The organism is Bacillus suaedaesalsae (genome assembly GCF_016890225.1).
GTDB classification, from domain to species: Bacteria; Bacillota; Bacilli; order Bacillales; family SA4; genus Bacillus_BS; species Bacillus_BS suaedaesalsae.
Window position 1 is genome coordinate 1 of the sequence record NZ_JAFELM010000036.1, and the last position, 57,671, is coordinate 57,671.

Here is a 57,671-nt window from a genome sequence, read left to right on the forward strand (position 1 = left end):
AAATCTAATTTTCGGGGTGTATTTTTATGGCTAAATACAGTGAAAAATTTAAGTTAAACCTAGTCAAAGAGTATCAAAAGGGGAAATTGGGATATAACCTTTTGGCTAAAAAGTATGGTATGAAGGACAGTACACCAATTTTGAGATGGGTAAAAATATACGAGAGATTTGGTGTGGAAGGCTTAATGAAGAAGAAAAATAAGGAAACATATTCTGTTCAATTTAAGCTAGATGTATTAAGCTTTATGCAGAGAACAGGTTCTTCAGAAACTGAAACAGCCCTTAAATTTGGGCTAACAAACACTCCTATGATAGCCTCTTGGAAGAAGGCATTTCTCGAGGGGGGTCCTGAAGCCCTGGATAGACCGAAAGGACGGCCATCCATGTCTGATAAAGCTAAGAATAGAAAAAATAAACACACCGAAGAAAAAGAAATGACATACGAACAAAAATTGGAACGGGAAAACGAGCTTCTTCGTTTAGAGGTAGAATACTTAAAAAAGTTACGAGCTTTTCAGATGGATCCGGAAAACTATCTCGAAAAGCACAAGCAGCGCTATCACTCGAACTCAAAGAAACCTTCAAACTAAAAGATGTTTTACAAATAGTTGGCATTCCCGAGTCCTCCTATCATTATCATATTAAAATGATGAAGAAGGAAAACCCAGACCAGGGGCTGGAGGAAAGTATTCAATCCATTTTTGACGAAAATAATGGCAATTATGGGTACCGTCGTATCAAACTAGAATTGAAGAATCGCGGGGTTAAGGTCAATCATAAAAAAGTTCAACGAATCATGGATGAACTTGGACTCAAAGCAGATAAGTTTGGGCGAAAATCACGTAAGTATAGTTCGTACAGAGGAACCACTGGAAATGTTGCCAAAAACCTTATCAATCGTCGTTTTTACACAAATGTTTATCATCAAAAGTTAACCACTGATATCACAGAATTCAAGTGTTCAGACAATGTAAAACTATATCTAAATCCAATTATGGATATGTTCAACGGTGAAGTTCTTTCATATGGGATAAGTATGCGTCCAACCTTAGAATTAGTGCTCAGACCTCTCGGGGAAGCACTAGAAATAGTTAAAGATTCAAAGTTCAGAACTACTATACATTCTGATCAAGGATGGCAGTATCAACATATTCAATGGGTAAGTACCCTCAAGGAATACAAGGTGTTCCAGAGTATGTCTCGAAAGGGAAACTGTTTAGATAATTCACCTATGGAAAATTTTTTCGGGTTAATGAAACAGGAAATGTATTATGGAGAAGCACTGTGCTCATTTGAGGAATTAAAAAAGAGAATTGAAGACTATATCTATTATTATAATAACAAGCGTATAAAGCAAAAATTGGCAGGCGTGAGTCCGGTTCAATACCGTATCCATACCAGCCAATTAGCTGCATAATATAAAACTCTAACTTTTGGGGGTCACATCAAAATAGTCCATTGCCTCTTCATTATGCAGACTCTGCCTCTAAGCTGCATTTTGTAACCATTACACCTAGATTGTCTTTTAAATCAAACTCATACGGTTCAACTTCATGTCCATTTTCTTCTAAGATTCTTACGATTGGACGATCGCAGTAACCTTGATTTTGCGTTACTACAACCCCAGTTCTTCCGTCATTAAAGGTCACTGTTAATCCTACAGGATAAATGGCTACAGCATTTCGGAATGCTTCAACCATCTTTGTATCGAAATGTGTGCCTGTTCCAGCATATAAAATCTCAAGTCCTTCATGAGGTAGCATCGCTTGTCTGTATACACGATTTGTTGTCACTGCATCGAAGACGTCTGCCACCGCTAATATTTTTCCGAACAGGTGAATATCATCACCCTTGAGCCTTCGAGGATACCCAGAGCCATCAAGTCGTTCGTGGTGTTGCAGGGCACAATGTGCTGCAGTTAATGGAACGTTTGGTAAGTTTCTAAGCAAATTAAATCCATCTGTTGTATGTTGTTTCACCATTTCAAACTCTTCCATCGTTAACTTGCCTGGCTTCATTAGAATGTCGAGAGGGATAAGCATTTTCCCTACATCATGTAACAAAGCCCCAAGTCCTAGTGCCTCTAACTGTTTTTCGGTTAAGTTTAATTTGATGCCAATTGCCAGGGAATATAATGTTACGTTAAAGGAATGAGTAAAAATATAATGATCATGAACCATTACATTACTTAAAAGTGTTAATAATTCTTTATTTCCCTTTAATTCAGACATGACAGACCGAATAACTTCTGAAAACTGCTTAGTCGCTTTTTCGATGACAAAAGAGTTTGTCAGTCCTTGATCTGATTTTAACTCATTAAATGTATTTTCAATTGTTTGGATTGCTTTGCTGTGGGTTTTATCACTAATCGTACCTTTAGCTTCAATATCTTTTGTTTTTTCTTCATCTATATATACGAACGATATACGATAGTCCACAAGACGCATGATCATTCGTTCTGTTAATGGTACACCTGCATTAATAAGAACTTGTCCCTTTTGATTCGTGATTGCCTTACTTAGCTTTGTACCAGGTTTAATGGAATTAGTTGCAACTAGTTTCATTTCAGTCCCCTTATTCAAAATCAGATACCTATAGTATATAGCATATGTTTTATGTTGTAAGTTCATTTATGCAAAAAATGACGAAACCTGTCAAAATTTCTTCGACAGGCTATCTAGCATATATAAAGTTAGCGGATTTTAGAGCATTTTGATAAGGGCATCTTTGCCGATCGTCCCCACTGTAATTCCTAAGTTTTCTGCTTCAAATGTCACTGATTCAAGAGGAGCTTCAAGAAGTTGTTCGATCGTTCTTACCCCTACAGCTCTTCCAGCAACAATCCCACGGTCCTTTAGCTTCTCATTTAATAAAGCAACATCAAGGGCGCCGCACATAATATAACCCTTCTCAGTTGTAACCGCCATAAAATTTGTTTTTGGTAGTTTCACTGTGATGGCTGTAAATTGGCGACCATCAATCATAATTGGTGTCATTGTTACCATTCTTTCTTTCACACCCCTTTCCTCCCTACATCTTATGAACAGGAAAGGAATCTGGTGCATCTTTACTAACTTCTAGCCAGCCTCCATTTTAATAAATCACGAAGCATTTCAGGTAGATAGTAACTTTTATTAGGTGCATGTGAAATTTCAGGAAACAAAGAGCCAAACGTGAACATATCAAGTGTTGCTACTCGATATTCTTGCTTTGGATTAATGGGCTCTCCATTAATTAATATAGTAGTAACATGTTGCTTTCCGTCTTCTAATGTTTCGGTTTCAATGTCTACACCATCGTAAATCATTTTTCCAATGACCTTTCCTCTAAAACCAAAGCCCTTCATCTGTAACTGTTCCATTTCAGGTGTCGCAGCATGGAGGATGATTTCCTTCAGTTCATCTCCTTCAAGTAGAACAAGACATGGATTAATGGGATGTGGACAGACTCGATGCAAATCTTTAAGTGTTACGTTCCCCTCTTTCAAGGAATCCAATAGTAAACCCGAACAAATCATTCCAATATCAGCTTCACACCATTCTCTTATTGCCTCAGCTAAAATCTGAGGAAAAGGAGAAGGTTCAAACCACTCTACATGTAGGGGCTCAGTGAGATGTGCAACAGGTTTATTTAAGATTTTATTTGCATGGTTCATTTCTTTTTCAAGGAATTCTCTTGCTTCATTACATTTTTTTGTTTTTTCAAGAGAATATACATAAGGGCGTAAACGACTAATTTCTCCTGATGAATCAAGGTGTAGTTCAACATGACCAACGTTCATACCGAACTTCCCTGCACCACAAAGGATTGTTTGATTCACTTGTAGCCCATCAGGTAATAAATGATGCGTATGTGCTCCTAAAATCACATCGATTCCTTCAATTTCTCTCGCTATTTTCTCATCATCACTTATTCCTAGATGAGAAAGTAAGACGATAAAATCAGCTCCTTGATTTTTTACTTCCTGAATTAGCTTCGGTAATTCATCAAACGGATTTAAAACCTGCCAATCTAATAGTTCATAAAACTTTTGGAACGGCACTGTTAGTCCAATGAGACCAAGTTTCAACCCAGATTCTGTTTGATGAATGGTAAACTTTTTTACCCATTTAGGCTCGCTACCATCTGTATGCAACAAATTTCCTACCAACACTTGAAAATTTGCTTCTTCATATAATCCATCAAGTTCATGGTGTGCTAATGTAATTCCTTCGTTGTTTCCAATTGTCACGTAATCATATTGAAGATTATTCATTAAACGTACATTTGCTTTTCCGAGTGTTGCCTCCGTTATTGGATGGACCCTATCCATATGATCTCCAATATCAAATAGCAACATCTCTTCACCATTTTGCTTATGCTGCGCTCGTCGTTCCTTAATGAATTGAGCCACTTTTGGCCACTCATGAAAATGACTATGTAAGTCATTAATGTGATATAAATGAACCTTTTTCATATTCCACCCCGAAATGGACATACTCCATTAAAATAAGTTGAGTTGTTTTGGTGCTAGACCAGTATATTCGATCCCCAGCATGCCGATAAATTGCTTTGCATTGTCTGCCGCATCCCCGCCAGAGTTATTGTTAAATAATATATATATATCTTTACTTTGCTGTTCTAATTCCTTCACATGTTGAACCCATTCTGTTAGTTCCTTTTCGTTATAACGATAAAGATATCGTACTTCACGCCAATTTCCTTCCTTCGGTTTTGTCCATCCATGAAAGTTTCGACCATGCATGCGAATGAGTGTTTTCTCCTTCGAGGTTGCCTGTAGGACAGTTGGTACTGATCCATCTCCTGCTTGGGGCTCATCACATATACTATGAATCCATCCTTCTTCATTCATAAACTGAAGTGTTTTTTCTTTCATTCTTTCGGTAAACCATGATTGATGACGAAACTCTAGAGCACAAGGGATGTCTATCATTTTCTTTTTACAGTAACGTAAGTAAGCTACATTCTCTTTCGTACAATCAAACCAAGGAGGAAATTGAAATAACACCATGGCAAGCTTATCCTTTTCCTTATAAAGATGAACAGATTGTAAAAACAAATCAAACATTTCATCTACTGATTCAAACGGATTTTCTCCTCGTAAATGTCCTGTCATCCCTTGGTATGCTTTGACGATAAATTTAAATGAATCTGGTGTATCACGGATCCATTTTTCGATATTTCTTAACGGTTGGATTGCGTAGAAGGAAGCATCAACTTCTACTATTGGAAAATGACTTGCATACACTTGTAGTTTATCGCGTGGGGACGTAGGCTGTTCATATAATGAATCATGATCTCCCCATCCCGTAACACCTATGTAAATCATATTTCTTTACTCCTTTTATAAGAGTTGCCCTTGTAGATATAGATTTATCATAACGTATGTTGAAACAATTATAAAATACTACGGTTTACTTTTCTGGTGAGGGAATTTATCAGGAATTCGTTAGTTTTTTATGTTTTGAAGTGATTGTTGAACAAAGTGATGAGATAATTCAAAAGGTTGTAGGAATTTATTCGTTTTGAAATGTTTTCCCCGAAGAGTGTAGGTTTAATTTCTTGTTTGAAGGGATTCCCTAATTTAAACAAAGAAACAACCAGCCACAAGTGACTGGTTGCTCTTTTATAAGAAATTATCCGATAGAACCTTCCATTTCGAACTTGATTAGACGGTTCATTTCTACTGCATATTCCATTGGAAGTTCTTTTGTAAATGGCTCGATGAAGCCCATTACGATCATTTCTGTTGCTTCTTGCTCAGAAATACCACGGCTCATCAGGTAGAACAATTGCTCTTCGGAAACCTTAGATACCTTCGCTTCGTGTTCCAGTGAAATGTTATCATTTAAGATTTCATTGTAAGGAATTGTATCTGATGTTGATTCATTATCCATGATTAATGTGTCACACTCGATATTTGAACGAGCACCATCTGCTTTACGGCCAAAGTGAACGATACCACGGTATGTTACTTTTCCGCCTTGCTTCGAGATTGACTTAGATACGATTGTGGAAGAAGTATTTGGTGCTAAGTGAATCATCTTAGCTCCAGCATCTTGGTGCTGACCACGACCTGCTAGTGCAATTGATAAAGTCATACCACGTGCACCTTCACCCTTTAGGATAACTGCAGGGTATTTCATAGTTAACTTAGAACCGATGTTACCATCAATCCATTCCATTGTTGCGTTAGCTTCACATACAGCACGCTTTGTCACTAGGTTATAAACGTTGTTTGCCCAGTTTTGGATAGTTGTATAACGGCAATAAGCACCTTTTTTAATAATGATTTCAACAACTGCACTATGAAGAGAGTTAGTTGTATAAACTGGTGCTGTACATCCTTCAACGTAATGTACGTGTGCACCTTCATCTACGATAATTAGTGTACGCTCAAACTGCCCCATATTTTCTGAGTTAATACGGAAGTAAGCTTGAAGTGGAGTGTCTACCTTTATTCCTTTTGGTACATAGATAAAAGATCCACCTGACCATACTGCTGAGTTTAATGCAGAAAACTTGTTGTCAGTAGGAGGAATTACCTTTGCAAAGTGCTCGCGGAAAATGTCTTCGTTTTCCTTTAGAGCTGTGTCTGTATCTTTAAACACAATTCCAAGTGCTTCAAGATCTTCTTGCATGTTGTGGTAAACAACCTCTGACTCGTATTGTGCAGAAACACCGGCAAGGTATTTTTGCTCAGCTTCAGGAATACCTAACTTATCGAACGTAGCCTTAATTTCCTCAGGTACTTCATCCCATGAGCGTTGAGTAGCTTCAGATGGTTTTACATAATACGTGATCTCATCGAAGTTTAAACTTGCCATATCTCCGCCCCATTGTGGCATTGGCATTTTGTAAAATTGTTCTAAAGATTTTAATCGGAAATCTAACATCCATTGAGGTTCTGATTTCATACGTGAAATTTCTTCAACGATTTCTTTCGTTAAACCACGCTTAGAACGGAAAATGGATACGTCTTTATCCGCAAAACCATATTTATAGTCACCGATATCAGGCATTTTTTTCGCCATAATCGAACCCTCCATTTCGAGTGGAAATGCAATAGCACTTCCACCTTATTGTTCTTGACTGTGTATTCCTTTTTCCATGGCCTTCCATGCTAACGTTGCACATTTAATACGTGCTGGGAACTTGGAAACACCTTGCAAGGCTTCAATGTCGCCTAAATCTATCGTATCATCATATTCCTTACTTTGCATTATGTCCGAAAAGATTTTTGACAGTTTTAAAGCAGTTTCTACCGTTTGCCCTTTAATGGCTTGTGTCATCATGGATGCAGAAGACATTGAGATTGAACAGCCTTCTCCATCAAATTTAACTGCTGACACTTTTCCATCTTCAATCTTTAATTGAAGTTGAATGCGATCTCCACATGTTGGATTATTCATATCGATTGAAATATTTTCTCCATCTAGTGAGCCTTTATTTCTAGGATTTTTATAATGATCCATAATAACTTGGCGGTATAGAGTATCTAAATTATTAAAAGACATTACTGAAATACTCCTTTGTTTTGATGATCCCTTTTACAAGCTCATCAATTTCTTCCTCTGTATTATACAGATAGAAACTCGCTCTCGCAGTTGCGGAGACCTTCAGCCATCTCATAAGTGGCTGTGCACAGTGATGTCCGGCACGGACTGCAATTCCATCTGCATCTAATACAGTTGCTACATCATGTGGATGAACGTCATCAATTGTAAACGTTACAAGACCGGTTCTTTCTTTAGGTCCGTAAATATGCAAGCCTTCAATTGCTCCCATACATTCATACGCATATTGAGCTAATTTTTGATCGTGAGCGTTAATGTTATCTAAACCAATCTCTTCTAGAAAATCAATCGCTGCACCTAGTCCAATAGCCCCACCGATAATCGGTGTTCCTGCTTCAAACTTCCAAGGAAGCTCTTTCCACGTAGATTCATGTAGTTGAACGAAGTCGATCATTTCTCCACCAAACTCAACTGGCTCCATGTTTTCTAACAAGTGCTTTTTCCCATAAAGTACCCCAATTCCAGTAGGACCACACATTTTATGACCAGAAAATGCGAAGAAATCACAATCTAAGTCTTGTACGTCTACCTTCATATGTGGTGTGCTTTGCGCTCCGTCTACACACATAATTGCTCCATTCTCATGCGCAATTTGTGCTAATTCTTTAATTGGATTAATAACACCTAGAACGTTAGACACATGCATTATTGAAACGATTTTTGTATTAGGTGTAATCGTCCTTCTTGCTACTTCTAAAGAGATAGTTCCATCCGCTTGAAGATCTAAATATTTTAATGTTGCACCAGTCTTCCTTGCAACTTGTTGCCAAGGAATGACGTTTGCGTGGTGTTCCATATGTGTAATAACAATTTCATCGCCTTCAGAAAGATTTTCACGAGCATATCCTTGTGCTACTGTATTTAATGCTGTAGTAGTACCTCGCGTGAAAATAACCTCTTCAATTGATTTCGCATTAATGAATTTTCTTACCTTTTCTCTTGCTCCTTCATAGCCATCAGTTGCTCTTGTACCGAGTGTGTGAACTCCGCGATGTACGTTAGAGTTATACTCTTTGTAGTACTTCTCAAGTGCTTCAATAACACGAATCGGCTTTTGAGATGTCGCAGCGCTATCAAGGTAAACAAGTGGTCTCCCATTTACTTGTTGATCCAAAATAGGAAATTGACTACGAATATCTTTGATATTCATTATCGAACTTTCCTTTCAATTACCTCAACAAGTTGTTTCTTTACTGCTTCTATAGGAAGCTCGTTTACTACTGGAGCTAGGAATCCGTGAATAACAAGACGTTCTGCTTCCACTTGTGGAATTCCACGGCTCATTAAGTAGTAAAGTTGAAGTGGGTCAACACGACCTACTGATGCAGCGTGACCTGCTGTTACATCATCTTCATCAATTAATAAAATTGGGTTTGCGTCTCCTCTAGCTTTTTCACTAAGGATTAGTACGCGTGAAGATTGTTCAGCGTTTGACTTAGAAGCGCCATGTTCAATCTTCCCAATACCATTAAAGATATGCGATGCACTTTCTTTTACTACACCGTGCTTTAAGATATAACCTTCAGAATGTTTACCGTGGTGGATAACACTTGTAGTGAAGTTTTGCTTTTGCTCTCCACGTCCAACCGTTACTGTTTTCGTATCTGCAAATGAACCGTCACCGATTAGATGAGTCACATTTTCCGATACAGTGTTTCCATCGTTCATTAAACCAAGTGCCCATTCTACTTTACCGTCACGCCCAACGATACCGCGGCGGTTTACGTAAGTTGTAATACCTTTTGCTAAGCTGTCTACAGCACCAAATGTTACTTTTGCATTTGCTCCAACGATTACTTCAGCTACGATATTTGCAATAGATTCGCTTGCATCAGACGTCGAAATATAGCTTTCAACATAAGTTACAGCACTGTTATCATCAGCAACAACGATTACATGGTTAAATAGGTTTGCATCTTTATTATCATTAATGTAAATGGCTTGTAGTGGTGTTTCAACAATTACATTCTTCGGAACATATACAAATGCTCCACCATTTACTAATGCTGCGTGCAACGCTGTTAGCTTATGCTCATCAACTGATACCGCATCTTTCATGAAATACTTTTGAAGTAAATCACCATGCTCACGAGCAGCAGTGTGAATATCAGTGAATATTACACCTTTGTTCTTTAAATCATCAGATATTGTGATGTAAGCTACTGTTTGATCTTTTTGGATCAGTAGGTTTTTGCTTTCTTCTGTATCAATTAAGCCCTTTATGTTTTCTGGTAGTTCGTCGATAGAAGAAATTATTTCACTTTTTACTACGTGATTCTGGAAGTTTGTAAAGTTCCAGTTATCAATTTTTGTTTTATCCGGCTTTGGCAGAGGAAGAGCTTCGACTTTAGCAAGAGCTTGTAAGCGAAGATCTAACAGCCATTCCGGTTCCCCTAATTCTTTAGAGTAAGTACGGATATACTCCTGATCGAATGGAAGTTTCGTCTCTAACGTCATGTTAATCCTCCTAACCGCTTTAAGCTTCTACTGTTTCGTCTTCAATACCTAATTCCTGCTTAATCCAATCATATCCTTCAGCTTCTAAGCGTTGTGCTAGTTCAGGACCACCGGATTTTACAACACGACCTTGCATCATTACGTGAACAACGTCAGGAGTGATGTAGTTTAATAGGCGTTGGTAGTGAGTAATCACTAAGCAGCCAAAGTCTTCTCCGCGCATTTCGTTTATACCTTTTGAAACTACTTTTAGAGCGTCGATATCTAAACCAGAGTCAATCTCATCTAAGATTGCAATCTTTGGTTGTAGCATTGTTAATTGAAGAATCTCGTTACGCTTCTTTTCTCCACCAGAGAAACCTTCGTTCAAGTAACGTTGTGCCATATTTGGATCCATATCTAGAAGTTCCATGCTCTTATCCATAGTACGGATGAACTTCATTAATGAAATTTCATCGCCTTCCTCGCGACGTGCGTTCATTGCAGAACGTAAGAAATCAGCATTTGTTACCCCACTGATTTCACTTGGATATTGCATTGCTAAAAATAGACCTGCGCGCGCGCGCTCATCTACTTCCATCTCTAATACATCTTCACCATCTAAAGTGATGCTACCAGATGTTACTTCATATTTAGGGTGACCCATGATTGCAGATGATAATGTTGATTTACCAGTACCATTCGGTCCCATTACCGCATGAATCTCTCCGCCTTTAATTTCAAGATTCACACCTTTTAAAATTTCTTTTCCTTCAACAGAAACGTGAAGATCTTTAATTGTTAAAGTAGAACCCATTGCTATACCTCCGTTATTTAAACAAAAATGTTTTTGTAGAGAACTAAATAATATGGTCATTCTCAATTTATTCTCATTCTAATCTTATACTATTTAAAATATAATATCAAATATAAAGACGATTGCTTCTGTCTTATGAATATGTATAGTAAATAGCAAAAATTAGGCAACTCTCATTGTATCAAAAAGCATGTCCTTTCGTAAGGTAAATGTGATATTAACACTCATTTTTATTCTTTACCTCTCAGATACCCCTCATACAAGCCGGTATAATATGACAACAAAATAGTAAAGAACTAGCCACATGGCTAGTTCTTATAAGTATTGTAAACAGCTTGCCTGTTAATTCCTGAGAGTAATCTACAACTAGTTTCGTATTCCTTTTGACGTTTCATTTCAACCATCATTCTTTTTTTCAACTTACAGCTATACTCCGCATAACCCAAACCATGTGACTTTTGCATCGCCTTCTCCATTTCGGACGTATAGTTTAGTTGTAAATGGATATCCATCATCCCTTTCAAATTTCTATATTACCTCCCTATTCTACCAAGGAGAAGCATGTCCACTCAAAGTCGATACTTACTCATATTGATGGATATTTATGGATGAAGCTTCATAGCGATACATTATCTAACTGAGTGATAAAAATCCTTTAAAATATATAAAATTTCGACTTATCCCGTTTTATAGTACATAAATAAAAAACGCTTTCTTCTCGTTCATAAGTATGTACCTTAGAAGAGAGCGTTTATTTAGATGTTATTGCTTTAACTCATTTAATTCATTCATGCATTCTTGAACTAGTGTTACCGCTTGGCTCATTGCAGCCCCTCCACCAAAGGCAGCAGTTACACCTACTGCTTCTAGAATTTCTTCCTCTGAAGCCCCTTGGTCTAAACAACCTTTCGTATGGTAAATAATACAGTATTCATCTTGAGAATAGAGACTAATTCCTAAAGCAATCAACTGCTTTTGTTTTTGATCAAGTACTCCTTCTTTGAAGCATGCTTCTGTAAATGCATTATAATGATGAGCAAGCTCAGGCATTTTTTGTGTAAACGTACCTAATCCAAGTTTATAGTCATGTAATGCAGCTTCTGTAGAATTGCGTGGTTGATGATGTTCCATGGATATTCAACTCCTATTAAATGATGTTTAACACCGTTAGTATGGATTAATATATAGGGAGTATGCATTTTTCTATATTAATAGGAAATAACTGGTTTTAAGAAGATTATTTGGACTAGTTTCCAGTTTTTTTGAAAAAGTTTTATATTTTTTACAATTTTACAAATGTATCCACAAACAAAGACGTCCGGATTACTCCGAACGTCTTAAAAAAGTACTATTCACTTACAGGTACTACTGCCCCTTCGTATTCCTCTTTGATCCATGTTTGAATTTCTTCGGAACGAAGTGCTTCAACTAGCTTCTTAACTTCATCACGATCCTCATCACCAGTACGAACTGCAATAATGTTCACATAAGGAGAATCTGATCCCTCAAGGGCAATTGCATCTTCTAATGGATTTAGTCCAGCGTCAATTGCATAGTTTGTGTTAATTAATACAGCATCGCCTTCGTCGTTGTTGTAAATTTGTGGCAATAACCCTGCTTCAACATCAGCTCTGAACTTAATTTTTTTAGGATTTTCTACAATATCATCTTCAGTTGCAGTAGTTGTATCAATACCTTCTTTTAACGTGATTAATCCTTCACTTTGTAGCATTGTTAAAATACGACCATGGTCAGCTACTGAGTTACTCATAATAACAGTTGCACCTTCTGGCAGCTCATCTAGGCTCTTATATTTTTTAGAATATACACCGATTGGTTCAATGTGAATTCCGCCTGCATTTACAAAATCATAACCATTTTCAGCAATTTGTGCGTTTAGGTAAGGAATGTGTTGGAAGTAGTTAGCATCGATATCCTTATCTGCTAATGCTTTGTTCGGTAAAATATAATCTTGGAAAGGTACGATTTCTAATTCAATTCCTTGTTCTTCAAGGATTGGTTGAACTTGTTCTAAGATTTCAGCATGAGGTACGTTTGAAGCACCTACTACTAACTTCCCACCTTTTTCAGCTTCTTCCCCACCATTAGCGCTTCCGCCAGATTCGTTATTTGCAGTACCACATGCAGCCAGTGCAAGTACTAAAACAAACAAACTAATTAATCCAAAAATCTGTTTCATGTTGTTCTCTCCTTTTAATTGTTTATTACTTTCGCCCTTATTAGGAAACGGAAGATTTATTATTATCGTTTATCAAGTGCAGAAGTAATTCTGTCTCCGATAAACTGAAGAATAAATACAATTAACAAAATAATGACTGTTGCGACTAATGTCACATCGTTTTGGCTACGCTGGAATCCTTCAAGGAATGCAAGGTTTCCAAGTCCACCAGCCCCTACCACACCTGCCATTGCTGTATATCCAACAAGTGCAATTGCCGTAACTGTAATACCGGAAATTAGAGCTGGCATTGATTCAGGTAATAACACCTTTGTGATAATCGTCCAAGTAGTAGCTCCCATTGCACGTGATGCTTCAATTACCCCTTTATCAATTTCACGGAGCGCAATTTCTACCATTCTTGCATAGAACGGTGCTGCACCAACAATAAGAGCTGGTAATGCAGCATTGGCTCCAAGCATTGTCCCAACAAGTATCTTAGTAAACGGAATTAATAAGATAATTAGTATAATGAATGGAATCGAACGGAAAATATTCACTATCGCAGCAATAAGAGAATTAATAAATGTATTCTCCAATAGGTTGCCTTTACCGGTTAAGAATAATAACAAGCCTAAAATAACACCTAAAATAAACGTAGCTACAACTGAAATACCTGTCATATATAGCGTTTCATATGTTGCTTCTACGATCTTTTCCCATCTTACATTCGGCAGGATTTGACTAAGCATTCGCCATCACCTCCACACCAACTGATTGTTCTCGAATATACGTAATCGCATGCTGAACTTCTTCATCTTCCCCATCAATATGGATAAATAATGTCCCATAAGCACCTGCTTGAAGATGTGATATTTTACCTTGAAGGATGTTAACTGTTACATCAAAATTACGAATAACATTTGTAATGATTGGTGCTTCTGTACCTTCCCCTACAAAGGTAAGTTGAATAACATGTCCATTAGGGAACTTTTCAATTAAATGTTCTCCCGTTTCTTTTACTTCCTCCGGTTCCGTGAATTGACTCACGAACCTTTTGGTAATGGCTTCTTGTGGTTTTTTAAATACTGTTAAAACATCACCTTGCTCCACAACTGAACCATTCTCCATAACAGCAACCTTGTGACTGATTTTACGAATCACATGCATTTCATGTGTGATAAGAATAATTGTCAATCCTAATCGTTCATTAATATCAACTAACAACTCTAAAATAGAGTCCGTTGTCTGTGGATCAAGTGCTGAAGTAGCTTCATCACATAAAAGCACTTTTGGGTTGTTTGCAAGTGCTCTTGCAATTCCTACACGCTGCTTTTGTCCTCCACTTAATTCGGAAGGATATGCATCTTCTCTACCTTCAAGGCCAACGAGCTTAATTAGTTCTGCTGACCTTTCTTTACGTTTCGATGGAGCTACACCCGCAATTTCAAGTGGGAATTCAATGTTTTCACGAACTGTTCTTGACCATAAAAGATTAAAATGTTGAAAAATCATTCCGATTTCCTGTCTAGCTAATCGTAGTTCTCTACCTCGTAATGTAGCCATTTCTCGATCATCTACAATGATTGAACCACTTGTTGGTTTTTCTAATTGGTTAAACATTCGAATTAATGTACTTTTCCCCGCTCCACTGTAACCAATAATACCGAAGATTTCTCCTTGCTTTATCTCAAGGTTAATTCCGTTAACTGCTGTAACTTCTCCACTCTTTGAAGAAAAGATTTTTTTTACATCCTTTAATGTGATCATGCTACTCACCTCTCTTTTGTCTCACGTCGTTCTATTATTTGTTTAGTAGTATGGGCTAGTGTATAAAAAATATAAAAAACCCTTTCTACACACGAGCAGAAAGGGTTACATGACGTAGCCTCTCTCTCATCTGCCAAAGCATAACGCTTTGTAGGAATTGGCACCATTTCAACAATAAGTTGACGGTTGCCGGGTTTCATCGGGCCCAGTCCCTCCACCTCTCTAGATAAGAGCGTGTTTTTACAATAAAAACACATATATAATTTTTACTTTCATCGGAAAGTTTTTTCATAATAATAACGAAGTCCATTAAAAAGATTACGAAAGTGATTGTAGCATGCAAAAAAACAATAAGTCAATACATTTTTTCACTGTAAAATTATCTTAGTAAAATGTTAGCGTTTTCACACTTTTTCTTTCGTTTTCTGGCTCTCTTTTGCCTTTAATACTCTACGAAGTATTTTCCCACTAATTTGCGTTTTCGGTAACTCTTGCAGAACTTCGATTTCTCTAGGCATAGCATGTGCTGAAAGCTTATACCTTACGAATGTTTGAATTTCCTTTTTAAGTTCCTCTGTCTCCTTCACTCCTTCTGCTAAAACGAGGAAGGCTTTCACTATTTCACCACGAATTGCATCCGGCTTTCCAATAACAGCTGCCTCCACGACTGCTGGATGCTCGATGAGTTTACTTTCCACTTCAAAAGGTCCAATTCTTTCTCCTGAGGAATTGATCATATCATCACTTCTACCTTGGAAAAACACATAACCCTCATCATCCATTGTAGCTAAGTCACCAGAAACATAATAATCCCCGATAAAATAGGATTGGTACTTTTCTTCATTCTTCCATATTTGTTTCATTATAGATGGCCAGCCTCTTTTAATTGCAAGTAACCCTAGTTCTCCTCGTGGTAGCTCCTTGCCATTTTCATCAATTATTGAAGCAGAAATCCCTGGTACAGGACGACCCATTGAACCAGGTTTGATTGGCGCCGAGGGAATATTCACAATTAACTGTGCACCTGTTTCAGTCATCCACCATGTATCATGAATCCTTAAATGAAAGGTATCATACCCCCATGTGATCACCTCTGGATTTAAAGGCTCTCCTACACTTAAAATATGTCGTAATGAAGATACGTTATATGTAGATAAACTTGTCGTATGATCCATTAATAATCGGAAGGCGGTAGGGGCACTGTACCATACTGAAACCTTTGTATCTTGCAATACCTCAAACCATTCATCAGCACTAAATCTCCCACCATGCACGACAATCGTTGCTTGATTTAACCATGGTGCAAATATTCCATAGGAACTCCCTGTTACCCATCCAGGATGGGCTGTGCACCAGTACACATCCTCTTCTTTTAAATCAAGCACCCATTTTCCTGTTTGATACTGTTGAATCATGACTCGGTGTGCATGCAGTACTCCCTTCGGTTTACCTGTAGAACCTGACGTATAATGAATAATCATGCCATCTTCTAAATCTACCCATTCAGTGATTGAAGCTTGAGCTGGAACATTCTTTACAACTCTTGGGATGGATACTACTCCCTCTCGTTCAATATCATCCGTTACTAAAACTTGCTCAAGGTGTGGCAGCTTTTCCACAGGCACACGCGGCAATAGCTCCAGGTTCGTGATTAACACAGATGCCTCGCAATCGTACATACGGTCAAAGATTGCCTCTTCCATAAATGCTTCGAATAATGGACCAGCAATTGCACCAATTTTTATAATAGCTAAAATCGCCACATAGCAATCCGGATGCTTCGGTAAAAAGACGAAAGCCCGGTCGCCCTTTTTTACACCCTGATGTTTTAACAAATTGGCTAATTCATCTGTCTTCTGTTTTAATTGAGCAAACGTATATTCTTCCCTCGTATTACCGTTCACATAAATAAGAGCTATCTTTTCTCCGGCTCCTTCTTCAACATGGCGATCTATACATTCATGTGTCAAGTTTACTTTATTGGTGTTATACCAACTGAAATGGGGATAGGTCGATTTCCACTTAAAGTCCGAGACAGTTTCTAAATAGTTGGCTAATTGATATGTCCCAGCCTTTGGTGGTAGGATGTTATTCATTTGTTCACTCATGTTATACTCCTTTCAACATTTAACAGTGATAATATTTGTTCCTTCTGCTTTAATAGATTCTCGTCACCTCGTGAGCGCTTGTTATCTTTTCGTTTCACCTTGATTTCTTCACATAACTCTCCTGGTTGCCCTCTAAACACGAGAAGCCGATCACATAAATACAGTGCTTCATCAATATCATGAGTGACGAGCAGCATCGTTGCTTTATTCTTTTCCCACACCGACAAAAGAAGGTCTTGGAGTTGTATTTTCGTAAAAGCATCTAGTGCACTAAATGGTTCATCAAGTAGCAGAAGACGTGGTGATGTCATGAGCGCTCGTGCAATGGCAGCACGTTGTGCCATTCCTCCCGATAGCTCTTTCGGATAATTCTTTTCAAACCCTTTTAAACCAACCTGTTCTACTAAAATCTCAGCTTTTTGATGCTGAACATTTTTGCTTCCGAACTGAACATTCTCAATCACCGTTAGCCAAGGCATTAAACGTGGCTCTTGAAACATAAACCCTATTGTTTCCTTACATTCTCTTGCCTCACAATTTTCTACAAGAATACTTCCGTCATAACTTTGATCTAGCCCAGAGATTGAACGTAATATAGTACTCTTCCCACATCCGCTCGTTCCCAAAAGTCCTATGATTTCTCCCTCTTTTGTAGAAAAGCTAATATCTTTGAAGGCCACATTTCCATTTTCAAATTTTCTTGATGCCTTTTTTACTTTTACAAGCATGTACTCACCTCTCATTTCCTTGTGAACTTGATAAACTATCCTGCCAATGTAACGCTTTATGCTCAATCACTTTTAAGGTGAAATCTGTTAGTTTTCCAAGTAAAGCAAATAAAAATATACTTGCAATAATGATGTCAGGTGAGCTCATGTTTTGACCAAAGACTAATAGATATCCTAATCCCGTACTAGCTCCCATCAATTCAGCTGCCACAACAAACATCCAGCCTAAACCTAAACCACTTCTAAGTCCTACTAAAAATGAAGGAAGTGAAGCTGGTATAATGATGTTTTTTATGAGTTGATAGGTGGAGAATCCATAAATTCTCCCAACTTCAATCAGTTTCCGGTCCACACCTTTTACCCCACTTACAATGTTTAAATAGACCGGGAAGAAGACCCCTACAGCGATTAGGAGAATTTTCGAGGTTTCACCGATACTAAACCATAAAATGAATAATGGAACCCAAGCTAATGATGGAATTGAACGAAATGCCTGTAGCAAAGGGTCAATAAGTTCTTCAGCAAACCGAAAGAAGCCGACAAGTGCCCCTAGTAATAGAGCAACAACCGTTCCTAACAAAAATCCAATGAACACACGAAAAAATGTAATTCCAACATGTCCCCATAAGCTACCGTCTTGAATCATGGTGACAATCTTTAGGAAAATAACGGTCGGTGCAGGTAATTGGTTTGGTGGAATAACGCCTACTCTACTAAGCAACTCCCATAAAAGGAGGAGAGTAATCGGTAATATACTACCGATTACTACTTGTTTTGAGGATGTAGTCCATTTTGTTAATGAAATAGATAGTTTAAAGTTTGAGCGAATTGGCTTTATAACATTTGTTTCTGTTTGTTGTGACATTGTAAAAAAGCCTCCTCTTCTATTACTTAATAACCTTTTCTGCAAATTTTGGCTGGATTAATTGATTGACCAGTTTTTCAATATCATCTTTCTCCTCAATCACACCACTCGTTTGTAGCAATTTCCCTGCCTCTGTTAGGGCTTTATTTTGTGTATCTCCTGGAATCGGCTTTGAAAAATCATTTCTTGTGATTTGAAGTGCAGCCACTTCTTGATCTAACTGAGCTTGTTCTGCTAATATTTTCGTTGCTTCTTGTTCATTTTCAATTGTCCAAAGGCGAGCTTTCTCATAAAGTGTAATCACCTTTTCTACGTATTCTGGATACTTCTTTGCAAACTCTGAACGAACGTTTAATGTCCCGTATGTATTGAGGTCAGCATTACGGTACACAAACTTCGTCCCTTCTGTTACTTCTAACTTTGCCATGTGTGGGTCTAATCCCGCCCATGCATCAACCTTTCCAGCAACAAGTGCAGCTGCTCCATCCCCATGTTGTAAATTCACGATTTCAACATCTGATGGCTTCAGCCCTTCTTCAGCCAGAGAACGCAGTAAAAAGATATATGGGTCTGTACCAAGAGTAGCTGCTACCTTTTTCCCTTTAAGGTCACTTACCTTTGAAATAGGAGAGGAACCTTGTGTAACTAATGCAGTCCATTCTGGTTTTGAATAAATATAGACCGACTCAATTGGTGCTGCCTTTGATTTTGCAATGAGTGCTGCAGCACCAGCAGTAGATCCGAAATCCACGCTGTTACTATTTAAAAATTCAAGAGCCTTGTTACTGCCTAAGCTTTGCACCCATTCTACTTTGATTCCTTCTTTTTCAAACTCTTCTTCTACCCATCCAAACTCTTTTAACACAAGGCTTGTTGGTGAGTAGAATGCATAATCTAATCGAATGACTTCTGGTTTACTTTCTGACTTTGATGAGGTCGTTGATGAACCACAAGCACCAAGTATACATATCGATATAGTCAAGATTAATGTTGCAATTAGCTGCTTCAATAGTGTTCTCTCCTTTAAGTGAGGAGGATTTTCCATCCTCCTCTATTCATTTTCCTTATATTTCACAAGCAAATGTTGCAATTGTGCCTCGTAAACGTTGCGCTTCTTTAAAGGTGCAACGATTGTGTACCACTTCTAATCCCGCTTCTTTTGCAATAGAAGCTGCTTCTTCTGAAATGACGCCTTCTTGAAGCCAGAAGATTTTCGGCCTGACGATTGCTGCTTCTCTCGCTAATTCAATTGCAGCCTCTGGACTTCTAAAAATTTGAACAATATCAATTGCTTCTGGGACGGAACGTAAATCCGGGTACGCCTTTTCTCCTAGCACCTCTGTCTCTCTAGGATTAACCGGTATGATGCGATATCCTAATCGTTGCATTTTCACAGCTAAACGATGACTCGGCCTGGACGGGTTACTACTTAATCCTACAATCGCTAAATTTTTTGTTCGTTCCCGCTCCACTCCTTCTACCACAACCTTTTCTGTTGCAGAAGATAAAGCCCAACGAATGACACCTTCATCATTGACGACAATTTCTCTTTTTCCATCTTTCGAAACTCCTGTCGCTTTAATAAGTGCTTGATTTAAATCATTCGTTAAATCTCTAACTGCTTCTAGCCCTACCGATAAACGTACTAACTCTTCTGATACTCCGGTTGCCTTTAACTGCTCAGGAGATAATTGCTGATGAGTTGTTGAAGCTGGGTGAATCACGAGTGATCTTGCATCCCCTACATTGGCTAAATGTGACCACAGAGATAATGAATCAATGAATTGCTTACCGGCATCACGACCACCTTTGATCCCAAATACAACAACTGCTCCATCACCATTTTTCAAATATTTCTTTGCCAGATCATGAGATGGATGTGATTCAAGTCCAGGATATGTCACCCACTCAACTGCAGGATGGTTAGATAAATACTCCGCTACCTCTTTCGCATTTTTTGTATGCTTTTCCATACGTAGTTGAAGTGTTTCTAATCCTTGTAAAATAAGAAATGCATTAAACGGACTTAAACAAGAACCGAAATCTCGAAGCAGCTGAACTCGTAATTTTGTAATGAAAGCCAATGTTCCAAAGTCATTAGCATATCGAATTCCGTTGTAGCTTGGGTCTGGCTCTGTGAAACCAGGGAACTTCTCACTATTCCAGTTAAAACGTCCACCATCAATGACAAGTCCACCAATGGATGTACCATGTCCACCAATCCACTTTGTTGCGGAATGCACCACGATGTCTGCTCCCCACTCAATTGGTTTACATAGTGATGGAGAAGCAAATGTATTGTCTATTATTAATGGAATTCCTGCTTCGTGGGCAATGTCTGCGACTCTTTCAATATCTAAAACTTGTAAGCTAGGATTTCCAATTGTCTCTGCAAAAACAGCCTTTGTATTTGGCGTAATCGCTTTTCTAAAGTTTTCAGGATCAGTGGAATCAACGAAATTCACCTTTATTCCGTACTTTGGTAGTGTCACAGCAAATAGATTATAAGTTCCACCATAAAGATTTGTTGCAGCAACTATCTCATCACCTGCATGTGCCAGGTTTAAAATGGTTAATGAGATCGCTGCCTGCCCAGAAGAAGTCGCAACTGCTGCAACACCATCTTCTAGTAAGGCAATTCTCTTCTCCAACACATCAACGGTCGGATTACTAATACGAGAATATATATTTCCTGGTTCATCTAGTGAAAACAATCTTTTTGCATGCTCTGTATTATGAAAAACATAGGAAGAAGTTTGATAGATAGGAACTGCTCTAGAACCTGTTGTTGGATCTGGAGCATGGCCTCCGTGTAATAATAAAGTCTCTAATTCATAAGATTGATTTGTCATTTTACATTTCCCCTTTTCCATTTTAAATTTTCTTTTCGTTTTGCTAGTCATATTTTAAAGAACGTCGATAACGTTTTGGGGTATAAAAAAACACCCTATGTAAGAAGAGGATGTAGTCAAGAGTCCCCTTCTTATCTGTCAGATTTGAATCTGCTGGAATTAGCACCTATTAACGCTTAGTTAACGGTTGCCGGGTTTCTTCGGGCCAGTCCCTCCACCACTCTTGATAAGAAGTTTTATAAGATTGTAGTTTGTAATACATGCTGTGAATGGTCATCTTGTTTAAGGTTAGTTGAAGACACTTCATAAAATCTAAGAGACTCTTGGTCTACTTTTTGTAAGAAATGCAACACATCCTCTCTTTTTCCTACTAGTAAGTCCCCAACAATGTATCCATGATCCGTTTTGATCATTTCGCGTTTAACATGTTCAATTCCGAAGTTTCTTGGATTTGATTTCGTTAAATAATTGTTTTTTAATGTTTTAGATGTTGGTGCATTGATAATGGATAACCAGGCAGATAGTGATTTTTCCTGTTCTTCCCCTCGATAACTAAACCTCTGTTGAACATCACTCTGAATTACCTGTTGTTTTACATATACTAAATCTTCAATCATTGCACTTGCAGTAGCCTTTGAACCTGCACCAGGTCCCTGCAAAAGAATACTACCCACTAAATCTGTTTTTATGACAATTCCATTATCCACTCCTTCGACATTGAATAATTGATGGTTTTGGTCAACAAAAGTGGGTTTTACTTCTGCAAAAATTCGATTTTGTTCATTCGTCAATGTGGCTATTAACTTCAAGCGTAATCCTAACTTTTCTCCTACTATTAAATCCAGGGTTGAAACGTTCTTTATTCCGATTCTCTCGACGTTCTCCCATTCTGGTTGTTCTCCATATATAAGATTACTTAGAATCATAAGTTTATAAAAAGAATCAATTCCAAGAATATCGTTAGAAGGGTCAGCTTCGGCATACCCTAGATTCTGTGCATCCAGAAGCACCTCTTGATACGACAAATGTTCTTTTCTCATTCTTGTTAAAATATAATTACTTGTTCCATTCAGTATTGCTTCAACCTTTACAATTCCGTTTATTTGAAGTAGTTGCGTAATCGTTCGTATTAATGGCACGCCACCTGCAACTGCTGCTTCAAACGTTAGTAAACGTTTTTTGTTTCTAGCAAATTCTGTTAACTCATTTCCTTTATTGGCAAGTAATTCTTTATTGGCACTAATGACATGGCAGCCTTTTTTTAGAAACTTTCGAATATATGAATTTGCCGGCTCTATACCAACAATGGCTTCAAATACAACATCAATTTCCTTCAAATTTAATAACTCTTCTATATCGGTTGTCACTAATATTCTTTCATGTATATCCCTTTGTTTATGTCTGTCCTTCACTAACACCCCTACAATTTCAACTGGACTCCCGAGTGCTTCCCGTAATTTTAGTTGGTGACTATAAATTGTTTCATAAACTCCTGTACCTACTGTTCCTAACCCTAATAAAGCTACCCTAATGGTTTTCATTCAGCTCCTCCTCAATTAGATGTCCCCATTTCTCATACTCGACTAAAAATCCATCGTGCCCGAAACTAGTATCCACTTCAATATGCTTCGATGTAGGATTCTTATCTTTCAAAGCCTCGACTAATTGTTCTAGTGTTTCTGATGGATAAATCAAATCACCTTTATAACTTATGGCAACTACCTTAGCGGAGATAGATTCTAATGCTCGCAACCATCCACCTCGACCACGCCCAATATCATGTGAATCCATAGCCTTTAACAAATATAAATAGCTATTCGCATCAAAGCGATTAACAAATTTTTCTCCTTGGTAGTGTAAGTAAGACTCAATTTGAAAAGCTTTTTCCTCGTGGTGATTCCCCCAGCCTTCACGCGCCTCCCTGGAAAATTTATTGTTGAATTGCTCTCTTGATCGATATGAAATCATCCCTACCATACGAGCGATACTTAGACCTACATTAGGATTCGTGTCATACTCTCCATCATTCCAGCTCGGGTCATTCGTTATCGCAAACCGAGAAATTGTATTATAGGCGATGCCATAATCACTTAAATAAGGTGATGTCGCTAACGGAAAAAGCATTTTTGCAAAATCCGGGTACATAATTCCCCATTCTAAAACCTGCATTCCTCCAAGAGAGCCACCGATAATAGCATGAACTTGATGAATCCCCAGTTTCTTTAATGCAAGGTAGTGACTGTGGACAATATCTCTAACCGTGACGAAAGGAAAGCGAGCTTTATATTGTTGATTTTCATGAATCATACTTTGGGGGCCAGTTGATCCACTACACCCGCCCAGTACATTCATCGTTATGACCTGCCACCTGCTCGTATCGATGTTCTTTCCTTCTCCTATTAGCCCAGACCACCAACCTGGTGAGTCGTTCAAACCGATTGAACATTGATTACCCGTTAAAGCGTGACAAACGAAGATGATTGGTCCGTGTGTTGGTCCAGCACGTTCATAGCTAATGACTACATCTGGAATGGAAATCCCAGACTCTGTAGTAAACGTACCGATATGAACTTCATCATAGATTGATATTATCGCCGCTGAATTCACCAAAATGACCTCCTTCCCGGTAAAAATAAAAAACCTCTTCCTAAGAAGAGGTTGAATGTACGATTCTCTCTTCTTATCTGTCAGAGCACATTTGCTCTGCAGGAATTGGCACCGTGTTTTCATAAATGAAAATCGGTTGCCGGGTATCATAGGGCCAGCCCCTCCACCACTCTGGATAAGAAAACTTTATTCAATTAACGTGTTAATTTATTAATGTGATTGATTTATGAATTGACTATATCATAGGAAAATTTATCCTGTCAAATACTTTTTTGAATTTTTTGATTCCGTATTTTTTTACTTAAGCTGTTATAGCTTAATTTGTTATTTTTGAACAAGTCTAGAGACACGGAGTTACTAAGGTTTCGTTGCATCTTTTCGTCAAAGCTATGAAAGTAATGTCCTAATAATGGAGGATTAATAGCTCATGTTTAATAACAAAAATTTTGCATATATCAAATATTATTGTATCAACTTTACAATTATTACAAACATTTTAGACATAACACCTAAGTTAGTTGTTTCTCATCATGCTGACATCTTACGTTCTGTTAAATAGAACAATGCTTCTACCATTAAAATATCACGTAATTTTCCAGTGATTTTTACTTCATTTCGTATTTCTAGCTTTCTTAATTTCTCGTTTCCTAGAATAAGTGAACTAATTGCCTGATCGTCTCCTTTTACCCATATATCAATTCTAGCTTGAGAATCATTCGTTACTAGACAAGCTGTAGTTGAAATCTCAATAAAATGTAATTTATACCCTGATTGTAAACAAATCCGAACAGGACTTACTGGTAAGATAGGCTTTAAGTGTGATTGTTTCGTAACAAGCCTGACAAATGAATTCAGTAACTCTAACATTCTATTCCTCCTTTGTTTCCCCTACTTCAATAGTTCCACACCTATCTCCATCTCCCTTTCATATTCGTTCGACAGTTTCTTTTGTAAAGTACAAATTCAAACAACATTCCAATTTATTTCCTGAGAAATATGTCATATTGAAGAATTTTGTTTCCTACTTAAACAAAGTTTGACAAGTTCGTATAATGTAATACATGTAAATAAAAAAATCCGCCATCATGACGGATTTTTGTTTATGCTGTAAAAACATGTTGTTGAAATTTTTCCTTTAAGATTTTCCTTGCACGAAAAGTATTAATTTTCACTGTGCTTGGATTCAAACTTAAGAAACTTGCAATCTCTCTTTCTTTTAGTCCATTATTTACCTTCAGTGTGAGAATTTGTTGTTGTTCCTTTTTTAACGTTCTGATTTCCTTCTCAACTTCACCTTTAAAGCAATTCCATTCAACATGTTTCTCGGTTAATTCTTCGCATGCTATGTTTAGCTTTTCATCTAAACAGTCACAGCTACATCTCTTTTGTTTTCGTAAAAAGTCGATAGCTGTGCGTTTCGCTACTGTTTTTAACCACGCACCGATCTTTTGTTCATCCTTAACAGTTTCAGACTTTTCATAGGCTTTGATAAACGTTTCTTGAACGATATCCTCACTTAAGAAATGATCTTTAATAATATAATGAACTGCGTTATAAAGCGTATGATAATGTTGCTGATATAACACTGTATAATCCATCCGGCTTCACTACCTTTAGTTTTCAATTAAAGTGTTGTAATACTTTGGTTTGAGTCCTCTTATTTCTGAAATATCATCTTTTTTATACTTGACTAATGCGGTATAGTTTTCTTCGTTATTTCCAAACAAATCACCATCAGTCATATACTGAAGTGATAGTTTAATCTTCTCTCGGTTCGTGACTTTCTTTGTATCCGGATCTTTTTTAATTAATTCCTCTATTTGTTCTTGAGACAATGTATACATCTTATCTCCTTCTAAAAGATCACTTCTAGTTAATAGAATATAATCAATTTCATCCTCTGATAGAATGGCATCTTCATATTTCCCGTTTTCTTTTAACCAGTTAATGATCGTAGTATAAGAAGAACGAATAGAATGGTGAGATTCATACTCTACTGCATATTGACCATTAGTTTCTTTCTTTGTTAACTTAATCATCATTTCACTAACATGTCCTTGTCCATATCTCGTCTCCTCAAAAGATTCCTTTAAAATATCTTGTTTTAAAAGTGAAAGTATTTCTTCTATTTCAGATTCATCCGAAATAGTTACACTTTCGTCACCAGGACCTCTATGTGAAAATGTGATCTTTTCGACATCTTTTCCTTCAAGCTGCAATGCTCTATAGTACACATTCTTATACTCGTCAGATTCATAGATCGGCCTTAAATATGCTTCATATTCCTCTGTAAGTGGGATTGAATATTCACGTATTACCTTTTTCCCATTCTTTAATTCATAAGCGAAAAATGAACTTGTGTACCATTTATTTTTACTTTGTTTATGTTCATCTTGAAGCAAGCGTTCGTGAAGCTTCTTAATATTATCTATATTGTTTTCTTCGTAAAAGAACTGTGTTGGACCTTCTTCAGAGTAGTAATAAAATTGATCTGTGTCACTGTAAAACACACGTTCAATCTCACTTGTAGCCGGAATACGTTTTTCAAAACCAACAACATCTGTGATAACAAACACAAACAGTCCCACTGCAAAAATCGCATAAATCATCATACCTTTTAATCTGATGTTCCCAAGAATTCTCCATGTCTTCTGAAGAACCATTTCTGCGACTACATAACCAATTACTGACCCAACAATGTAACCAAATATACTCCAACCTATGCTGCCATCCATTACAGTAAAGTAAAAACCCCCTAGAAGCATGGAGAAGAAAGTAACACCATATTTAAATATTGGTTTTAAAAATTGAAAGGCAATAGGATTTGAAACAACTTCTAATTTCCTAGCTTTATAGATGAATAATGACATCACTGCGAGGGCAATTGTCATGACCGTATAAATAATACCTTCCATCATTTTAAATGGAATTTGATACAGGAAGAATACTCTCGTTAATGGTGATAATCTCTCTAATTGATGATTAATCATATAATCTGCTTTATATCCGTATAATAATAAATCTAAATTCATCGAAACTAATACCGTTATACCAATTAAAAAGAGTAAGAATATATAAGACAATACACCTTGAACCATAGAGTTACCAGTGAGCATCCCAATAAAGATTGTTGAAAAGTAGATAAATAGATTCATAAGCATCATGATACCTAACCAAACAAAAACAGATTGGAGATCAAACAACAATTGCATATCCATTAATGGGTATAAAATCGCAACAATTAATCCATTTATGATTACAGGAAGTGAAACTAGCAGAATCCCTACTGTCATGAAGTTTACATATAATGTTTTTCGTTTGATCGGTAAGCTATGATATAAATCCGATGATGATTTCACTTGAAGAAATCGTAAAATAAAGATCGAAACGAGAACTGGAATGATGATTGTTAGCGCTGCTGGTAGTTCAGTAAATTGATAGAAACTATGATTTTCTAGATATAATTCATTTTTGAATTCATTCGTGCTAATCATGATTAAATTGATTGGTAATACAAAAAATAGCGCAACCGTATAAATGATTCCAATCCAGCCTGCTACTCTAAATCCTTGTAGCAAAATTTGTTTATTAAACCAAGATGTTTTGGATTGCATACCCTTGATCCCCCATTTCATATATAAAGATCTCTTCTAAGGTAAGTGGAAGTATATCGAAAATGATGGGATTATGCTTCTTAAGTTGGCTTACAATCTCGTTTTCTTTCCCTCGAATAATTAATAGTGATACACTTCCACGTTCTTCTTTATAAAGAATATCCATATCTTTATATTTGTTTTCTTCATTGTTATTGAATGCAATTTGTACTTTGTGGATATCAGACTTCAAATCGTCTAAATCCTTTTGAAGAAGTAACGTTCCCTTATGTAAAATTCCTATATGGTCACAAATGTCCTCCACTTCTCGTAAGTTGTGTGAGGATACGATAATTGTCATGTTTCGTTCCGCTACATCTTGAATCATTAAGTTTTTCACTTTACGTCTCATGACTGGATCTAATCCATCAAATGGCTCATCTAAAATTAAGATTTTTGGCATTGTCGATAACGCCAGCCAGAACGCAACTTGTCTTTTCATTCCTTTGGAGAACTTATGAACTTTTTTATTGGGATCTAGTTGGAAAACATCCTTTAGCTTTTGAAATCTTTCTTCAGACCAATTACTATACACACTGCTATAAAATTTAGCCATTTGGTTCACTGTATATTGAGAAAAGAAATAAGGTGAATCAGGGAGGAAAAATAGTGTATCCTTTACCTTTTCATTTTCAAAGACTGGTTCGTTGTTGATTGTCATAACTCCGCTATCTTGTAGTAAAATTCCGGATAGTATTCGAAGTAATGTCGTTTTTCCTGCTCCGTTTGAACCAAGTAACCCATAGATAGATCCTTCTGCTATTGAAAGATTTACATTTTGAACCGCTTCTAGGTCTTCAAATCCTTTAGTAAGATGTTGAACATTAATCATTTGTGTCCCCCTCCTTCACAGAGTCTGAAACTTTTGTGAATATCCCCATTAAATCCTCTCTCGTAATTCCTAAATAAATAGCTTCAGTTAATAGCTTTGATAGTTCTTGTTTTACCTTTTCAAGTTTTTCATTATTAATAATATTAGTTGCTTCACTCACAAAACTACCCTTTCCAGGTATTGAATAAATATAACCTTCACGCTCTAGTTCTCTATATGCCTTTTGAATCGTGTTTGGATTAATCGTTAATTGCTGTGCTAATGTTCTAACCGACGGTAGCTGTTCATCAACCTTTAAGATATTGTTCATAATTAGCTCCTTTAATTTTTCTACTAGCTGCTCATAAATGGGCTGTCTACTTCTAATGTCTAACTCAAACATGTCAACCCTCCCTGTACCGTTCTAACTGTACTATTTGTGTTACTACAGTTAATATATAATATATTTCTCATTTTGAGAATAGTTTTTCTTGATATTTCCAAAAAAAATTTAAATAGCTGTTTATGATTTTGAGAGTTGGAGGAATTTATCCACTATTCGAAGGGGAGTAGACTTCATATGAAAAAACACCGGTCCATTGGCCGGTGTTCAGATCGAGCTTAGCTCGTGATATAAATATTCCACTGATTGAAAAGCAAAGATTTGCTTAACTACTTCTCCATTTCTCAAAATCGTTAAGCAAGGTACACTTTGGATCTCCAGTTTGGTTGATAGTTCTGGTGAATAATTTAAATTAACCTTCTTAAAGCTTATTGTTGGCAATAATTCTTTCACCACTTGCAGCATTCGTTCTCCCAATTTACAAGTTCCACAAATGGGAGTATAGAAAAACACTGCTACTACTCCTTGTTTTGCATGCTCAAATTCCTTCGCCGACCATTCCTCCATTTTACGTTGTCACTCCTATAAAAATTGGGCATGAACATCTATATTTGCACTAAGCAGCACGATGGCAATATGTTGTTCTGGTGCTGTCGCCACTTCCCGATACATTTTATCTATATACAAATGCTCTGCTTCCGGAAACTCCCGACGAAACTGTTTTCGAAGCTTTTCCCCTGAGTCATCAGAGTCCACTAATATATAAACATCCTTATTAAAGAGGCTTTCAATCATTTCGTCCAATTTACTGACACTTATTGTTCCATTTGTACAAATGATTTCAACACTTTCATTGATAATCTTTTCTACTTTTTTCTTATCAGACTTTCCTTCGACAATGATTACCTTTTCAATTTCCTCTTGATTCATAACCGCATCACCTATGTTAGTTATATAGAGAAATGGAACACTCTCCTATTGTTAATGTATTCACTGAATGTGCAAAAAGACAGTGGATATTCCCACTGTCTTAACACCAGCCATTCTCTTCATCACAATCGGTATATTTCTGATCGGCACTCGTCGTTACGTCTGCATAGTGAAATATTTTATTGTTTTCATGTTCATAGCCAGAATTTAATTCATATTCATTGCCTTGATTCGTAAAAAGCATTCTACCAATCGGTTGCTCTTCTACGTACAAATCCATTTGGTTATTGTTTAACTTCCCAACCACTCGATCTGTGATATCAAGCTTTTTTTGTTCAAGCATTATAAAACACTCCTCACACCGTTATATATAGTATAGAGTGTCCATAACGAAAAAATTAATTAATCCTGATTAATCATTTCTTCATATTTTTCTGCTGATAATAAGTTCTCAACTTCTGAGTTGTCAGAAAGTTCCACAACAATCATCCATGCTTTTTCATATGGAGATTCGTTTACGAATTCTGGGTTACCATCTAGATCTTCGTTAATTTCAACAACTTTACCACTAATAGGAGCGTATAGTTCAGAAACTGTTTTTACAGACTCTACACTTCCAAATGGTTCGTTTACTGTAATTTCGTCGCCTACCTCTGGTAGTTCTACAAACACGATATCCCCTAGTTCTGATTGGGCGAAGTCAGTAATCCCGATACGTGCTACATTTCCTTCAACCTTTACCCATTCATGCTCTTCTGAGTAACGTAATTCTTTAGGTGTGTTCATTCCTATCCCTCCAAGATTATGTAAAATTAAAAGTGCTTTTTTCGTTAACGGAAAAAGCCTATAGAAAAACGGTGGTAATTACCATCGTTTTATCTTCTTATTTACCCCAAACTTCTTCAAATTGCTTTTCGTTAAATCCGAGTGTTACAGTTTTACCATCTGTCACGATTGGTCGTTTTACTAGCATTCCGTCAGATGCAAGAATTTCTAGAAGCTCATCCTCGGAAGCGGTTGCAATTTTATCCTTTAACCCTAGTTCACGATACTTCATTCCACTTGTGTTAAAGAATTTCTTAAGTTCAAGTCCACTTGTTTTATACAAGTTTGTCAATACTTCTTTTGAAGGATTTTCGTCAACAATATGTACTTCTTTTAGCGTAATATTGTGATCTTCTAACCACTTCTTTGCCTTACGACAGGTACTGCATTTTGGATACCAATAAAATGTTACAGACATTTCCTTCACCACCAACATATAGGATACACATTAAGTTGTATTTTATCATACAAACAGTCGTTTTCCTATTTTCGAAATGCACATATAGTTTATTCGACTTTTTTTAATAGAGTCCTTCTTTTTAAGTAGAACTTACTTATTTTTTATACAAAATACTCTGTTCAGCAGTAATGTCGATTTCCGTGGAAGGTACTCGCTTTCCACTACAAGAAACAAAAATAACATTGTACCTTAACTTTAACTTTAACACAGCCACACAAAAGTTAAGAAGCTGCATTAAGTAGCAGCTTCTTATCCTTTGTATATTAAACAGTAAACTTTTCTGCTTCAATGATGCTAGCAGCGATTTCACGCTTCTTCGCAATAACATTGATTGGAGTATGACGAGTAAATTTCTTTAATGCAGAAAGCATCATACGTAATGTATCGCCTTGCTCTGTTGCAATAAGTGTTTCTTTTGCATGAGCTTCGATGCGGTTGAACGCTTCTTGACAGAATACTTGAGTGTAAAGAACTTTTTGCTTGTTCTTTTCAAGACCTGTTTTGTTAATTGCTTTTTCAGTACGAAGTAAAGCTGATTCCATTGCGAATACATCGTTGATAATATCTGCAATGTTAACTAAAATTTCTTGTTCTTTTTCTAGTTTTGCACCGAATTTTTGAGCTGCTAAACCAGCAAGTAATAGACCAATTTTCTTCGCATTACGAACTAAGTACTTTTCTTGCTCTAGTACTTCTTCGCCTACTTCTTCTGGCATTAACATCATTAATTCTTCTTGCAGTGCCATTGCTTTTTGGAATAAAGGTAATTCACCCTTCATTGCTTTACGAACGAATGTACCAGGCACTAATAAACGGTTAATTTCGTTTGTTCCTTCAAAGATACGGTTAATACGTGAATCACGGTACGCTCTTTCTACTTCATATTCTTGCATGAAGCCATATCCACCATGAATTTGTACACCTTCGTCAGCGATATAATCAAGTGTTTCTGAACCAAAAACTTTATTTAATGAACATTCAATTGCATATTCAGCTACAGAAGCTGCTACTGCACGACCGTCTTTTACTTCTTCATCCGTCAGCTTTGAGAATCTTTCTTCAAAAAGTCCTACTGTACGGTAAACAGAGCTTTCCATTGCATATAACATTGTAGACATATTTGCCAGCTTTTCTTGAATTAAAGAGAAGCTTGAAATAGGTGTCTTGAATTGTTGACGTTGGTTCGCATACTGAGCAGAAACTTCAAGAATGCGCTTAGATCCACCAATTGTACCAACAGCAAGCTTGTAACGACCGATGTTTAAGATGTTGAATGCAATTACGTGACCTTTACCAAGTTCACCAAGCAGGTTTTCCTTTGGTACTAGTGCATCCTCAAGAATTAATGTACGAGTTGAAGAGCCTTTAATACCCATTTTCTTTTCTTCAGGACCCGTTGATACTCCTGGGAATTCCTTTTCTACAATAAATGCAGAGAAATGCTCGCCATCAACCTTTGCGTATACAACGAATACGTCAGCAAAGCCTGAGTTTGTAATCCATTGCTTTTCACCATTAATTACGTAGTGAGTGCCTTCTGCATTTAATTTAGCAGTAGCTTTTGCACCTAATGCATCCGAACCTGAACCTGGCTCTGTTAATGCGTACGCAGCAATTTTCTCACCTGTCGCTAAGTCTGGTAAATACTTATGCTTTTGCTCTTCGTTACCGAATAATACGATTGGTAATGAACCAATTCCTACGTGAGCACCATATGAAAGCGAGAAGCTTCCTGCACGTGCAAACTTTTCTGTAATAACAGCTGAACTGATCTTATCAAGTCCAAGTCCGCCATATTCTTCAGGAACGTCTGCGCCAAGCAGTCCTAGTTCACCAGCTTGCTTTAAAAGCTTTACAGACTTATCAAATTGATGGTTTTCAATATCCTCTAAATGAGGTAATACATCGTTTACTACAAAGTCTTCTGTCGTTTTTGCAATCATTTTATGCTCTTCAGTGAAATCTTCTGGAGTAAACACACGATTTGCATCTACTTCTTCAATTAAAAAGCTACCACCTTTAATTAGTTCTTCAGTCGTTTTAGACATGGTAAAACCTCCCTAAGTTTGTTTTTAATAAACAATGATGTTGATTTCCATGGAAGGCACTCGCTTTCTGTGGGTGGATTCGTGAGCCTCCTCGGCGTCACCGCCTGCATGAGTCTCCCTTATCCAATGCTCCCGCAGGAGTCTCGCACCTTCCACTCCAATCAACAGACTGCAAGAAATCCTGTATTGTACTTTAAAACTGTTTTATAGTAATTCGAATACACCAGCAGCACCCATTCCGCCACCGATACACATAGTTACAACACCGTACTTCACGTCACGTCTTCTCATTTCATGAATTAATGAAAGAGTTAATTTAGCACCAGAGCAACCTAGTGGATGTCCTAATGCGATAGCTCCACCATTTACATTCACAATATCTTCGTTTAAACCTAGCTCACGAATAACCGCAATCGATTGGGAAGCAAATGCTTCGTTTAACTCAAACAAACCAATGTCTGATAGTTCCAGTCCTGCAAGCTTTAATGCTTTTGGAATCGCTGCAATTGGTCCAATACCCATTACTTCCGGTGGTACACCCGCTACTGCGTATGCATGGAACTTGGCTAATGGCTGCAAACCTTCTGCTAGAGCTTTTTCCTTATCCATTAATAAAACTGCTGCTGCTCCATCACTCATTTGTGATGAGTTCCCAGCTGTTACACTACCTTTTACATTAAATGCAGGTCGTAATTTCCCTAGAACTTCAGTTGTTGTTTCCACGCGTACACCTTCGTCTTGTGAGAAGGTAAAAGTCTTTTGAGTTGGCTTGTTCTTTGCATTAACCCCATTGATTACGACTTCAACTGGAACGATCTCATCTTCAAATCTACCTTCCGCAATTGCTTTGGCAGCACGTTGATGACTTCTAACTGCGAATGCATCTTGTTCCTCGCGTGTAACTGCATATTGCTGGGCTACTTGCTCAGCTGTATGACCCATTCCCATATAATATTCTGGAGCGCTTTCTACAAGCTTTACATTAGGTCGAACATTGTGTCCTACCATTGGAACCATACTCATTGATTCCACGCCACCAGCTAAAATTGTATCAGCATGGCCCAACATAATTTTTTCTGCACCATAAGCGATACTTTGTAAACCTGAAGAGCAATAACGGTTGATTGTAATTGCCGGTACGTTTGACGGCAGACCCGCTAATCCTCCGATATTTCTCGCCATGTTCAGTCCTTGCTCTGCCTCTGGCATTGCACAACCAATAATTAAATCATCGATAGTTCCTTCATAGTTGTTTGCTCGTTTAAGCGTTTCTTTTACAACAAGTGCACCTAAATCATCTGGGCGTACATTTGCAAGTGATCCACGTTTTGCTTTACCCACTGGAGTTCTTGCACCTGCAACGATAACTGCTTCTCTCACAAAACTCCCCCCGTTTCATTAAAAGTTGAAGCGACTCGTTCAGCACCGAATATCAAATGTTCTCGCGACATAAAGGCGCTTTTTGCCTTTATATCGTGAGGTTATTTGACTCGAGGTAGGATGAAATTGCAAAGATCCTCGCAATTTCATCTTTGCTAGTCGCTGAAACTAGATATAACCAGCTTGAAACATTCCCTCTAGTAATCTATTAAATTAGTTACGTAATGGTTTTCCTTTTAATAGCATGTGCTGCATACGTTGCTGTGATTTCGGTTCAGCAACTAAGCTTAAGAATGCTTCTCTTTCTAGGTCTAGTAAGTATTGCTCATCTACTTCAGTACCGAATGGAACTCTACCACCAGCTAATACGAACGCTAGCTTTTGAGCAATCTTTTTGTCATGCTCTGAAATATAGCCAGAATATAACATAGACTCAATACCTAATAATAATGTCGCATAACCTGTTTCCCCAACTACTGGTACCTTCTTACGCTTTGGAGCTTGGTAGCCTTTGTCTGCTAATGCCAGAACTGCACGTTTTGCATCATGTAACAGGTGATCTGCATTTACGCTGATTCCATCTGTTCTTGATAAGAAGTTATTTGTTCTAGCTTCTTCAGCTGAAGTTGAAACCTTCGCCATTGCTATCGTTTCAAATACATGGTTTGTAATCTTTTGAAGGTCCTTTTCAACTCCGTTAGGCAGACCATTTAGATGACGGATATAAAGTTCTTTGTTTCCGCCTCCTCCTGGAATTAAACCTACACCTACTTCAACTAATCCCATGTACGACTCACTTGAGGCTTGAATGTGAGCAGCTGGTAAACAAACCTCAGATCCTCCACCCAGTGTCATGCCAAATGGTGCTGCAACGACTGGTTTTGGGCTGTATTTAACATTCATCATCGTTTGTTGGAATTGACGAACAACCATATCAAGCTCGAAGAAATTATCATCTTGTGCTTCCATTAAAATCATTGCAAGGTTTGCACCTACACAGAAGTTTTTACCTTGGTTACCGATAACAAGTCCTTTATAATTGCGATCTACTTCTTCAATCGCGTAGTTAATCATTTGTGTGATATCTGGTCCAATCGCATTGTTAGGCGAGTGGAATTCTAATGCTGCGACACCATCACCTAAATCTATTAAACTTGCACCACTATTTTTCTTGATTACACCATTTTTCTCTTTTAATCCTTTAAGGTTAATTACTTTAGGATTAACTTTTGTTGCTTCGTAACTACCATTTGATACAAATAATGTTTCGAAGTTTTCTTTTTTATAGAAAGATGTTTGGCCGTTATTTAGCATTTCTAGTACCCAAGATGGTACTTCAATACCTTCAGCCTGCATCTTCTTCACAGAATCTTCTAACCCAATGCTATCCCATAGTTCAAACGGACCTTGGTTCCATCCGAATCCCCACTTCATCGCGTTGTCAATCGCAACGATATCATCGGCAATTACACCAGCTAGTTCAGCAGAGTATACAAGTACTGGGCTGAAAATGTTCCATAGCAATTGGCCAGCACGATCATTTGCATACACAATCGCTTTTAGCTTGTCAGCACCTTTTGCTTGCTTCGCCAAGTCGATAGATGGAGCTGACAGCTTCTTTCTCGCCTCATACTCAAGTGTTTCAGGATTTAGTTCAAGAATTTCTTTTCCTTGCTTTAAGAAAAATCCTTGGCCAGACTTACTACCTAACCAGCCTTTTTCAAGCATAGACTTCATAAATGCAGGTACTTCGAATACTTCCTTCTCAGCACCTTCCACTTGCTCATAAACGTTGTTAGCAACGTGAACAAATGTATCTAAACCAACTACATCTAACGTTCTGAATGTTGCACTCTTAGGTCTGCCAATTAAAGGACCTGTTACAGAATCAACTTCTCCAACACTATATCCACCCTTTAGCATCTCTCTTACCGTTACAAGCAAGCCGTATGTACCGATACGGTTTGCAATGAAGTTAGGTGTATCTTTCGCTTCAACAACACCTTTTCCAAGTACATCCTCACCGAACGATTTCATGAATGATAAAACTTCAGGATTTGTATCCTTTGTCGGGATTACTTCAAGAAGCTTTAAATAGCGCGGTGGGTTAAAAAAGTGAGTTCCAAGGAAGTTTTTGCGGAAGTCTTCTGAACGACCTTCTGCCATTGCTTCAATGGAAATACCAGAAGTATTTGAACTTACAATTGCTCCAGGCTTTTTCACTTCATCAACTTTAGCGAAAACTTGCTTTTTCACGGCTAAGTTTTCAACAACTACTTCTATAATCCAATCAACGTCCTTAAGACGTGCTAAATCATCTTCTAAATTTCCTGCTTCAATAAGAGATAAATTTTCTTTTGAAGTTAACGGAGCTGGCTTTTGCTTTAACAGCTTTTGAAGTGCTGTTTGGCTAAAACGGTTACGGACTACCTTATCTTCAAGTGTAAGCCCTTTCTTTTCTTCGTCTTTTGTAAGTTCTCTAGGAACAATATCTAGTAATAATGATGGAATGCCGATGTTGGCTAAGTGTGCAGCAATGCCAGAACCCATAACTCCAGATCCTAATACTGCTACTTTTCGGATGCTTCGACTCAACCGTAATCTCCCCTTTCATTTTTTGAATGAATACTCATTCATTTTTTATTCAAAAAAATTTAGAACCTCTCCATAAATTTACTATAAATCATTTTATTAATTTTCGCAATATTAAAGTAACACTAAAATCTGCGTGTACCTTTATGAATTTTGTCATCATTCGTAAAAACGTAGGACACGATAATGAATGGAGGTGATATTATGGCTAAGCATAAAAAGAACCCTTCTAAGGCAGGGGTTAGTGCAGCAAGTGTTAAAGGAGATGCAGGTCCATCTGTTTCTTCTGACTTCGGCGGAAAAACACAAAGCACGAACCAACAGTATAAAAAGCAAAACATGGGACATTAATCAAACGTTTGTTTAGTGTGAAAAAACGTTGACTATCATGAGTTTTAGTCAACGTTTTTATCAATACATTGGAATAATGAATAGGATTGGTACTGCTGTTACATGCAGTTCTCATTTTTTTCGGCGATTATTCTTTTTATCATATCAAATACCTCTAATTCGGCGAAAATCAGGATTATTTCGACGAAAACTAAACACTATTCGGCGAAAGTTGAACTCTTTCCGGCGAACCTCATTATCAATTCGGCGAATTTATTTCTTTTCAAACTTCTTTGCACTTTTCCGGCGATTCCCACAACAAAAAAACTCAGAGGACACAACCCTCTGAGTTTATTCCCACTTATGTGCCGTAATTCTCTTCGGTGATACGGCAAACAGTTCATCCTCAATATTCAGAACCCTCATAATTTGGTTTTCCCAGTTTTCATATTGAACGCCTTCGTGTTCATGTGTGATTTTTTGTTGTAGCTGGAAGCCTTTTTCTAGATCAATACTGTACCCGTATATTCCCTGGAATTTAAACAGTTGTTCATATTCCGATCCCTGTTTGTCTTCATAAATGGTAATCGGGAACGCAAAGATGTTTTTCTTCTTATTAAATAGTAACGCCTTATGATCATGATTTAACGGTGAGTATGTTCCACTTCCTCCAATGACCTCGGTAAACTTTTCTTTTGGATTTAATGGGTCGGTAACATCAAATAAAGAAATTTTTACCCCATCCGTCATAATGCGAGGTTGAGAGGCTCCTTTATCTTTGATGACCTTTGTATTTTGACCGAATCCAATTAGATGCTTCTCATCATAAGGATGCAAGTAGTTACTGAAGCCAGGTATCTTTAGCTCACCTAGCACTGTCGGCTTCCTCGGATTACTTACATCTAGTACAAATAATGGATCCGTTTCTTTAAACGTGACAATATATGCTTTGTCCCCCATAAAGCGAACTGAATAGATTCGTTCACCTCTTGCTAAATCCTCGACACTTCCCACTTGCCCAAGCTTCGAATCTAATACAAATAAATGATTAGCAGAAGGTTGTTTTTCGTCCCACGTATCCCCTTTTGTTGTTGCGATACGGAAATACCCTTCATGCTCATCCATTGAAAATTGATTTAGCAGCCTTCCTGGTACAGTACCGGTTGCAAGAAATTCAACTTGTAGATCGTTAATAGCGAATTTATATATATCTGTGTCTTCAATTGGAACATGAATTTCTCTTTTGTTGTTGTTTTCTTGATATTCATACCTAGTAACAGTTATATATAGACTGTCTTTTGTCATATAAACTTCCTGTCCACTTCCTAAATACGTAGTTATGGTAGCTTCTTTCTCAGGTTCATTTATATCAAAGCTGGCAATTATTGAGAAACTAGCTTGTTTCGATTCCGGGAAATAACGAATATCTTTGAACTCTACATACTTCGGCTCATCTGTCGAACTGGAATCTTTGTATCTTGGTCGAAGATCTATATCTTTTCTTTGCTCCATGATCCAGTAATCCGGGTAATGATGATTAATCACATACACCTTTGAGCCAATTTTTCTTGATGTCATATAATTTCCTTCTATTTCAACTGATTTGATCTCTTTTGGATGGTTTTTATCGGTCACATCAAACACTAGTATTTTTGTTTGCTGGTTCATCGGCATGATCATCTTATGTGAAGCTGAGGAATTCGGGTTTACCGGCTCCTGAAACTCAGTATAAGAATGCCCCATTACGACAAGCTTATTGTCATCAATATAGAGCTGAAACGGCTGGAAATCTTTAAATGGAATCGTCGCAACTGTTTCGATATTTGTACTTGGGACTACCTTTGTAATTTTTAATTTCCCATCAATTGCTTGGTAAATGTAAGTTCCATCTGTTTTGACGATATCAGCTTCGTCTACTCCTTGTACCTGAACGTTTGTGTCCGTAAACTCATTAGCGCCGGCAGAACTTTTTTCAGCACCTGCCATATCACCTGCTGAACTTGATTCTTCCATAATACCATCAGATTTTATCGTTCTTTCTAATTGCTTCTGACTTTTTATTAGACCTTGAAAATAAGCTGTAAGTTGTTCCTTTGATTCAATGACTGGCAAATCCTTTGTTGCCGTAAATTCAATACGTTTATCTGATTTGATTGTATTACCATTCGTTGCTTTTATATCTGATTCAACATGCAGAGTATACGATTTCATATTAGGGTCGTAACCATCTGTTGGAGGGTAAATGAAAATTGTTTTTTTATTCTCACTAAGTTCTACCTTTAGATTAAGTTTGTCACCATTACTGTCTTTCACATAAATGTTATCGCTAGTAATCGTAGCTTTGTCCATTTCTTTTGTAAATTCAACTTTCCACACCTTGTCAGAAAGCACGAGCATTCCTTCTGAATTTGTTGTTACGCTATTAACTACTTGTGGATTTCGATCAACAATTGCTCTCTGAACTGTAAAACCGACCACAATCATGAAAATACTTATAAATAGGATTACATATTTGTTCATAATGACCTCCCTTTTATAGAAATAGACGGTTGTATTCCTTAAAGGTTACAACCTTTATGTAATATGGTCCTTATAATATTTGTTGTTACTATCATTGGGTTGATTTTTTACTGTTTCTTGTTTATGTTTTACCTCCTATTTTCAATTGGTAAACAAAAAAACTACCGAGACAGATACCTCGGTAGTTCCACTAACTTATTTACCAAATACACCTTTTAAAACAAAAGCTACGTTAGCAGGACGTTCTGCTAATCTTCTCATGAAGTATCCGTACCAGTCTGTTCCGTATGGTACGTACACTCTCATTGTGAAGCCTTCTTTTACTAGCTCAAGATGTCTTTCTGGACGAATTCCGTATAGCATTTGGAATTCAAATTGGCTGTTTGGAATGTTTAATTCTTTTACAACTTCTTTCGTGTATTCGATCATTGCATCGTCATGAGTGGCAACTGCTGTGTAGTTGCCGTTTTCAAGATGCATTCTAATAATTTTTTTGAAGTTTTCATCTACATCCTTTTTCTCAGGGAATGCAACTTCTGGAGATTCCTTGTATGCTCCCTTTACAAGACGCAGGTTCGGTTTAAATTGGTTTAAATCTTCCACATCGTCCGCTACGCGGTATAAATAAGCTTGTAATACTGTTCCAATGTTGTCATATTCACTACGTAGTTGTTTGAAGATGTCAATCGTTTTTCCGCAACGAGAATAGTCTTCCATGTCGATTGTTACAAAGACATTATTTTCTTTCGCAGCTTCTAAAATACGACGCATGTTTCTCATCACAACTTCATCAGAGATGTCTAATCCCATTGATGTCATTTTTAATGATAGTTGTGAATTTAATCCTTCACGTCCAATTGCTTTAATTGCTTCAATTGAGCCGTCTGCCATTTCATTTGCTTCCGCCTCAGTATCAACAAACTCACCTAAATAGTCAATTGTAACGGCTAGTCCCTTTTTATTAAGGTCTTTAATTACATTAACGGCAAGATTAATCGTTTCTCCAGCTACGAATCTACCTGCACCAAACTTAAGTCCATATTTTCTAGCTAGTTTCGTAAAAGTTTTATTTTTAGATAACCATAGAAAAAAGTTACGCATAAGTTGTTCCATCTTCATTCCTCCTGAAAACGCATACATGATATTGAAATATATAAATATGAAGTATTTAAACCATGATTATTTTATCATCTTTCAATCTAGTTGAATATGAAAATATTTACCTTTTGTCGATTTAGTACAAATTTTGTCGTAATCCTTATTAAATATGAGAAAAATAGCATAGTTGTTTTGAGAAAGTTCAGTAAATATAGGCCATTTTCCTAGTCTAATAGAATAAACATTGGTATTATTAGGAAAAGAGACAGAGAGATAAGGGGGGAGTTACTATGAGGATGATCCTTAATTTCATATTAACAATCTTTGGATTTTTATTAATTAGTGCACTTCCTGCATTAATTTTTTCAGAAGAGAGAATTGGAATTTTTATAAAGCAATACGGTCAAACGATGTATTTTACATTGCAAAACTTATTTCAGCCTGACAAGTGGCAGTTTTTAGGTTCACAGTCATTTGGAGCACAAAAAGTATATCCTTTATTTCCGATGTTGTGGGAACGTTATTTGTATTCAATGACGGTTTTTGCAGTTTCACTAGTCATTGCAATTGCTGTTGCTTATGTATTTATGATTATCGTACATATTGTCCCAAAAAAGATGAAGAGTGTGTTAGTTTCCATCTCTTCTGTTATTGAAGCTTTGCCTGACGCGTTTATTATTGTGAGTATTCAACTCCTGATCATTGGGATTTTCAAAAAGACAAATGTTCTCATTGCTCAAATTGCAGTCTTTAACAGCGATATTTATGCCGTTCCTATTTTTTGCTTATCGATTATCCCAACCTTTTTACTTTTCAAAACGATTTTATTTTTAATCGATGAAGAGAAATCAAAGCTATATATCGACTTAGCGCGGGTGAAAGGCTTATCTGGATTAAAAATTCTACTTGTACATACATTCCGTAATGTATTGTACAGTTTATTTTACCGTGCAAAATTAATCTTCGCATTCATGTTATCGAATTTATTTATTATTGAAGTTATTTTTAATATGAATGGAGCTATGCAATTTTTACTCTCTGCAAGAGGTGCCGAATTTATCGTGGGGGCTACTTTAATCTTTACACCATTCTTCATTTTCTTCTCATTAGCGGAAAAGGTGATGCTGCAGCAAACTGGGGAAAGTAGGGATATTGCATGATTATGTATTTCTTAAGAAAACCAAAGTTTATTGTTTCATTCCTATTTGTTACTATACTTTTAACAGCAAGCTTTCTGTATGAACCCTTTTTTGGAGATAAAGAATGGCCAACTGGAGTTATGTATGATGAACAAAATAACGTAATTGGTGCTCCTCCCTTCACCCCATTGGAATATCCTCCAATGGGATCAGATCGTTTCGGAATGCCATTGCTCGCTCAAGTTATACAAGGAGCAAAATATACCGTTATTACAGCATTTGTAATTAGTACTCTTCAGGTATTAATTGCGTTTATTCTTTCAATTTTCTATACACAATTACCGAGATTTCTTAGACGTACCTTCGAAGGCATTGTAGAATCAAGTCTTTTTATTCCTGCTTCGATCATTGCGTATATTATTTTGTTTCCGCTACAATTCTATATTGATCCGAATCTTTCGAGCGAAAACTTTTACAAGCTATTTATCGTCCAAGTTATAATTTTAACATTATTAGGGATCCCTCAGCTTGTTACGCTGTTCTCAAAAGAAATACAAAGAGAATTGCAACAAGAGTATATCCTGGCTTCAAGAACATTAGGTGCAAAAGGATTGAACTTATATCGAAAACACATTTTACCGTTTATGCTACCTAGACTCATTTTACAATTTTCACAACGGACCGTTGAAATCTTAATCTTATTTGTTCACCTTGGCTTCTTGGCAGTGTTTTTAGGTGGGTATGTAATGAAGGAAGTGTTTGATGGTGAATTCCAAGCGTTTAGCTTATCTTACGAATGGGCTGGAGAAATTGGTAAGCATTTTAGAAGTCTATCCATCACACCTTGGCAAATTTATTCACCATTACTTCTATTTGCCCTAACCGTTTTATCGTTCAATATGATCGCTAAATCGATTCAAGAATTTATAAACGCTGTGGACTTACGAAGAGATACGAAGAAGAAAAAATTCGTAAAGAACACACACAATGATACGAAAAGCACTGAGAACCCTTTTAAGTTAATTAAGAAGAGTGCGAACTTTTAAGCATAAAACCCGATAAAAATCGGGTTTTTTGTTTGCATTAATATGAAATTATAGCAAAATCAAAGATGCATGTCTGTATAGTGATAGTGTTCGAGAAAATGTAAAAAAGGAAGGATATACAACTTACCAAAATAAGTATGTTTAGCACAATAAATAATAAGAAACAAAAAAATGCTTGGATTTCAATTTACAAGTGTTCTGTGTTTATACTGTCTGGGTTTTAAAGGTTTCAAAGTTCTAAATTCTTCTCTATAATCCTTCTTTTCCAATCTATTTTCACTAAAGACATAAATAATTGCGTTGTTCTTTGGTATCTTATTTGTACTGATATCCAGAAGAGAAAACGGTCTTATTGAAATAGAATTATCATTTCCCGTTAATCATGAATAGCATAGTATACAAAATATTGATTAAACACAACAAAACATAAAAAATCTCCCAATCTATTATTAGGGAGATACAAGGCATTGGATTAGTAATAGTAATCACAAAACTATATAAATAATAACAAACTAAGTGCCATTACTGCCATTCCACATATTAAGCCATAAATCGAGACATGCCCTTCATCATATTTCTTAGCTGCGGGTATCAATCCATCAAGAGATATAAATACCATGATACCAGCTACAGCTGCAAAAATTATTCCAAACATCACATCGTTAAGATAAGGCATTAGAACCAGGTAGGCAATAATTGCACCGACAGGCTCAGATAATCCAGATAAAAATGACAATTTAAATGCTTTCTTCTTATTCCCAGTTGCATAGAAAATCGGCACTGCAACTGCAATTCCCTCTGGAATATTGTGAATAGCGATTGCAACAGCAATGGCTAATCCTAACCCTGGATCTTGTAAAGCCGATGTAAATGTGGCAATTCCCTCTGGAAAATTATGAATAGCGATAGCTAGAGCAGTAAATGTCCCCATCTTCAACAATGCCGTTTGCTCGATTGAAGAGTTCATTTCCTCCACTTGTTTATGTTCATGGGGATTTCCTTGGGAAGGAATAAACTTATCAATCAAAGCTATTAAAAGCATACCACCAAAAAAACCACCGACAGTCATCCAGTTTCCTAATTCAATACCGACACTATCTACAAGGGCATCCTTTGCCTTAACAAATATTTCAACCATTGACACATAAATCATGACACCAGCTGAAAAACCTAAGGTTAATGATAAAAATTTCTTATTTGTCTTTTTGGTAAAGAAAGCAATAACACTCCCAATTCCTGTCGCTAACCCTGCCATCAATGTTAGGCTAAAGGCAAATAGTACATTTTCTGCCATTTTTCAATCCCTCCATAAAAACTTATGACCATTTCTGTACTTTTCAATGTATGCCCCTACTACAAAAAGTTTCCTACGAAAATTTTTTACCTTTAAAGCCTGATACAAGATTTTGTAAATGCATTTAGAAACATTTTTTAACTGAATTTATGCCTTCACCTTATATTCACCATACAACATTATTTACACTCAATATCTAATCGGCTTAGAGCGTACAAAAAATAAGTCATTCAAAACAGAGAATGAAAATCCCCTGAATTTCTTTACTGGAAATCCAGTTAACTTTCCTACCAAATTGCCTTAAATTCAACAGGAGAGGATAGTGTAATTAACGTAGATGACTCTCCGTACGCTAATGATTGGTCAATAAATTGTTCTAATGTATGTACAGATTCTGTTACTACTTTTACTAAGTAACTGTATTGTCCCGCTAATCGATGGCATTCAGTGACACTTGGATGATCCTTGCAGAACTCTCTAAACTCGCTGCAACGTGTTGTATCGTAAAGGATAAAGGCAGTGACTTGTTTATTGATTTTTTGTGAATCAATGATTGCCCTGTAACCCTTTATAATCTCCTTATCTTCTAATTTATTTACTCGCTCTTTCACTGCTGGTACAGATAACCCTATCCTTTTGCCAAGGTCAGTCATTGAGATTCTTCCATCCTCCTGGAGCACTTCTATAATATGGCGATCGATCTCATCCATTCGCTATTCACCTTTCTTTTTAAAGTGTTTATAAAATAATACCGTAAATATTAATCTAACTATCTATGAAAACAATAATAAATGAATGGTTAAACATCAAGAAAATATTTACAATTAATATATTCTTTCCATGGAGGTATGTAAAATGGTTCAGTTGTCTGAGAAGGTTCCACTTATTGTAATAGATGTTCAAAATGCGTTTAATGACCCTAGCTGGGGGAAACGAAATAACCTAGATGCAGAAATGAATATGAAAAGTCTTTTGCAAGCTTGGAGGCAAACGAATAGACCTGTTATATTTATTCGTCATGTTTCCCGCTATCCACATTCTCTTTTCTATATGGAAAGCGAAACAAGTCACTTTAAACACGAGGTGCAGCCACTTCCTAATGAAATGATTCTGCAAAAAAATGTAAACAGTGCTTTTATCGGAACAAATCTAGAGGAGATAATACGAGAACTTAACTGCCCTCATGTCGTTATATTTGGACTCACCACAAACCATTGTGTAGAAACAACAACCCGTATGGCAGGAAATTTAGGCTTTAATCCTATCTTAGTCTCTGATGCATCCGCTACCTTTGATCGCATTGGGCCTACTGGAAAACACTACCATGCAGAATTAATACATGAAATGACGTTAGTGAATTTACACGAAGAGTTTGCAACGATTATGACAACAGAAGAACTACTTAAGGAGGTTCTATATGTTTGATAGAAAAATCATTTTAGAAAATGAGCGAGTTATGATTGTTCCCTTTTCACTAGAGTATAAGGATGAGCTAAAGGAGATCATTTTTGATTCTAGCATTTGGACATATATGGGGTTAACTATTCAAACCGATGAAGATTTTGATACCTACATCACTTCCACCCTACAAGAGAAGCATAATCAAAAATCCTATCCCTTTATCATTATTGATAAAATGACAAACAAGGTTGCCGGTAGTACGAGATTTGGTAACATCCACTTATTCAATAAAAGGCTTGAAATCGGCTGGACTTGGTATGGATCTGAGTATCAAGGAACAGGATTAAATCATGCTTGTAAATATGAGTTATTGAAGTTTGCTTTTGAAGAACTAGGCTTTAACCGAGTTCAATTTAGTGCGGATATTGAGAATCATCGTTCACAAAAAGCGATTTTAAAACTTGGTGCCAAGCAGGAGGGAATATTTCGAAGCAACTATATAGATGAAAATGGAAACGCGCGAGATGATGTTTATTTTAGTATTGTGGCAAATGAGTGGGAAAAAGTGAAGAAGCAATCTTTCAAATTTAGAGAGTCAACCAAGATATAAGGTTGACTCTTTTGACTGCAAAAAGGAAATGAAGATCTTTTCGAGAATAACTATATTTATCATCTACTGGTAGGAGAGTAAATCATGAATTTCTTGTTATTTATTATTAAGCTAGCAATTTTTCTTTTTCTATCACTTTCTATTGTTCATTTTCTAATAAAGCTAATTGAGAAAATTAACGGAATTGAAAAGGTTGCCGAAGATGATTTTCCAGATAAATACAAAAAGGCGATTAGTATTGGGCATTTTATTATTTCGTTACTCTTTATATTCACTCAATTCCATTCAGGTGAAATTGAAGATTTAGTATATGAAATTCTTATTATTTTACTTATTTATTTTGGTTATCAAGTCATTGTTGAACGAATTTTCTTTAGAAATCCCGGGGAACTATTTTATATCGTTATCACTTTCGTTTTATTCATGATCATCGTTATTGCTTGCCAGCCTTTATATCCGTACTTCCTATATTAGACAATCATTTCATGGATACGGCTTACTACATCTTGATAAAACGATTCTTCATGTGGGACAAAGGAATTCATCGTAACCTTCTTTTCGAAATTCACTTTCTCTCCTACTTCATTGAGTTCAAATCCATCAATATGTAGTTCGGTTATTTCACCTGTGATGAGCTCAATGAAGCTTGTAAAGTCAGCCCGATACATTCCTGTTACTTCTTCTATTTGCAATTGAAAGTCGTCAAAGCTTCCCTTATATTCATATAAATACGTGTGCGCAAGTTCACGGTCGATTAATTCACCACGCATCACTTCATATTTCAAAATACCTAAAAAGGTTAAGTCCTGTATCGAAACGTGTATTCCTAGCTCTTCTTCTACCTCACGCACGCCGTCCTCTGTTGTTTCATGTGCTAATAGATGTCCAGCTGCTGTTATATCGAGTAGGTTGGGATAGTCTTTTTTCACCTTGCTTCGCAGCTGAAAATAGATGAAGTTCTTGTCTTGTTCTTTACTTACAAACCAGCAATGAAACGTTTCGTGCCATAATCCTTGCCTATGTACGTCTTCACGAGTTGCAGTTCCAATCTCAGTTCCATTTTCATCAAATGTTTTAAGCAGTTCAGTTTCCATATATGTGTCCTTTCTGGCGTAAGTCTCTCTTTTTTATCTTTATATTTGTATACACACTTCCATCAAATTCCAACTTTATTATAACAAAAAAAGTAGTGGCTTCTACTGAAACCACTACTACTCATCTTACGCTTGGTTTTGTACCTCATGCTCTTTTACATACCGATTTCTTGGATGTTCTCTGCACTCGGTGCTACAAGAACGCTTTGTTTCATGCTCGCATTCATCACACATCAATAAATGCTTGTTGCAATCCGGATTTCCACACTTCACATAACGTTCTTCCGACTTGCCGCATGAGTAGCACTTACCAACGACCTTACTATCATCTGTACGGTTGACCGGAACTGAGATTCTCTCATCAAACACATATAGCTTTCCATCCCACTGACTACCTTTTACCTCAGGATCATAACCATATGTTACAATTCCACCGTCTAGCTGAGAAACATCCTGGAAGCCTTCTTTTACAAGGAAGCCCGAGAATTTTTCGCAACGAATACCACCCGTGCAGTATGTTAAAATTTTCTTATCTTTTTGATCACTTAAATTTTCTCTCACCCAATTTGGTAAATCACGAAATGTTTCAACATCTGGTTTTATTGCATTGCGAAAATGACCAAGGTCGTATTCGTACGTATTACGCGCATCTAAAATAATGACATCTTCATCTTGCATTGCTTCAAAGAATTCCTTAGGTGATAAATGTTTTCCTGTTACTTCATTAGGATTCACATCATCCTCTAAGCTTAAGTTAACGATCTCTGGCTTCACCTTCACCTTTAGCTTCTTAAAGGCATGTCCTTCTGATTGTTCTTCTTTAAAAATGACATCAGCAAAGCGAGGATCTTTTCTCATTTCTTCTATATATTGATCTGTTTGTTCTTTTGGTCCTGAAACCGTTCCGTTTACTCCTTCTGGTGCAACATGAATTCTGCCTAGTAACCCAAGTCTGCTACATAGCTCTCGTTGCTCATCTTTTAAACTTTCAGGATCTTCAATGACAACATATTTATAATAAAGTAACACTCGATAGTCCATATTTCTACTCACCTTTATAATAATTTTCCTATCTATCATATCAAAAAATCAGTGAAAAATTAAATCCAGAAAACGGAAAAGAAGTGTACATAATTATACACTTCTACTTATTACTTTTTTGAACGATGCAGTTCATTTAATTCTTTTATTTCACCAATAAGCCGTTTCATACCTTCTTTAGCATCTGGATATGTTTCATTCCAATGCTTCGCGAGTGCTGGCATTGTTTTTGCGATATGTGTGTATAAAGCATAGGTTTGCACCTTTTCCTTTAGTTCTTCATTCGCTTCGCCAAGTAATAATTCTGTATATTTCTCAAGTAATCCATCAAATTGAGATTTTAATTTTTCATCCACAAATTCCATCTCCCTCTTCATCAGGTATTTTGCACGTTACTGGACATGTGGAGCAACGGCCTTTTACACCTGGTAAGCGGTCATAGAAGCAACATGTTTTACGAGTACGTACTTCTTCGTTTGACTTTTTCTCAGAATAAAATTTTGCAATTGGATTATACGTATAATCTCCAAACATACTTCCGTCTGCATTCAAAAGGAATTCTAAGTCCTGTTTTACTTGCTCAGATGTATTTTCTTTAAACATAATCTCGTAAATCCAAAATATATATATCGCTGTGTTTTCCCATAACACTTGACGAGATATTTTTCCCGTAGGTGCTAACACCTTTATTACCTGATCAAGGTGTTGTTTAAACAGCTTTTTTAATGAAGTTCTGAGCCATTCAGCCCGATCGTTTGGATCAGACATTGTGACATCAATGGTTTGCAATTGTAGTCGAGGAAGCCAAGCACCATCTTCCATCTTGGATTGAAACGTTACCTTTTCTATATCCATATCTAATTGCTTATTCCACATGCTTAATGAATAGAAATACGGTACAACCACCATAAACGCATACCGTTTCATAAATTGTGAAGCAATAACGTAATGCTCTCTTACGTTATATACTCCTTTTAATTGCTCAATTAACTCCGATACAAATTCAGTACTCAATAAGTTTTTACTCGGAAAAGATAATGGATCGTTTGATTGTTCTAATGTAATCCGAAAAGATTGAACTAATCGCTCAAGCTCATGAGGTTGTAACTGGTTCTTTGCCATTTGCTTCACCTAATTGCGGTAAGATACATCTACCTTTTCCGTGTGGAATACATAAAGGTGTACCGAAAATTGGATCTTGCGTCACTTCACAATTCACATCAAACACATCTCTTACAACCTGACAGCTAATTACATCCTCCGGCTTACCTTGTGCATATATTTGTTTATCTTTAATAGCTACTAGGTAATGAGCATATCGACAAGCTAAGTTAAGATCGTGAAGTACCATTACAACCGTTCGCTGCTCTTTTTCATTTAATTCAAATAGTAAATCTAAAATCTCAATTTGATGTGTCATATCCAAGTACGTAGTTGGTTCGTCAAGCAAGATGATATCTGTTTCTTGTGCCAATGTCATAGCGATCCATGCACGTTGACGTTGACCACCAGATAATGAATCAACTGGTCTTTCTGCAAACTCTGTCATTCTCGTCGATTCTAATGCATTTCTTACAGCCTTTTCGTCCTCTTCTGACCATTGCTTTAACCAGCTTTGATACGGATAGCGGCCTTGTTTTACTAACTGTAAAACAGTTAACCCTTCAGGTGCAACAGGTCCTTGCGGAAGAATGGCAAGTTGCTTTGCTACTTCTTTCGTTGGTAGTTTTGCAATCGCATTTCCTTCTAGAAGAATCGAACCCTTTTGTGGCTTTAGCAAGCGAGCAATTGAACGAAGGAGCGTTGATTTCCCACAGCCATTACCACCGATAAATACCGTTATTTCACCCTTTGGAATTTGTAAATCTAGTTCGTTAATGATGATGCTATCACCATATGACAATGTTAATGATTCCGTACGTATCGCGCTCATATCATTCGCCCCTTAGTTCAGATTGCAAAACTTTGTTGATAATTTTCTATTTTTAAGCATTTCGACTTTTATATAATAAGTAAACAAAATACGGTGCTCCAATTGCGGCAGTAAATACCCCAGCAGGAACTTCAATTGGTGAGAAAACCGTTCTGCCAATTAAATCAGCTATAATGACAAGTAATGCTCCGATTAATCCTGAAACAGGAATTAACACGCCAAATGAAGACCCGACAAGTTTACGAGCAATATGTGGTGCCATTAATCCAACAAAACCGATTGCACCACCAAATGCAACGGCCCCGCCAGTTAATCCTGTAGCAATTAACAATAATGTAAAACGCTGGCGTTGTACCGCGCTTCCAACACTCGTTGCTAATTCATCACCAAGTTCCTGTACATTTAAACGTCTTGCCATCACCATTGTAATCACGAGCAAAACACATGTCCATGGAAAAAGTATACTTACATTCTCCCAGGTAGAACCATATACTGTTCCCGTTAGCCAGATGTTCGCTTGGCTTGCTTGATATATTGGACCTAATACCATTAATAAAGTGGTAACTGCTTGAGTAAGCGAAGATATTCCAATACCAATTAATACAAGCCTGATCGGTGATACTCCATTTTTCCATGAAAGGAAATACACGAGTAAAGCAACGACCGTTGCCCCAATAAAGGCACCAACTGGCATCCATTTTATACTGATTGTTAAAGCGTTACTTGTATCTGAATAAATTGCTAGAAATGCAACGACTGCTACTGATGCCCCGCCTGTAACCCCGATAATGTCAGGAGAAGCTAATGGGTTACGAATTAATCCTTGAAGAACTGCACCCGCAACTGCTAATGAAATTCCTACTAATAATGCAATTAAAATACGTGGTAACCGGAAGGAATTAACAACTAGGTTTTCCATTCTCGTTCCGTTCCCAAGCAAAGCATGAATGACTTGAAGGGGTGATAGCTTCATATCTCCCATTCCTGTACTAAATATCATAACTGCCACTACGGCTATTGCTAATGTCGTTATTACTGTAATCGCCTTTTTATCTACTAAAAAGGAAACAGTCTCTTTAGGAAGTCGGAATGTACGATATTTCTTCATCCTGCCATCCTCCTGCGTGCGATATAGATAAAGAATGGAGTTCCAATGATTGCTGTCATTACACCGACTGGTACTTCTTCCGGCATAATCACATACCGTGCTCCAATATCCGCTACTAACAGAAGGATACCGCCTAATAATCCACAGTAAGGAATAACCCAGCGATGATCAATTCCAACAATAGATCGTGCTAAATGTGGAATGACAATACCAATGAAACCGATGGGTCCTGCAATTGCTACAGCTCCACCTGCTAGCAAAACGATGACAATCGCACTTGATAATTTGATGAGTACAGTTTTTTGACCAAGTCCCTTTGCTACGTCATCTCCCATAGACAAGACGTTAATCGGATTTGCTAATAAAAGCGATCCGATCCAGGCAAGGACTAAGTATGGTAATACAGAAAGTAGAATATCAAGATCACGACCCTGAACAGATCCTGCAAGCCAAAACAACACTTCTTCTAGAGCTTTTTCATTTATAACAAGAAGCCCTTGGGTGAAGGATGAGAAAAACGCGGCCATAGCGGCACCTGCAAGTGTCAGCTTCATCGGTGTAAGCCCTTCTCTTCCTAGTGATCCTAGAAAGTAAACTGTAAATGCAGCTACAGCAGCACCTAAAAAGGCGCTCCATGTTAACTGGTTTAATGATGCTTGAGCAAAAAATGTTATCGAGAGCACTACAAAAAAGCCAGCTCCTGCATTTACTCCCATTATCCCTGGTGAAGCTAATGGATTTTTCGTTAACGCCTGCATAATTGCCCCAGCAATGGCTAAGCTAGAACCAACTGCTGCTGCAATAAGAGCTCTTGGTACTCTTGTCGTTTGAATAATTATATGTTCATTGCTTCCATTAAAGTTTAAATAAGCATCAATTGCCATCTTCCAAGTCGTTGCGGTATATCCTAATAGGATACTGGCACAAATTGATAGAATGAATAGAATGATTCCTACTAATAAACCTAGCGTTCTTGCTCGATTTGTCTTCAACAACATGATTTTACTCCCCAAAATTGATAAATGAGAATGATTTTTACTTACCTTATATATATAGTCTATTGGAGATTGAATATGCTGTCAATGAATTTGAAAATCATTTTCATTTAGGTGTTGACACAAAAATGAAAAGGCTTTATTATTCTAATTGTGATTGAAAATCATTATCAACTACAATGCCAAAGCAACCACTTTAACTTCAGGCAAGCAATATGGAAGTGGTGATTTTCCTCCTCCATTTGACCTGAGGCGCTGGGTGCTGAAGCAAGACTAGTAAAAAACAAGATTCAAGGGGGATAAACATGTTTACTACATACAAAAAGTCATTTCTTATGATTGGTTTACTACTAACTTTCATGCTTGTCATGGTTGGTTGTGGAGCTGCTAATAAGGAAAAAACAGAAGAACCGAAAGATGAAGCAACAAAAACGGAAGAAGCTAAAACAGTAACAGTTGAGCATGCTATGGGAACAACTGAAGTTCCTGCTGAAGCAAAAAAAGTAGTTATTTTAACTAATGAAGGTACTGAAGCGTTACTTGCAATGGGCGTTACACCTGTTGGAGCAGTAAACTCATGGACTGGTGATCCTTGGTATGATCACATCACTGATGAAATGAAAGATGTTACACCTGTTGGTACCGAAAGTGAAGTAAATGTTGAAGCGATCGCAGCTTTAGAGCCAGATTTAATTATCGGTAACAAAATGCGCCAAGAAGCAGTTTACGAGCAATTAAATGCTATTGCACCTACTGTATTTGCTGAAACATTACGCGGTGAATGGCAAGAAAATTTCAAGCTTTACGCTCAAGCATTAAACAAGGTTGATGAGGGCGAGAAAGTGTTAGCTGAATATGATGCTCGCATCAAAGAATTCAGCACTGCTTTAGGAGATAAGATAGACACGAAAGTATCAATCGTTCGTTTCATGGCAGACCATGCACGAATTTATCATAAGGACTCTTTCTCAGGAGTAATCTTAGAGCAAATCGGACTTAAGCGTCCACAAGAACAAGATTTACCTGACTTCATGGAAAAGGCAACAAAAGAGCGTATTCCTGCAATGGAAGGAGATATTCTTTTCTACTTCACATATGAACCAGGAGACGGTGCAGCTACTAAGAACGAAGAAGAATGGATCAACGACCCACTATTCAAAAACTTAGAAGTTGCGAAAGCTGGTAAAGTGTACAAAGTAGATGATACAATTTGGAACACAGCTGGTGGCGTACTTGCGGCAAACTTATTACTTGATGATTTAGAAAAGCACTTCCTAGAACAATAATAGCTAAAGCCAGGGCATTTGTCCCTGGCTTTTATTACATACATTACGCTTTAGCACTGTAAAGGAGTGGGGGCCTGTCCCCCACTCCTTTACAGTGTTAAAATATCTTTTTCATTGTACTTTGGTTACGAATTAGGTAGATGATGAGTGAAACAAGAACAGCGAGTGTCAAGTAGGAAATCCAAGGTAGATACGTTTGAATACCAAGACTTAGTAATCGAGATCCACCAAAGTTACCTAGTCCCTCTCCTAATCCGAACACGAAGTTAGCTAGTCCAAAATATGTTCCAATTAATTGAGTAGTGCCAAGTCGTGTTATGGTTACATCAATCGTTGGCATCATGATCATTTCCCCAATAACGAAGATAATTCCACACATAATCAATACGATAAAGTGATTGGCGAAATAAAGGCTACTTATACCAACACCGATAAACAACGTCCCTAATGCTAAAGCAACCATAGGATTCATTCTTTTAATGATTCGATTTGTAATAAACGTTTGCAAGAGAACAACTAATAAACTGTTAAACGTCCATACAAGTGAAACAGCCGTCGGGTTTTTCATAAACGATTCAGCCCGCAGTGGTACTGCTAACGCAAACTGAGCATACAAACCCCATACAAATATACTAACAATGGAGTATATAACAAAGGCACGATTTTGAAATACTTGCTTATAAGTCCGCAAAGATAACTCTTCACATTCCCCTTCTTTACAGTTAGCTGGCACATAAATCCAACTAATTATAGCAAGTAGACCAAACAAGGCAGCTGAAATATAAAAGATTATTACGGACTCTTCCCTAATTAAAAAGTATGTTAGTAACCCTGCACTTCCCACACCAATGTTGGCAGCTATACCTCGAAGTGAAAATACGGTGGTCTTATGGTCCCCTTCAGATGCTAATGCTGCGATAGCTGCTTTTGTCGATGGTGAGTTTAGTCCTCCTCCAATTCCATTTAGAAATGCTACTATTAATAGAAGAGAAAAATCAGAGACAAAGGCAAAACTAGCGAGTGCTGTTCCTTTTATTAAAGCACCAACAGTAATAATTAGTCTTCTTCCTACCTTATCTGCAATAAAACCACCTAGTATACTTCCGCCTTGATAAGAAAATGAACTCACAGCTAACACGGTCCCTATTTGGGTTATTGTTAACCCTTTTATAACTTTTAGAATAATCGGTAATAAAGGCAATACAATATAGTAAGCTAAATGTGAGAGTAAAACGCCTAATAATAATATTTTTAAAGAACGTGGTAACTGACTAAATCCTGATTTCAATTCGATCCCCTCTTTCTTTCTTTAGCTTTACTCCTACAACTTGTTTTATTCCATTGAAAAATCAAACTTATAAAAGAGATATGTTCGTACATATTAAATAAAAAAGGGGGATGAATCTTGAAAAGCAGAATTGTAGCAGGCATTCTTGGAATTCTTTTAGGAAGCTTAGGAATTCATAAATTTTACTTAGGAAAAATAGGAATGGGAATCTTATATCTAATCTTCTCTTGGACGGGGATTCCTGGAATTATCGGTCTGATCGAAGGTATCCTTTATCTCGTTAAATCCGATGAAGAATTTCAAGCAAAGTATGTTAATAAATAAAAAAAAAATCGGCAGCGCTGCCGATTTTTTTATTGAAAACTAAATTCTCTTTTCTTTTTGGTTTCATGATTCTCGTTAAAATTATATGTACCTTCTATGAACACTTGATGCCACATCATAAATTGTAAGACTGTCCAAATCTTTCTACTATGATCTTTTTTCTGAGAAGCATGCTCATCTAATAAATCTAAGACATAGCTTTTGTTGAAAATATGTTCTGTTTCACTTTCAAACACTAAACTGCGTGCCCAATCGTACCATTCATTGCGAAGCCATACCCTAATCGGAACAGGAAATCCTAATTTTCTTCTGTTCAGTACATGTTGCGGTACGGTGCCCTCAAATGCTTTACGAAGTACCCACTTCGTTGTTCCTTCTCTAATTTTGTATTCTGATGGGAGCCTTGAAGCAACTTCAAATACATGTTTGTCCAGGAATGGTACCCGTAGCTCTAAGGAATTAGCCATTGACATTTTATCTGCTTTTAGCAGAATATCCCCTTTAAGCCATGTTTGCATATCAATATCTTGCATTCTCGTAACCGGATCGAGATGCAGTGATTTTTTATAGAATGGGGAAGTAATGCACCTGTACGTTTGATCATGCATTCCTTCAACGAGTATTCTCTTCTTCTCATCCTCTAGAAATATTTTAGCATTGCCAATATACCGTTCTTCAATAGAAATACATCCCCTTTCTATAAAGTTCTTGCCTTTCATTCCTTCAGGTAAAATCCTCGCTAACTTAAGCAAATTCATCTTTACATGATTCGGGATAAAGCTGAATAGTTCAAGAGATTGAGGCTCTTTATAAATGTTATAACCCCCAAACAATTCGTCAGCCCCTTCTCCAGATAAAGCAACCGTAACGTGTTTCCTGGCCTCTTTGGATACAAAGTATAACGGAATACATGCCGGATCAGCTAAAGGATCATCTAAGTGCCAAACAATTTTAGGTAACTCTTTTAGAAATTCGTCGGCACTAATCACTTTAGAATGATTCGGTACTCCTAATTGATAGGCAGTTTCTTTTGCTATTGATAACTCACTATATTCATGTTGTTCAAACCCAACAGAAAACGTTTGGAAGTTAGGAACATAATCTTTAGCAATTGAGGCAATAATGGTTGAGTCGATCCCCCCAGACAAAAATGAGCCAACCTGAACATCCCCCATTATATGCGCCTTTACTGAATGAATAACCTCTTCACGAACCTGCTTGATGACAACATCTTCATTATCTCTTCTAGGCTTAAAAGTTACTTGATAATAACAATTCATCTTCAGGTTATCATCAAGCGTTTTTTTGAAATAGTGACCAGCCGGAACCTTATGAATGTTGGTTATCATCGTAAACGGCTCAGGAACATATTGAAAAGATAAATAATGTTGTACAGATTGAGTGTTGATTTGCTCTTCACCTTGTTCTTGATGGTATAAAAGACTTTTCTTCTCGGAAGAAAAAACGATAAATTCATCTGATTGTAAGTAATATAGGGGTTTAATACCAAATGGATCTCTTGCTCCAAACAGTTCTTTCTCAACTTTGTCATATATCACAAACGAAAACATTCCTCTTAATTGTTGTACTGCTTTTTCCTTTACTTCACTATATAATGCTAGAATTACTTCCGTATCGGATGTCGTTTTGAAAATATGTCCTTTATCAATTAAAGTAGCTCTCAGTTCACTAAAATTATAAATCTCTCCGTTAAAAACGATCCAATACCTTTCATTCTCATAGCTCATTGGCTGTGAGCCATGCTCGAGATCAACAATACTTAATCTCCTAAAAAAGAGATTTACATACTCATCTTCATATACTCCTTCTTGATCTGGCCCTCGATGCTGAATTGCATTACTCATCTCTTTATAAATTGAAGGATCCTTCTTATAAAGTGGATGTTGATACATGCAAGCGATAAATCCACACATGTTGATTTCACTCCTTCTGCTTAAACTAGGAGTGTAACGCTATAAAATTACAAAAAGTTACATATTTTGATAAAATAGGTAAAATTATGAAATAAAAAACGCACCCATAAAGGATACGTTTTTCAAATTATATTATTTCTGTTCAAAAGGTTAATTATATCTAATACTTCATCAGCTGTTGAGCAAGAGAGTATTTTTTCTTTTATGTTGAGTAATTCCTTAACCGATAATCCGCTAATTATGGAGCGA

Annotated in this window: 58 protein-coding genes and 3 riboswitches (1 of these 61 running past the window's edge); of the genes, 10 read left to right on the forward strand and 48 right to left on the reverse strand. The window is 37.0% G+C overall.

Annotation, left to right across the window (positions count from 1 at the left end; genetic code table 11):
• Positions 1-26: 26 nt before the first annotated feature.
• Together JR050_RS14425 and JR050_RS14430 are read left to right on the forward strand one after the other, a co-directional pair.
• Positions 27-590: a helix-turn-helix domain-containing protein gene (locus JR050_RS14425; protein WP_204203384.1), complete on the forward strand. Its 564-nt coding sequence runs from the start codon at positions 27-29 to the stop codon at positions 588-590.
• The gene (locus tag JR050_RS14430) at positions 491-1,417 is read left to right on the forward strand and encodes an IS3 family transposase (RefSeq protein ID WP_346726740.1); all 927 of its coding nucleotides are present in this window, start codon (positions 491-493) and stop codon (positions 1,415-1,417) included. The genes JR050_RS14425 and JR050_RS14430 overlap by 100 nt, the downstream gene beginning before the upstream one ends.
• Before the next feature lie 52 nt (positions 1,418-1,469).
• Here JR050_RS14430 and JR050_RS14435 read toward each other — a convergent pair whose 3' ends face one another.
• From JR050_RS14435 to JR050_RS14600, 34 genes are all read right to left on the reverse strand, one after another.
• Complete coding sequence (locus JR050_RS14435) at positions 1,470-2,564, reverse strand: HD-GYP domain-containing protein (RefSeq protein WP_204204211.1); 1,095 nt, start codon at positions 2,562-2,564, stop codon at positions 1,470-1,472.
• Positions 2,565-2,702: 138 nt separating this feature from the next.
• Positions 2,703-3,005 (reverse strand): YunC family protein, encoded by a 303-nt coding sequence (locus JR050_RS14440; RefSeq protein ID WP_204204384.1) that lies wholly within the window; start codon positions 3,003-3,005, stop codon positions 2,703-2,705.
• A 65-nt stretch (positions 3,006-3,070) separates the two neighbouring features.
• On the reverse strand, positions 3,071-4,456 hold the full coding sequence (locus JR050_RS14445) for a bifunctional metallophosphatase/5'-nucleotidase (RefSeq protein WP_204204212.1): 1,386 nt from the start codon (positions 4,454-4,456) through the stop codon (positions 3,071-3,073).
• A 27-nt stretch (positions 4,457-4,483) separates the two neighbouring features.
• Positions 4,484-5,329 carry a DUF72 domain-containing protein gene (locus JR050_RS14450; RefSeq protein WP_204204213.1) on the reverse strand — a complete coding sequence of 282 codons (846 nt, stop codon included), beginning with the start codon at positions 5,327-5,329 and terminating at the stop codon, positions 4,484-4,486.
• Between the two features lie 307 nt (positions 5,330-5,636).
• Positions 5,637-7,034, reverse strand: a complete 1,398-nt coding sequence (gene sufB, locus JR050_RS14455; protein WP_204204214.1) for a Fe-S cluster assembly protein SufB — start codon at positions 7,032-7,034, stop codon at positions 5,637-5,639.
• A gap of 45 nt (positions 7,035-7,079) precedes the next feature.
• Positions 7,080-7,517 (reverse strand): Fe-S cluster assembly sulfur transfer protein SufU, encoded by a 438-nt coding sequence (gene sufU / locus JR050_RS14460; RefSeq protein WP_204204215.1) that lies wholly within the window; start codon positions 7,515-7,517, stop codon positions 7,080-7,082.
• The gene (locus tag JR050_RS14465; RefSeq protein WP_204204216.1) at positions 7,507-8,727 is read right to left on the reverse strand and encodes a cysteine desulfurase; all 1,221 of its coding nucleotides are present in this window, start codon (positions 8,725-8,727) and stop codon (positions 7,507-7,509) included. The genes sufU and JR050_RS14465 overlap by 11 nt, the downstream gene beginning before the upstream one ends.
• Positions 8,727-10,034, reverse strand: coding sequence for a Fe-S cluster assembly protein SufD (sufD, locus tag JR050_RS14470; protein ID WP_204204217.1), 1,308 nt, complete (start codon positions 10,032-10,034; stop codon positions 8,727-8,729). Before sufD ends, JR050_RS14465 begins: the two co-directional genes overlap by 1 nt.
• Before the next feature lie 19 nt (positions 10,035-10,053).
• Complete coding sequence (gene sufC, locus JR050_RS14475; protein ID WP_204204218.1) at positions 10,054-10,830, reverse strand: Fe-S cluster assembly ATPase SufC; 777 nt, start codon at positions 10,828-10,830, stop codon at positions 10,054-10,056.
• Between the two features lie 308 nt (positions 10,831-11,138).
• On the reverse strand, positions 11,139-11,345 hold the full coding sequence (locus JR050_RS14480) for a YuzK family famiily protein (RefSeq protein WP_346726760.1): 207 nt from the start codon (positions 11,343-11,345) through the stop codon (positions 11,139-11,141).
• Positions 11,346-11,592: 247 nt separating this feature from the next.
• Positions 11,593-11,961 carry a carboxymuconolactone decarboxylase family protein gene (locus tag JR050_RS14485; RefSeq protein WP_204204219.1) on the reverse strand — a complete coding sequence of 123 codons (369 nt, stop codon included), beginning with the start codon at positions 11,959-11,961 and terminating at the stop codon, positions 11,593-11,595.
• 217 nt (positions 11,962-12,178) lie between these two features.
• Positions 12,179-13,030: a MetQ/NlpA family ABC transporter substrate-binding protein gene (locus JR050_RS14490; protein ID WP_204204220.1), complete on the reverse strand. Its 852-nt coding sequence runs from the start codon at positions 13,028-13,030 to the stop codon at positions 12,179-12,181.
• 62 nt (positions 13,031-13,092) lie between these two features.
• Complete coding sequence (locus tag JR050_RS14495; RefSeq protein ID WP_204204221.1) at positions 13,093-13,761, reverse strand: methionine ABC transporter permease; 669 nt, start codon at positions 13,759-13,761, stop codon at positions 13,093-13,095.
• Entirely contained in the window at positions 13,754-14,779 is a 1,026-nt protein-coding gene (locus tag JR050_RS14500) for a methionine ABC transporter ATP-binding protein (protein WP_204204222.1), read from the reverse strand. The genes JR050_RS14495 and JR050_RS14500 overlap by 8 nt, the downstream gene beginning before the upstream one ends.
• A gap of 123 nt (positions 14,780-14,902) precedes the next feature.
• Positions 14,903-15,012, reverse strand: a riboswitch (SAM riboswitch).
• Between the two features lie 171 nt (positions 15,013-15,183).
• Positions 15,184-16,887: an acetate--CoA ligase gene (gene acsA, locus JR050_RS14505; protein WP_239454414.1), complete on the reverse strand. Its 1,704-nt coding sequence runs from the start codon at positions 16,885-16,887 to the stop codon at positions 15,184-15,186.
• The gene (locus JR050_RS14510) at positions 16,884-17,615 is read right to left on the reverse strand and encodes an ABC transporter ATP-binding protein (RefSeq protein ID WP_204204223.1); all 732 of its coding nucleotides are present in this window, start codon (positions 17,613-17,615) and stop codon (positions 16,884-16,886) included. The genes acsA and JR050_RS14510 overlap by 4 nt, the downstream gene beginning before the upstream one ends.
• A gap of 4 nt (positions 17,616-17,619) precedes the next feature.
• Positions 17,620-18,480, reverse strand: coding sequence for an ABC transporter permease (locus tag JR050_RS14515; protein WP_204204224.1), 861 nt, complete (start codon positions 18,478-18,480; stop codon positions 17,620-17,622).
• A 22-nt stretch (positions 18,481-18,502) separates the two neighbouring features.
• Positions 18,503-19,489: an aliphatic sulfonate ABC transporter substrate-binding protein gene (locus tag JR050_RS14520; protein WP_239454415.1), complete on the reverse strand. Its 987-nt coding sequence runs from the start codon at positions 19,487-19,489 to the stop codon at positions 18,503-18,505.
• Between the two features lie 55 nt (positions 19,490-19,544).
• The gene (locus JR050_RS14525; RefSeq protein ID WP_204204226.1) at positions 19,545-21,332 is read right to left on the reverse strand and encodes a PLP-dependent aspartate aminotransferase family protein; all 1,788 of its coding nucleotides are present in this window, start codon (positions 21,330-21,332) and stop codon (positions 19,545-19,547) included.
• Between the two features lie 128 nt (positions 21,333-21,460).
• Positions 21,461-21,565, reverse strand: a riboswitch (SAM riboswitch).
• A gap of 3 nt (positions 21,566-21,568) precedes the next feature.
• A complete protein-coding gene (locus JR050_RS14530; protein WP_204204227.1) occupies positions 21,569-22,873 on the reverse strand; it encodes a homoserine dehydrogenase in 1,305 nt (434 codons plus the stop codon).
• Complete coding sequence (gene metX / locus JR050_RS14535) at positions 22,860-23,939, reverse strand: homoserine O-acetyltransferase MetX (RefSeq protein ID WP_346726761.1); 1,080 nt, start codon at positions 23,937-23,939, stop codon at positions 22,860-22,862. Before metX ends, JR050_RS14530 begins: the two co-directional genes overlap by 14 nt.
• Before the next feature lie 70 nt (positions 23,940-24,009).
• Positions 24,010-24,121: riboswitch (SAM riboswitch) on the reverse strand.
• 346 nt (positions 24,122-24,467) lie between these two features.
• Positions 24,468-24,806 carry a hypothetical protein gene (locus tag JR050_RS14540; protein WP_204204228.1) on the reverse strand — a complete coding sequence of 113 codons (339 nt, stop codon included), beginning with the start codon at positions 24,804-24,806 and terminating at the stop codon, positions 24,468-24,470.
• Between the two features lie 233 nt (positions 24,807-25,039).
• Positions 25,040-25,537 (reverse strand): RNA polymerase sigma factor, encoded by a 498-nt coding sequence (locus tag JR050_RS14545; protein ID WP_204204229.1) that lies wholly within the window; start codon positions 25,535-25,537, stop codon positions 25,040-25,042.
• Between the two features lie 15 nt (positions 25,538-25,552).
• Positions 25,553-27,553: a DUF6449 domain-containing protein gene (locus JR050_RS14550; protein ID WP_204204230.1), complete on the reverse strand. Its 2,001-nt coding sequence runs from the start codon at positions 27,551-27,553 to the stop codon at positions 25,553-25,555.
• A complete protein-coding gene (locus JR050_RS14555) occupies positions 27,528-28,424 on the reverse strand; it encodes an ABC transporter ATP-binding protein (RefSeq protein ID WP_204204231.1) in 897 nt (298 codons plus the stop codon). Before JR050_RS14555 ends, JR050_RS14550 begins: the two co-directional genes overlap by 26 nt.
• Positions 28,417-28,806, reverse strand: coding sequence for a GntR family transcriptional regulator (locus tag JR050_RS14560; RefSeq protein WP_204204232.1), 390 nt, complete (start codon positions 28,804-28,806; stop codon positions 28,417-28,419). Before JR050_RS14560 ends, JR050_RS14555 begins: the two co-directional genes overlap by 8 nt.
• A gap of 207 nt (positions 28,807-29,013) precedes the next feature.
• A complete protein-coding gene (locus JR050_RS14565; protein ID WP_204204233.1) occupies positions 29,014-29,313 on the reverse strand; it encodes a thioredoxin family protein in 300 nt (99 codons plus the stop codon).
• Between the two features lie 15 nt (positions 29,314-29,328).
• A complete protein-coding gene (locus JR050_RS14570) occupies positions 29,329-29,676 on the reverse strand; it encodes a toprim domain-containing protein (protein WP_204204234.1) in 348 nt (115 codons plus the stop codon).
• A 100-nt stretch (positions 29,677-29,776) separates the two neighbouring features.
• Positions 29,777-30,019 (reverse strand): YusG family protein, encoded by a 243-nt coding sequence (locus JR050_RS14575; RefSeq protein ID WP_204204235.1) that lies wholly within the window; start codon positions 30,017-30,019, stop codon positions 29,777-29,779.
• Positions 30,020-30,078: 59 nt separating this feature from the next.
• A complete protein-coding gene (gene gcvH, locus JR050_RS14580) occupies positions 30,079-30,462 on the reverse strand; it encodes a glycine cleavage system protein GcvH (protein WP_204204236.1) in 384 nt (127 codons plus the stop codon).
• A gap of 97 nt (positions 30,463-30,559) precedes the next feature.
• A complete protein-coding gene (locus JR050_RS14585) occupies positions 30,560-30,919 on the reverse strand; it encodes an arsenate reductase family protein (RefSeq protein ID WP_204204237.1) in 360 nt (119 codons plus the stop codon).
• A gap of 305 nt (positions 30,920-31,224) precedes the next feature.
• The gene (locus tag JR050_RS14590) at positions 31,225-33,009 is read right to left on the reverse strand and encodes an acyl-CoA dehydrogenase family protein (RefSeq protein WP_204204238.1); all 1,785 of its coding nucleotides are present in this window, start codon (positions 33,007-33,009) and stop codon (positions 31,225-31,227) included.
• A gap of 204 nt (positions 33,010-33,213) precedes the next feature.
• Complete coding sequence (locus JR050_RS14595; RefSeq protein ID WP_204204239.1) at positions 33,214-34,389, reverse strand: acetyl-CoA C-acetyltransferase; 1,176 nt, start codon at positions 34,387-34,389, stop codon at positions 33,214-33,216.
• Between the two features lie 213 nt (positions 34,390-34,602).
• Positions 34,603-36,984, reverse strand: coding sequence for a 3-hydroxyacyl-CoA dehydrogenase/enoyl-CoA hydratase family protein (locus tag JR050_RS14600; RefSeq protein ID WP_204204240.1), 2,382 nt, complete (start codon positions 36,982-36,984; stop codon positions 34,603-34,605).
• Between the two features lie 201 nt (positions 36,985-37,185).
• Here JR050_RS14600 and JR050_RS14605 point away from each other — a divergent pair, with 201 nt between their 5' ends.
• Positions 37,186-37,332 (forward strand): YuzL family protein, encoded by a 147-nt coding sequence (locus JR050_RS14605; RefSeq protein ID WP_149220943.1) that lies wholly within the window; start codon positions 37,186-37,188, stop codon positions 37,330-37,332.
• Positions 37,333-37,662: 330 nt separating this feature from the next.
• Here JR050_RS14605 and JR050_RS14610 read toward each other — a convergent pair whose 3' ends face one another.
• Entirely contained in the window at positions 37,663-39,831 is a 2,169-nt protein-coding gene (locus JR050_RS14610) for a beta-propeller domain-containing protein (RefSeq protein WP_204204241.1), read from the reverse strand.
• Between the two features lie 195 nt (positions 39,832-40,026).
• Positions 40,027-40,944, reverse strand: a complete 918-nt coding sequence (locus tag JR050_RS14615) for a proline dehydrogenase family protein (protein ID WP_204204242.1) — start codon at positions 40,942-40,944, stop codon at positions 40,027-40,029.
• Between the two features lie 275 nt (positions 40,945-41,219).
• Here JR050_RS14615 and JR050_RS14620 point away from each other — a divergent pair, with 275 nt between their 5' ends.
• Together JR050_RS14620 and JR050_RS14625 are read left to right on the forward strand one after the other, a co-directional pair.
• Positions 41,220-42,089, forward strand: coding sequence for an ABC transporter permease family protein (locus JR050_RS14620; protein WP_204204243.1), 870 nt, complete (start codon positions 41,220-41,222; stop codon positions 42,087-42,089).
• Positions 42,086-43,114, forward strand: coding sequence for an ABC transporter permease subunit (locus JR050_RS14625; RefSeq protein WP_204204244.1), 1,029 nt, complete (start codon positions 42,086-42,088; stop codon positions 43,112-43,114). The genes JR050_RS14620 and JR050_RS14625 overlap by 4 nt, the downstream gene beginning before the upstream one ends.
• Positions 43,115-43,607: 493 nt before the next feature.
• On the opposite strand, the gene zupT is transcribed toward JR050_RS14625, so the two are convergent.
• Together zupT and JR050_RS14635 are read right to left on the reverse strand one after the other, a co-directional pair.
• On the reverse strand, positions 43,608-44,408 hold the full coding sequence (zupT, locus tag JR050_RS14630) for a zinc transporter ZupT (protein WP_204204245.1): 801 nt from the start codon (positions 44,406-44,408) through the stop codon (positions 43,608-43,610).
• Positions 44,409-44,695: 287 nt separating this feature from the next.
• A complete protein-coding gene (locus JR050_RS14635; protein ID WP_204204246.1) occupies positions 44,696-45,118 on the reverse strand; it encodes an Lrp/AsnC family transcriptional regulator in 423 nt (140 codons plus the stop codon).
• A gap of 145 nt (positions 45,119-45,263) precedes the next feature.
• Here JR050_RS14635 and JR050_RS14640 point away from each other — a divergent pair, with 145 nt between their 5' ends.
• From JR050_RS14640 to JR050_RS14650, 3 genes are all read left to right on the forward strand, one after another.
• The gene (locus JR050_RS14640) at positions 45,264-45,833 is read left to right on the forward strand and encodes a cysteine hydrolase family protein (protein WP_430392889.1); all 570 of its coding nucleotides are present in this window, start codon (positions 45,264-45,266) and stop codon (positions 45,831-45,833) included.
• Positions 45,826-46,419 carry a GNAT family N-acetyltransferase gene (locus JR050_RS14645; protein WP_204204247.1) on the forward strand — a complete coding sequence of 198 codons (594 nt, stop codon included), beginning with the start codon at positions 45,826-45,828 and terminating at the stop codon, positions 46,417-46,419. Before JR050_RS14640 ends, JR050_RS14645 begins: the two co-directional genes overlap by 8 nt.
• Positions 46,420-46,503: 84 nt before the next feature.
• Positions 46,504-46,893, forward strand: coding sequence for a hypothetical protein (locus tag JR050_RS14650; RefSeq protein ID WP_204204248.1), 390 nt, complete (start codon positions 46,504-46,506; stop codon positions 46,891-46,893).
• Here the strand turns inward: JR050_RS14650 and JR050_RS14655 are convergent.
• The 7 genes from JR050_RS14655 to JR050_RS14685 form a co-directional block, all read right to left on the reverse strand.
• The gene (locus JR050_RS14655) at positions 46,890-47,513 is read right to left on the reverse strand and encodes an NUDIX hydrolase (RefSeq protein ID WP_204204249.1); all 624 of its coding nucleotides are present in this window, start codon (positions 47,511-47,513) and stop codon (positions 46,890-46,892) included. The two genes, JR050_RS14650 and JR050_RS14655, sit on opposite strands and share 4 nt — an antisense overlap.
• Before the next feature lie 126 nt (positions 47,514-47,639).
• Entirely contained in the window at positions 47,640-48,554 is a 915-nt protein-coding gene (gene trhO / locus JR050_RS14660) for an oxygen-dependent tRNA uridine(34) hydroxylase TrhO (protein WP_204204250.1), read from the reverse strand.
• A gap of 110 nt (positions 48,555-48,664) precedes the next feature.
• Complete coding sequence (locus JR050_RS14665) at positions 48,665-48,919, reverse strand: YusU family protein (protein ID WP_239454417.1); 255 nt, start codon at positions 48,917-48,919, stop codon at positions 48,665-48,667.
• Positions 48,903-49,676, reverse strand: coding sequence for a siderophore-iron reductase FhuF (fhuF, locus tag JR050_RS14670; protein WP_204204252.1), 774 nt, complete (start codon positions 49,674-49,676; stop codon positions 48,903-48,905). Before fhuF ends, JR050_RS14665 begins: the two co-directional genes overlap by 17 nt.
• Entirely contained in the window at positions 49,648-50,487 is an 840-nt protein-coding gene (locus tag JR050_RS14675) for an ABC transporter ATP-binding protein (RefSeq protein ID WP_204204253.1), read from the reverse strand. Before JR050_RS14675 ends, fhuF begins: the two co-directional genes overlap by 29 nt.
• A 52-nt stretch (positions 50,488-50,539) precedes the next feature.
• Entirely contained in the window at positions 50,540-51,595 is a 1,056-nt protein-coding gene (locus tag JR050_RS14680) for a FecCD family ABC transporter permease (protein ID WP_204204254.1), read from the reverse strand.
• Entirely contained in the window at positions 51,592-52,593 is a 1,002-nt protein-coding gene (locus JR050_RS14685) for a FecCD family ABC transporter permease (RefSeq protein WP_204204255.1), read from the reverse strand. The genes JR050_RS14680 and JR050_RS14685 overlap by 4 nt, the downstream gene beginning before the upstream one ends.
• A gap of 302 nt (positions 52,594-52,895) precedes the next feature.
• Between JR050_RS14685 and JR050_RS14690 the strand changes: the two genes are divergently transcribed.
• Positions 52,896-53,876: an ABC transporter substrate-binding protein gene (locus JR050_RS14690; protein ID WP_204204256.1), complete on the forward strand. Its 981-nt coding sequence runs from the start codon at positions 52,896-52,898 to the stop codon at positions 53,874-53,876.
• A gap of 97 nt (positions 53,877-53,973) precedes the next feature.
• Here JR050_RS14690 and JR050_RS14695 read toward each other — a convergent pair whose 3' ends face one another.
• The gene (locus tag JR050_RS14695; RefSeq protein WP_204204257.1) at positions 53,974-55,164 is read right to left on the reverse strand and encodes an MFS transporter; all 1,191 of its coding nucleotides are present in this window, start codon (positions 55,162-55,164) and stop codon (positions 53,974-53,976) included.
• Positions 55,165-55,281: 117 nt separating this feature from the next.
• On the opposite strand from JR050_RS14695, the gene JR050_RS14700 reads away from it, so the two are divergent.
• Positions 55,282-55,488 (forward strand): TM2 domain-containing protein, encoded by a 207-nt coding sequence (locus JR050_RS14700; protein WP_204204258.1) that lies wholly within the window; start codon positions 55,282-55,284, stop codon positions 55,486-55,488.
• Between the two features lie 29 nt (positions 55,489-55,517).
• Here the strand turns inward: JR050_RS14700 and asnB are convergent, their stop codons facing one another.
• Both asnB and ptsP read right to left on the reverse strand, forming a co-directional pair.
• Entirely contained in the window at positions 55,518-57,422 is a 1,905-nt protein-coding gene (gene asnB, locus JR050_RS14705) for an asparagine synthase (glutamine-hydrolyzing) (RefSeq protein ID WP_204204259.1), read from the reverse strand.
• A gap of 122 nt (positions 57,423-57,544) precedes the next feature.
• A protein-coding gene (gene ptsP, locus JR050_RS14710) for a phosphoenolpyruvate--protein phosphotransferase (RefSeq protein ID WP_204204260.1) crosses the window boundary here: on the reverse strand, positions 57,545-57,671 show its final stretch. The gene runs 1,598 nt beyond the window's last position; only the last 127 of its 1,725 coding nucleotides appear in the window; its start codon lies off the right edge, out of view; it ends in the stop codon at positions 57,545-57,547.

Bases quoted from the DNA above. Each gene is read 5' to 3' on its own strand.
- JR050_RS14425 (WP_204203384.1), top strand. From the start codon at position 27: ATGGCTAAATACAGTGAAAAATTTAAGTTAAACCTAGTCAAAGAGTAT.
- JR050_RS14435 (WP_204204211.1), bottom strand. From the start codon at position 2,564: ATGAAACTAGTTGCAACTAATTCCATTAAACCTGGTACAAAGCTAAGT.
- JR050_RS14440 (WP_204204384.1), bottom strand. From the start codon at position 3,005: ATGGTAACAATGACACCAATTATGATTGATGGTCGCCAATTTACAGCC.
- JR050_RS14445 (WP_204204212.1), bottom strand. From the start codon at position 4,456: ATGAAAAAGGTTCATTTATATCACATTAATGACTTACATAGTCATTTT.
- JR050_RS14450 (WP_204204213.1), bottom strand. From the start codon at position 5,329: ATGATTTACATAGGTGTTACGGGATGGGGAGATCATGATTCATTATAT.
- sufB (WP_204204214.1), bottom strand. From the start codon at position 7,034: ATGGCGAAAAAAATGCCTGATATCGGTGACTATAAATATGGTTTTGCG.
- sufU (WP_204204215.1), bottom strand. From the start codon at position 7,517: ATGTCTTTTAATAATTTAGATACTCTATACCGCCAAGTTATTATGGAT.
- JR050_RS14465 (WP_204204216.1), bottom strand. From the start codon at position 8,727: ATGAATATCAAAGATATTCGTAGTCAATTTCCTATTTTGGATCAACAA.
- sufD (WP_204204217.1), bottom strand. From the start codon at position 10,034: ATGACGTTAGAGACGAAACTTCCATTCGATCAGGAGTATATCCGTACT.
- sufC (WP_204204218.1), bottom strand. From the start codon at position 10,830: ATGGGTTCTACTTTAACAATTAAAGATCTTCACGTTTCTGTTGAAGGA.
- JR050_RS14480 (WP_346726760.1), bottom strand. From the start codon at position 11,345: ATGATGGATATCCATTTACAACTAAACTATACGTCCGAAATGGAGAAG.
- JR050_RS14485 (WP_204204219.1), bottom strand. From the start codon at position 11,961: ATGGAACATCATCAACCACGCAATTCTACAGAAGCTGCATTACATGAC.
- JR050_RS14490 (WP_204204220.1), bottom strand. From the start codon at position 13,030: ATGAAACAGATTTTTGGATTAATTAGTTTGTTTGTTTTAGTACTTGCA.
- JR050_RS14495 (WP_204204221.1), bottom strand. From the start codon at position 13,761: ATGCTTAGTCAAATCCTGCCGAATGTAAGATGGGAAAAGATCGTAGAA.
- JR050_RS14500 (WP_204204222.1), bottom strand. From the start codon at position 14,779: ATGATCACATTAAAGGATGTAAAAAAAATCTTTTCTTCAAAGAGTGGA.
- acsA (WP_239454414.1), bottom strand. From the start codon at position 16,887: ATGAGTGAACAAATGAATAACATCCTACCACCAAAGGCTGGGACATAT.
- JR050_RS14510 (WP_204204223.1), bottom strand. From the start codon at position 17,615: ATGCTTGTAAAAGTAAAAAAGGCATCAAGAAAATTTGAAAATGGAAAT.
- JR050_RS14515 (WP_204204224.1), bottom strand. From the start codon at position 18,480: ATGTCACAACAAACAGAAACAAATGTTATAAAGCCAATTCGCTCAAAC.
- JR050_RS14525 (WP_204204226.1), bottom strand. From the start codon at position 21,332: ATGACAAATCAATCTTATGAATTAGAGACTTTATTATTACACGGAGGC.
- JR050_RS14530 (WP_204204227.1), bottom strand. From the start codon at position 22,873: ATGAAAACCATTAGGGTAGCTTTATTAGGGTTAGGAACAGTAGGTACA.
- JR050_RS14540 (WP_204204228.1), bottom strand. From the start codon at position 24,806: ATGTTAGAGTTACTGAATTCATTTGTCAGGCTTGTTACGAAACAATCA.
- JR050_RS14545 (WP_204204229.1), bottom strand. From the start codon at position 25,537: ATGGATTATACAGTGTTATATCAGCAACATTATCATACGCTTTATAAC.
- JR050_RS14550 (WP_204204230.1), bottom strand. From the start codon at position 27,553: ATGCAATCCAAAACATCTTGGTTTAATAAACAAATTTTGCTACAAGGA.
- JR050_RS14555 (WP_204204231.1), bottom strand. From the start codon at position 28,424: ATGATTAATGTTCAACATCTTACTAAAGGATTTGAAGACCTAGAAGCG.
- JR050_RS14560 (WP_204204232.1), bottom strand. From the start codon at position 28,806: ATGTTTGAGTTAGACATTAGAAGTAGACAGCCCATTTATGAGCAGCTA.
- JR050_RS14565 (WP_204204233.1), bottom strand. From the start codon at position 29,313: ATGGAGGAATGGTCGGCGAAGGAATTTGAGCATGCAAAACAAGGAGTA.
- JR050_RS14570 (WP_204204234.1), bottom strand. From the start codon at position 29,676: ATGAATCAAGAGGAAATTGAAAAGGTAATCATTGTCGAAGGAAAGTCT.
- JR050_RS14575 (WP_204204235.1), bottom strand. From the start codon at position 30,019: ATGCTTGAACAAAAAAAGCTTGATATCACAGATCGAGTGGTTGGGAAG.
- gcvH (WP_204204236.1), bottom strand. From the start codon at position 30,462: ATGAACACACCTAAAGAATTACGTTACTCAGAAGAGCATGAATGGGTA.
- JR050_RS14585 (WP_204204237.1), bottom strand. From the start codon at position 30,919: ATGTCTGTAACATTTTATTGGTATCCAAAATGCAGTACCTGTCGTAAG.
- JR050_RS14590 (WP_204204238.1), bottom strand. From the start codon at position 33,009: ATGTCTAAAACGACTGAAGAACTAATTAAAGGTGGTAGCTTTTTAATT.
- JR050_RS14605 (WP_149220943.1), top strand. From the start codon at position 37,186: ATGGCTAAGCATAAAAAGAACCCTTCTAAGGCAGGGGTTAGTGCAGCA.
- JR050_RS14610 (WP_204204241.1), bottom strand. From the start codon at position 39,831: ATGAACAAATATGTAATCCTATTTATAAGTATTTTCATGATTGTGGTC.
- JR050_RS14615 (WP_204204242.1), bottom strand. From the start codon at position 40,944: ATGGAACAACTTATGCGTAACTTTTTTCTATGGTTATCTAAAAATAAA.
- JR050_RS14620 (WP_204204243.1), top strand. From the start codon at position 41,220: ATGAGGATGATCCTTAATTTCATATTAACAATCTTTGGATTTTTATTA.
- JR050_RS14625 (WP_204204244.1), top strand. From the start codon at position 42,086: ATGATTATGTATTTCTTAAGAAAACCAAAGTTTATTGTTTCATTCCTA.
- zupT (WP_204204245.1), bottom strand. From the start codon at position 44,408: ATGGCAGAAAATGTACTATTTGCCTTTAGCCTAACATTGATGGCAGGG.
- JR050_RS14635 (WP_204204246.1), bottom strand. From the start codon at position 45,118: ATGGATGAGATCGATCGCCATATTATAGAAGTGCTCCAGGAGGATGGA.
- JR050_RS14640 (WP_430392889.1), top strand. From the start codon at position 45,264: ATGGTTCAGTTGTCTGAGAAGGTTCCACTTATTGTAATAGATGTTCAA.
- JR050_RS14645 (WP_204204247.1), top strand. From the start codon at position 45,826: ATGTTTGATAGAAAAATCATTTTAGAAAATGAGCGAGTTATGATTGTT.
- JR050_RS14650 (WP_204204248.1), top strand. From the start codon at position 46,504: ATGAATTTCTTGTTATTTATTATTAAGCTAGCAATTTTTCTTTTTCTA.
- JR050_RS14655 (WP_204204249.1), bottom strand. From the start codon at position 47,513: ATGGAAACTGAACTGCTTAAAACATTTGATGAAAATGGAACTGAGATT.
- trhO (WP_204204250.1), bottom strand. From the start codon at position 48,554: ATGGACTATCGAGTGTTACTTTATTATAAATATGTTGTCATTGAAGAT.
- JR050_RS14665 (WP_239454417.1), bottom strand. From the start codon at position 48,919: ATGGAATTTGTGGATGAAAAATTAAAATCTCAATTTGATGGATTACTT.
- fhuF (WP_204204252.1), bottom strand. From the start codon at position 49,676: ATGGCAAAGAACCAGTTACAACCTCATGAGCTTGAGCGATTAGTTCAA.
- JR050_RS14675 (WP_204204253.1), bottom strand. From the start codon at position 50,487: ATGAGCGCGATACGTACGGAATCATTAACATTGTCATATGGTGATAGC.
- JR050_RS14680 (WP_204204254.1), bottom strand. From the start codon at position 51,595: ATGAAGAAATATCGTACATTCCGACTTCCTAAAGAGACTGTTTCCTTT.
- JR050_RS14685 (WP_204204255.1), bottom strand. From the start codon at position 52,593: ATGTTGTTGAAGACAAATCGAGCAAGAACGCTAGGTTTATTAGTAGGA.
- JR050_RS14690 (WP_204204256.1), top strand. From the start codon at position 52,896: ATGTTTACTACATACAAAAAGTCATTTCTTATGATTGGTTTACTACTA.
- asnB (WP_204204259.1), bottom strand. From the start codon at position 57,422: ATGTGTGGATTTATCGCTTGCATGTATCAACATCCACTTTATAAGAAG.